52 protein-coding genes and 1 tRNA gene (2 of these 53 running past the window's edge) are annotated in these 57,671 nt (G+C 45.9%); 31 read left to right on the top strand and 22 right to left on the bottom strand.

Going from position 1 to position 57,671, the window contains the following annotated elements:
• The 4 genes in view from LG368_RS04055 to LG368_RS04040 are tightly spaced (at most 28 nt apart) and all read right to left on the bottom strand, a layout consistent with a single transcriptional unit that may run on beyond the window.
• A protein-coding gene (locus LG368_RS04055) for a circularly permuted type 2 ATP-grasp protein (RefSeq protein ID WP_226753448.1) crosses the window boundary here: on the bottom strand, positions 1-530 show its beginning. It extends 2,050 nt beyond the left edge of the window; only the first 530 of its 2,580 coding nucleotides appear in the window; the start codon lies at positions 528-530; the stop codon falls past the left edge of the window.
• A 28-nt stretch (positions 531-558) separates the two neighbouring features.
• Entirely contained in the window at positions 559-3,918 is a 3,360-nt protein-coding gene (locus LG368_RS04050) for a transglutaminase family protein (RefSeq protein WP_226753447.1), read from the bottom strand.
• Positions 3,915-4,862 (bottom strand): alpha-E domain-containing protein, encoded by a 948-nt coding sequence (locus tag LG368_RS04045; protein ID WP_226753446.1) that lies wholly within the window; start codon positions 4,860-4,862, stop codon positions 3,915-3,917. The genes LG368_RS04050 and LG368_RS04045 overlap by 4 nt, the downstream gene beginning before the upstream one ends.
• Before the next feature lie 2 nt (positions 4,863-4,864).
• Complete coding sequence (locus LG368_RS04040; protein ID WP_226753445.1) at positions 4,865-6,319, bottom strand: circularly permuted type 2 ATP-grasp protein; 1,455 nt, start codon at positions 6,317-6,319, stop codon at positions 4,865-4,867.
• Between the two features lie 327 nt (positions 6,320-6,646).
• On the opposite strand from LG368_RS04040, the gene LG368_RS04035 reads away from it, so the two are divergent.
• The 6 genes from LG368_RS04035 to erpA all read left to right on the top strand — a co-directional run bounded on the left by LG368_RS04035 (position 6,647) and on the right by erpA (position 15,493).
• Positions 6,647-7,837: an FAD-dependent monooxygenase gene (locus LG368_RS04035; RefSeq protein ID WP_226753444.1), complete on the top strand. Its 1,191-nt coding sequence runs from the start codon at positions 6,647-6,649 to the stop codon at positions 7,835-7,837.
• Between the two features lie 29 nt (positions 7,838-7,866).
• Positions 7,867-8,751, top strand: coding sequence for a DMT family transporter (locus tag LG368_RS04030; RefSeq protein WP_226753443.1), 885 nt, complete (start codon positions 7,867-7,869; stop codon positions 8,749-8,751).
• Between the two features lie 190 nt (positions 8,752-8,941).
• Entirely contained in the window at positions 8,942-10,132 is a 1,191-nt protein-coding gene (locus LG368_RS04025) for an efflux RND transporter periplasmic adaptor subunit (RefSeq protein ID WP_226753442.1), read from the top strand.
• A 3-nt stretch (positions 10,133-10,135) separates the two neighbouring features.
• On the top strand, positions 10,136-13,276 hold the full coding sequence (locus LG368_RS04020; RefSeq protein WP_276572991.1) for an efflux RND transporter permease subunit: 3,141 nt from the start codon (positions 10,136-10,138) through the stop codon (positions 13,274-13,276).
• Between the two features lie 215 nt (positions 13,277-13,491).
• Positions 13,492-15,078 carry a peptide chain release factor 3 gene (locus LG368_RS04015; RefSeq protein ID WP_226753441.1) on the top strand — a complete coding sequence of 529 codons (1,587 nt, stop codon included), beginning with the start codon at positions 13,492-13,494 and terminating at the stop codon, positions 15,076-15,078.
• A gap of 67 nt (positions 15,079-15,145) precedes the next feature.
• The gene (erpA, locus tag LG368_RS04010) at positions 15,146-15,493 is read left to right on the top strand and encodes an iron-sulfur cluster insertion protein ErpA (protein ID WP_226753440.1); all 348 of its coding nucleotides are present in this window, start codon (positions 15,146-15,148) and stop codon (positions 15,491-15,493) included.
• Positions 15,494-15,569: 76 nt separating this feature from the next.
• Here erpA and LG368_RS04005 read toward each other — a convergent pair whose 3' ends face one another.
• The gene (locus LG368_RS04005) at positions 15,570-16,412 is read right to left on the bottom strand and encodes a hypothetical protein (protein WP_226753439.1); all 843 of its coding nucleotides are present in this window, start codon (positions 16,410-16,412) and stop codon (positions 15,570-15,572) included.
• 136 nt (positions 16,413-16,548) lie between these two features.
• Positions 16,549-16,851 (bottom strand): YhbY family RNA-binding protein, encoded by a 303-nt coding sequence (locus LG368_RS04000; protein WP_226753438.1) that lies wholly within the window; start codon positions 16,849-16,851, stop codon positions 16,549-16,551.
• Positions 16,852-16,950: 99 nt separating this feature from the next.
• Between LG368_RS04000 and rlmE the strand changes: the two genes are divergently transcribed.
• The 15 genes from rlmE (at position 16,951) to LG368_RS03925 (ending at position 32,711) form a co-directional block, all read left to right on the top strand.
• Positions 16,951-17,571, top strand: a complete 621-nt coding sequence (gene rlmE / locus LG368_RS03995; protein WP_226753437.1) for a 23S rRNA (uridine(2552)-2'-O)-methyltransferase RlmE — start codon at positions 16,951-16,953, stop codon at positions 17,569-17,571.
• Positions 17,572-17,640: 69 nt separating this feature from the next.
• Positions 17,641-19,575 carry an ATP-dependent zinc metalloprotease FtsH gene (ftsH, locus tag LG368_RS03990; protein ID WP_226753436.1) on the top strand — a complete coding sequence of 645 codons (1,935 nt, stop codon included), beginning with the start codon at positions 17,641-17,643 and terminating at the stop codon, positions 19,573-19,575.
• A gap of 24 nt (positions 19,576-19,599) precedes the next feature.
• Complete coding sequence (folP, locus tag LG368_RS03985; protein ID WP_226753435.1) at positions 19,600-20,433, top strand: dihydropteroate synthase; 834 nt, start codon at positions 19,600-19,602, stop codon at positions 20,431-20,433.
• Positions 20,433-21,779 (top strand): phosphoglucosamine mutase, encoded by a 1,347-nt coding sequence (glmM, locus tag LG368_RS03980; protein WP_226753434.1) that lies wholly within the window; start codon positions 20,433-20,435, stop codon positions 21,777-21,779. Before folP ends, glmM begins: the two co-directional genes overlap by 1 nt.
• 90 nt (positions 21,780-21,869) lie before the next feature.
• A complete protein-coding gene (gene tpiA, locus LG368_RS03975) occupies positions 21,870-22,619 on the top strand; it encodes a triose-phosphate isomerase (RefSeq protein ID WP_226753433.1) in 750 nt (249 codons plus the stop codon).
• 3 nt (positions 22,620-22,622) lie between these two features.
• Positions 22,623-22,976 (top strand): preprotein translocase subunit SecG, encoded by a 354-nt coding sequence (gene secG / locus LG368_RS03970; protein WP_226753432.1) that lies wholly within the window; start codon positions 22,623-22,625, stop codon positions 22,974-22,976.
• 52 nt (positions 22,977-23,028) lie between these two features.
• Positions 23,029-23,114, top strand: a tRNA-Leu gene (locus tag LG368_RS03965).
• 257 nt (positions 23,115-23,371) lie between these two features.
• The gene (gene rimP / locus LG368_RS03960) at positions 23,372-23,833 is read left to right on the top strand and encodes a ribosome maturation factor RimP (RefSeq protein WP_226753431.1); all 462 of its coding nucleotides are present in this window, start codon (positions 23,372-23,374) and stop codon (positions 23,831-23,833) included.
• A 28-nt stretch (positions 23,834-23,861) separates the two neighbouring features.
• Positions 23,862-25,352 (top strand): transcription termination factor NusA, encoded by a 1,491-nt coding sequence (gene nusA, locus LG368_RS03955; RefSeq protein WP_226753430.1) that lies wholly within the window; start codon positions 23,862-23,864, stop codon positions 25,350-25,352.
• 26 nt (positions 25,353-25,378) lie between these two features.
• Complete coding sequence (gene infB, locus LG368_RS03950) at positions 25,379-27,940, top strand: translation initiation factor IF-2 (protein WP_226753429.1); 2,562 nt, start codon at positions 25,379-25,381, stop codon at positions 27,938-27,940.
• 12 nt (positions 27,941-27,952) lie between these two features.
• Positions 27,953-28,342: a 30S ribosome-binding factor RbfA gene (gene rbfA, locus LG368_RS03945; protein WP_226753428.1), complete on the top strand. Its 390-nt coding sequence runs from the start codon at positions 27,953-27,955 to the stop codon at positions 28,340-28,342.
• Positions 28,343-28,351: 9 nt separating this feature from the next.
• Complete coding sequence (gene truB / locus LG368_RS03940; RefSeq protein ID WP_226753427.1) at positions 28,352-29,278, top strand: tRNA pseudouridine(55) synthase TruB; 927 nt, start codon at positions 28,352-28,354, stop codon at positions 29,276-29,278.
• 110 nt (positions 29,279-29,388) lie between these two features.
• Entirely contained in the window at positions 29,389-29,658 is a 270-nt protein-coding gene (rpsO, locus tag LG368_RS03935; protein ID WP_226753426.1) for a 30S ribosomal protein S15, read from the top strand.
• Positions 29,659-29,856: 198 nt separating this feature from the next.
• Positions 29,857-31,965 carry a polyribonucleotide nucleotidyltransferase gene (gene pnp / locus LG368_RS03930; protein ID WP_226753425.1) on the top strand — a complete coding sequence of 703 codons (2,109 nt, stop codon included), beginning with the start codon at positions 29,857-29,859 and terminating at the stop codon, positions 31,963-31,965.
• 155 nt (positions 31,966-32,120) lie between these two features.
• Positions 32,121-32,711, top strand: coding sequence for an LPP20 family lipoprotein (locus tag LG368_RS03925; RefSeq protein ID WP_226753424.1), 591 nt, complete (start codon positions 32,121-32,123; stop codon positions 32,709-32,711).
• 49 nt (positions 32,712-32,760) lie between these two features.
• Here LG368_RS03925 and LG368_RS03920 read toward each other — a convergent pair whose 3' ends face one another.
• Positions 32,761-33,177, bottom strand: coding sequence for an acyl-CoA thioesterase (locus LG368_RS03920; RefSeq protein WP_226753423.1), 417 nt, complete (start codon positions 33,175-33,177; stop codon positions 32,761-32,763).
• Between the two features lie 70 nt (positions 33,178-33,247).
• On the opposite strand from LG368_RS03920, the gene LG368_RS03915 reads away from it, so the two are divergent.
• Positions 33,248-34,207 (top strand): DUF3080 family protein, encoded by a 960-nt coding sequence (locus tag LG368_RS03915; protein WP_226753422.1) that lies wholly within the window; start codon positions 33,248-33,250, stop codon positions 34,205-34,207.
• Between the two features lie 76 nt (positions 34,208-34,283).
• Here LG368_RS03915 and LG368_RS03910 read toward each other — a convergent pair whose 3' ends face one another.
• Positions 34,284-34,619 carry a hypothetical protein gene (locus LG368_RS03910; protein WP_226753421.1) on the bottom strand — a complete coding sequence of 112 codons (336 nt, stop codon included), beginning with the start codon at positions 34,617-34,619 and terminating at the stop codon, positions 34,284-34,286.
• 342 nt (positions 34,620-34,961) lie between these two features.
• On the opposite strand from LG368_RS03910, the gene LG368_RS03905 reads away from it, so the two are divergent.
• The 4 genes from LG368_RS03905 to LG368_RS03890 all read left to right on the top strand — a co-directional run bounded on the left by LG368_RS03905 (position 34,962) and on the right by LG368_RS03890 (position 39,241).
• Positions 34,962-36,026 (top strand): GGDEF domain-containing protein, encoded by a 1,065-nt coding sequence (locus tag LG368_RS03905; protein WP_226753420.1) that lies wholly within the window; start codon positions 34,962-34,964, stop codon positions 36,024-36,026.
• Positions 36,027-36,127: 101 nt separating this feature from the next.
• The gene (glk, locus tag LG368_RS03900) at positions 36,128-37,102 is read left to right on the top strand and encodes a glucokinase (RefSeq protein ID WP_226753419.1); all 975 of its coding nucleotides are present in this window, start codon (positions 36,128-36,130) and stop codon (positions 37,100-37,102) included.
• Between the two features lie 17 nt (positions 37,103-37,119).
• Positions 37,120-38,595: a glucose-6-phosphate dehydrogenase gene (zwf, locus tag LG368_RS03895; protein ID WP_226753418.1), complete on the top strand. Its 1,476-nt coding sequence runs from the start codon at positions 37,120-37,122 to the stop codon at positions 38,593-38,595.
• A 19-nt stretch (positions 38,596-38,614) separates the two neighbouring features.
• Positions 38,615-39,241: a bifunctional 4-hydroxy-2-oxoglutarate aldolase/2-dehydro-3-deoxy-phosphogluconate aldolase gene (locus LG368_RS03890; RefSeq protein WP_226753417.1), complete on the top strand. Its 627-nt coding sequence runs from the start codon at positions 38,615-38,617 to the stop codon at positions 39,239-39,241.
• A 188-nt stretch (positions 39,242-39,429) separates the two neighbouring features.
• On the opposite strand, the gene rpoD is transcribed toward LG368_RS03890, so the two are convergent.
• From rpoD to rpsU, 4 genes are all read right to left on the bottom strand, one after another.
• The gene (rpoD, locus tag LG368_RS03885; RefSeq protein WP_226753416.1) at positions 39,430-41,268 is read right to left on the bottom strand and encodes an RNA polymerase sigma factor RpoD; all 1,839 of its coding nucleotides are present in this window, start codon (positions 41,266-41,268) and stop codon (positions 39,430-39,432) included.
• A gap of 115 nt (positions 41,269-41,383) precedes the next feature.
• Positions 41,384-43,360, bottom strand: a complete 1,977-nt coding sequence (gene dnaG, locus LG368_RS03880) for a DNA primase (protein WP_226753415.1) — start codon at positions 43,358-43,360, stop codon at positions 41,384-41,386.
• Between the two features lie 5 nt (positions 43,361-43,365).
• On the bottom strand, positions 43,366-43,812 hold the full coding sequence (locus tag LG368_RS03875; RefSeq protein ID WP_226753414.1) for a GatB/YqeY domain-containing protein: 447 nt from the start codon (positions 43,810-43,812) through the stop codon (positions 43,366-43,368).
• A 142-nt stretch (positions 43,813-43,954) separates the two neighbouring features.
• Entirely contained in the window at positions 43,955-44,170 is a 216-nt protein-coding gene (gene rpsU, locus LG368_RS03870) for a 30S ribosomal protein S21 (RefSeq protein ID WP_009835737.1), read from the bottom strand.
• A 393-nt stretch (positions 44,171-44,563) separates the two neighbouring features.
• Here rpsU and tsaD point away from each other — a divergent pair, with 393 nt between their 5' ends.
• Positions 44,564-45,601, top strand: a complete 1,038-nt coding sequence (gene tsaD, locus LG368_RS03865) for a tRNA (adenosine(37)-N6)-threonylcarbamoyltransferase complex transferase subunit TsaD (RefSeq protein ID WP_226753413.1) — start codon at positions 44,564-44,566, stop codon at positions 45,599-45,601.
• A gap of 1 nt (position 45,602) precedes the next feature.
• Positions 45,603-45,968, top strand: a complete 366-nt coding sequence (gene folB / locus LG368_RS03860; RefSeq protein WP_226753412.1) for a dihydroneopterin aldolase — start codon at positions 45,603-45,605, stop codon at positions 45,966-45,968.
• Between the two features lie 24 nt (positions 45,969-45,992).
• On the opposite strand, the gene LG368_RS03855 is transcribed toward folB, so the two are convergent.
• Genes LG368_RS03855 through LG368_RS03820 form a run of 8 tightly spaced genes read right to left on the bottom strand, consistent with a single transcriptional unit; the run spans position 45,993 to position 53,996 of the window.
• Entirely contained in the window at positions 45,993-47,105 is a 1,113-nt protein-coding gene (locus tag LG368_RS03855; RefSeq protein WP_226753411.1) for a tRNA nucleotidyltransferase/poly(A) polymerase-related protein, read from the bottom strand.
• 9 nt (positions 47,106-47,114) lie between these two features.
• Entirely contained in the window at positions 47,115-47,432 is a 318-nt protein-coding gene (gene glpE / locus LG368_RS03850) for a thiosulfate sulfurtransferase GlpE (RefSeq protein ID WP_226753410.1), read from the bottom strand.
• Between the two features lie 2 nt (positions 47,433-47,434).
• On the bottom strand, positions 47,435-48,256 hold the full coding sequence (locus LG368_RS03845) for a symmetrical bis(5'-nucleosyl)-tetraphosphatase (RefSeq protein ID WP_226753409.1): 822 nt from the start codon (positions 48,254-48,256) through the stop codon (positions 47,435-47,437).
• A gap of 11 nt (positions 48,257-48,267) precedes the next feature.
• Positions 48,268-48,642 carry a Co2+/Mg2+ efflux protein ApaG gene (gene apaG, locus LG368_RS03840; protein ID WP_226753408.1) on the bottom strand — a complete coding sequence of 125 codons (375 nt, stop codon included), beginning with the start codon at positions 48,640-48,642 and terminating at the stop codon, positions 48,268-48,270.
• Entirely contained in the window at positions 48,643-49,443 is an 801-nt protein-coding gene (gene rsmA, locus LG368_RS03835; RefSeq protein WP_226753407.1) for a 16S rRNA (adenine(1518)-N(6)/adenine(1519)-N(6))-dimethyltransferase RsmA, read from the bottom strand.
• Positions 49,440-50,459 carry a 4-hydroxythreonine-4-phosphate dehydrogenase PdxA gene (gene pdxA, locus LG368_RS03830; protein WP_226753406.1) on the bottom strand — a complete coding sequence of 340 codons (1,020 nt, stop codon included), beginning with the start codon at positions 50,457-50,459 and terminating at the stop codon, positions 49,440-49,442. Before pdxA ends, rsmA begins: the two co-directional genes overlap by 4 nt.
• Positions 50,460-50,493: 34 nt before the next feature.
• Positions 50,494-51,741, bottom strand: a complete 1,248-nt coding sequence (locus tag LG368_RS03825; protein WP_226753405.1) for a peptidylprolyl isomerase — start codon at positions 51,739-51,741, stop codon at positions 50,494-50,496.
• Positions 51,742-51,743: 2 nt separating this feature from the next.
• Positions 51,744-53,996 (bottom strand): LPS-assembly protein LptD, encoded by a 2,253-nt coding sequence (locus LG368_RS03820; protein WP_226753404.1) that lies wholly within the window; start codon positions 53,994-53,996, stop codon positions 51,744-51,746.
• A gap of 130 nt (positions 53,997-54,126) precedes the next feature.
• Between LG368_RS03820 and djlA the strand changes: the two genes are divergently transcribed.
• The gene (gene djlA, locus LG368_RS03815; RefSeq protein ID WP_226753403.1) at positions 54,127-54,915 is read left to right on the top strand and encodes a co-chaperone DjlA; all 789 of its coding nucleotides are present in this window, start codon (positions 54,127-54,129) and stop codon (positions 54,913-54,915) included.
• A 14-nt stretch (positions 54,916-54,929) separates the two neighbouring features.
• On the opposite strand, the gene LG368_RS03810 is transcribed toward djlA, so the two are convergent.
• Entirely contained in the window at positions 54,930-55,958 is a 1,029-nt protein-coding gene (locus LG368_RS03810; RefSeq protein WP_226753402.1) for a DUF3530 family protein, read from the bottom strand.
• An 87-nt stretch (positions 55,959-56,045) separates the two neighbouring features.
• Here LG368_RS03810 and rpe point away from each other — a divergent pair, with 87 nt between their 5' ends.
• Positions 56,046-56,720, top strand: a complete 675-nt coding sequence (gene rpe, locus LG368_RS03805; protein WP_226753401.1) for a ribulose-phosphate 3-epimerase — start codon at positions 56,046-56,048, stop codon at positions 56,718-56,720.
• Positions 56,717-57,397, top strand: a complete 681-nt coding sequence (locus LG368_RS03800) for a phosphoglycolate phosphatase (protein ID WP_226753400.1) — start codon at positions 56,717-56,719, stop codon at positions 57,395-57,397. Before rpe ends, LG368_RS03800 begins: the two co-directional genes overlap by 4 nt.
• A gap of 69 nt (positions 57,398-57,466) precedes the next feature.
• Here the strand turns inward: LG368_RS03800 and LG368_RS03795 are convergent, their stop codons facing one another.
• On the bottom strand, positions 57,467-57,671 hold the 3' end of the coding sequence (locus LG368_RS03795) for a mechanosensitive ion channel family protein (RefSeq protein WP_226753399.1). 905 nt of this gene lie beyond the right edge of the window; the window shows 205 of its 1,110 coding nt (coding positions 906-1,110); its start codon lies off the right edge, out of view — the gene reads right to left on this strand; its stop codon occupies positions 57,467-57,469.

The raw sequence follows: 57,671 nt of genomic DNA, 5'->3' as shown, positions 1-57,671 counted from the left end.
AATTGACCGGTATGGTCACGCACCAAATCCACAGCATGTTGTAATAAATGATGAATCCCTGGCACATTGACACCGTGACATTGGCGTAAAAAGCCTGGATGACTAAAAATAATTTCTGATGGAATAATGCCGTTTTTTAGAAGCTCTTGCGGGCCATAGAGGTCTTTTAAAATCAAGTCAAACAGATGAGAGCGCTGTGTTAAGCCTTGCTCAATAAGGCGCCATTCATGGGTTGGAATAATATTAGGGATAAGGTCCAGCGACCAAACACTGGGTGTCAGCGGGTCGCTGGTTAAGTTATAGGTGGCGCCGTCTTCGCGTAAAATACGCTGAGCACGGCGCTGTTTATCAAGCACTTCTTCTTCCGTGTAGCCTGCCATATTGCGCAATAAAATTTCCCAATGGGGACGCGGTTGGCGATCTTCCATAAAGGCTTCATCGTAAGCATTTCTAGGTTGTTCGTAGGTAGAAGAGAGCGTCGGTTGTGAATCCTCAACCGACGCTACAAAAGTCCCTGTTTGAAGTTGCATAAGGTTACTGAGCCTAAAAAATGAATTATTAGAGCACAGTATACTGCTTCCTTAGGTCTAATGTATGAGGATATTCATTCATTGGCTCTTCTGCCGGTGGTGACATGGCTTTTGGGCCTTCATTATTCGGATAAAAAGCGCGCAATGCACTGAATTCCGGTGGTGGAGACAAAGGCCCTTGGGTAAAGCCATGATCCCAGAAACGATTCACCCGACGTGCTTCGGCTTCGTTACTGTTCACCGGTACATTGTCATAAGTACGGCCACCAGGGTGGGACACATGATAAGTACAACCGCCAACCGACATGCCGTTCCAAGTATCGATCAGATCAAAAATCAATGGCGTGTCTGTGCCCAAAGTAGGGTGCAAGGCCGACGGTGGCGCCCAGGCTTTATAGCGCACGGCACCCACGTATTCGCCTTTGCGTCCAGTTGAACGAATCGGCACACGACGACCATTACAGCTCAATACATAGCGATTATCGGTTAAGCCGGACAATTTAACTTGCAGACGTTCCACCGAAGAATCCACATAGCGCGCTGTGCCTGAGCCGGTGATTTCTTCACCCAATACGTGCCAAGGTTCAATCGCCCAACGCAGTTCGATCTCCATGTCGTCGATTTGCTGACGACCATAATGAGGAAAACGGAACTCTTCAAACGGCGCGAGCCATTCCAGCTTGAACGGGAAGCCATGACGCTGAAGGTCCGCCACGACTTCTTTCACATCTTGCCAAACAAAATGCGGCAACATGAATTTGTCGTGCAAACTGGTGCCCCAACGAACCAAAGGTTTCTTATAGGGTTCTTTCCAGAAACGAGCGACCAAACAACGCAACAACAGCATTTGTACTAAAGACATATGCGGATGCGGTGGCATTTCAAAACCACGGAATTCCAATAAGCCTTGACGACCACTGGCGCTGCCGGCGGCGTATAGCTTATCAATACAGAATTCTGAACGGTGCGTGTTACCCGTAATATCCACCAGTAAGTTGCGCATCAAACGATCGGCTAGCCAAGGCTCGTCAACTAGGCCTTCAGGCATGTTTTGGAAAGCAATTTCCATTTCATACAGCGCTTCGTCGCGACCTTCATCTGGGCGTGGCGCTTGGCTGGTTGGACCAATGAACATGCCAGAGAAAAGGTAAGACAAGCCAGGGTGATGTTGCCAGAAAGTCACCAAGCTTTGCAGTAATTCTGGGCGACGTAACAAGGGGCTGTCCGCTGGCGTGCGACCCCCTAGGGTAACGTGGTTACCACCACCGGTTCCCGTGTGGCGGCCGTCTAGCATAAATTTCTCCGCACCTAGGCGAGATAGATAGGCTTGGTGATACAGGGTTTCCGTGTTGTGAACCAACTCTTTCCAGCTGGCGGCTGGGTGAATGTTCACCTCAATGACACCTGGATCTGGCGTGATTAAGAACTTCTGTAATCGTGGGTCCTTGGGTGGCTCATAACCTTCGATGACGATCGGTAAGTCTAAGGTTTTTGCCACACTTTCTAATTGTGCGAGCACGTCAACAAAATGCTCTAAATGCGTCATCGGCGGCATAAAGACATGCAAACGACCGTCCCGTGGCTCGATACACAAGGTAGTGCGGATGACATTTTTAAGCGTTTTTTCAGGAGCCGGTTTGGGGTGCGTCGGCTTTTTGGCAAAGTGCTGTTTGGCCACACTGTCAAGAACAGGGTTGTCTTTTTTGCTGGCCAGCGGCTGGCGCGGATCGAAGGGATCACGCTCAGGAATGCGGTCTTCTTCGGCCTGTGCAGGTAACGCATTTAACGGCAAGCGGTAACCCATTGGGCTGTCACCTGGAATCAAGGTAATGACATCACTGCGCATCGGCCACAGGGAACTGTCCCAACGCTCGTTGACGGTGTCAAATTCTAACGGTAAGACAAAACCGGTGGTTGTGCTTAAGCCACGATTGAGCAACTTCGCCAAACGACGACGTTCTAGATCATCTTTTAGGTCGGCTTTTCTAGGGTCTGCGTCAACAGGAAGAGACTGCTCCATCCAAAGATAATACAGAGTATCTTCATAGGTGCTCTGCAAATACTGCTTATCCAATGCCAACTTGTCACACAGTAACTCACCAAACGCTTGTGCGTCTTTGATCGTGTGTTGGTAATTTTTGTCAACGCGAGCAAGGTATTTTGGGTCATCCCATAGGGCTTCGCCGTCGGTGCGCCAGAAACAACCGAGCGCCCAACGCGGTACTTCTTCCCCTGGATACCATTTGCCTTGACCATAATGGAGTAGGCCATTAGCACCAAATTCTTGCTTCATCTTAAGCAATAAGTCTTTGGCCAGTTTGAGTTTTTCAGCGCCCAGCGCGCCTGTGTTCCATTGCTCAGAATCCATATCATCAATGGACACAAAGGTTGGCTCACCACCCATGGTAAGACGAACATCGTCCTCTTCAAGCTGTTCATCAACAGCATAGCCTAGCGCTTTAATGGTATCCCACTCGCCATCCGCATAGGGTTTGGTAACCCGCGGGTCTTCGTGGATACGCGTGACGATATTGGTGTAGCTAAATTCGCATTCACATTCGTCGATAAAACCCGTAATCGGTGCGGCTGAGGCAGGCTCTGGTGTACAAGCCAAAGGAATATGGCCTTCACCGGCAAATAAGCCAGAAGTCGGGTCTAAGCCAACCCAGCCAGCGCCGGGCAAGTAGACTTCACACCAAGCGTGTAGGTCGGTGAAATCTTCTTCAGGACCCGATGGGCCATCAAGGGCTTTCACGTCCGAGGTAAGTTGAACAAGGTATCCCGATGCGAAACGCGCCGCCAAGCCCAGGCTGCGAAGAATCTGCACTAATAACCAAGAGGTGTCGCGGCAGGAGCCTTTTTTCAGTGTCAGAGTTTCTTCACAGGTTTGCACACCCGGTTCAAGACGAATGCCGTAACCAATGTCCGCCGCAAGGCGACTATTGATTGCCACTAAGAAGTCGTTGATCGGAGTGTTCTTACGGTCTACTGTCGACAGCCATTTGTCTAATAGCGGGCAAGACTCAGTGACCTGCAAATAAGGGTCGAGTTCTTTCTTAAGCTCTTTTTTGTAAGCAAATGGAAACTCTTCCGCGTAACTTTCTACGAAGAAGTCGAACGGGTTAATCACCGTCATGTCGGCAATGACTTCCACGTAAAACTCAAGTTTGTTGGTTTTTTCTGGAAAGACGAGGCGCGTTTGAAAGTTACCAAACGGGTCTTGCTGCACGTTGATAAAGTGCGTTTCCGGTAAGACCTGCAATGAATAAGCATGAATTTTTGTGCGTGAATGAGCGGCTGGCTGAAGCCTAAGGACATGAGGAGCGACGTTGATAAAACGGTCGAACTCATAGGTAGTTTTGTGCTGTATCGCGACTCTAATGGTCATGCAGCGTCTCCTTGCCGAAAATGAAACCAGTTTTCGGTGATCTGGTGATTTATTTCAATAATGGCGATTTGGATATCGTTTAAGTGATCGTGGAAGGCTTCGTCTAAATCTTCAGAGCTGTCCAGCGGGTAATTAAATTCGAGTACCTTATCGATCTGCGCTGTGATGAGTCCTGCTCTTGGTAATTTGGTCGCCGACTCGCCAATTTGCCCAAAGCAATAAGCGAGGCTTCTTGGGAAACAGGTGTCGTTCATCAAAAACTGCACCGCTTTGGCCCCCTTAATTGAGGTTCTGACCGTGCGACGATAGTCAAAATAGGCGCTTTGTGACTTGAGTACCTTCGCCCAAGTGACGCGACCAAGTTGTAAACGTGTATCAGGATCAGATTTCAACATCAAAGAAACCGCCGCATCGAGTATACGAGTTCCCATGTCGGCGCGCTCTAAATAACGTCCCATGATGAGAAAATGCCAGCCAGAATTTCGGCTCATGGCACCGGCTAGCAAGCCGATAATCTTCTGACAGCCTTCAATAATGGTGTTCAAGAACAAATGACGTTCGGAACGGTTGATGCCTTGTTTGATGTTTTGCTGAGCATATAAGCCAAGTTCGTTGACTAATTCCCAGGTTTCTTTTGGCACCACGTCGCGGGTGGTACGAATGTTTTCGCGCACCATTTTTAACGACGACAACATGGAGTTGGCGTTGGTGTCGTCGGCCAATAGAAACTTCACTACGTTGCGTTCGTCTTTGACCTTGTAGCGTTGTTCAAAGGTCTCTTCGCCACGAATGGTCTCAATAAGATTGAACCAAGACATCTCAATGTCTTTTGGTAGGTCAAATAATAAATCATCGTACACACTGACCAAACGCGCGGTATTTTCTACTCGTTCTAAATAGCGCGCGCTCCAATATAAGCGTTCTGCGACTCTTGATAGCATCATTGTTATTCTCCCTTCGTGTCTACGATCCAGGTATCTTTACTACCACCACCTTGTGACGAATTAACGACTAAGGAGCCTTTTTTCATTGCGACACGGGTTAAGCCTCCCGTGGTCACGTAGGTGTCTTTGGCTTGCAGAATAAAAGGACGCAAATCCAAGTGACGTGGTTCCAGTAGACCTTTTGAAATCAGGGTGGGGGCTGTCGACAACTTTAAGGTGGGTTGGGCAATATAGTTTCTAGGGTGTTTGGTGATCAGCTCAGCAAACAACGCCTGTTCTTTTTTGGTGGAATGAGGGCCCACTAGCATACCGTAGCCACCCGATTCGTTGGCCGGTTTTACTACCAACTTGTCTAGGTTTTCCAGTACATAAGCTCGCTGTTCTGGGTCATCACACAAAAAGGTTTCAACGTTATTGAGAATGGGTTCTTCGTCAAGGTAATAACGAATGATATCAGGCACGTAAGCGTACACGACTTTATCATCAGCAACACCAGCACCCGGTGCATTAGCCAGTGACACATTACCGTTACGCCAAGCGCGCATTAAGCCAGCCACGCCTAATACAGATTCCGGATCAAACGCTTCAGGGTCGATAAAGAGATCATCAATACGTCGATAAATCACATCGACACGCTCTGGACCGTCGATGGTTTTCATGTACACACAGTCATCTTTGTCGACAAAAAGATCGCTGCCTTCTACCAGCTCAACGCCCATTTGTTGTGCGAGGAAAGCGTGTTCAAAATACGCTGAGTTATAAATACCGGGCGTTAATACCACGATCTCTGGCTTTTCGATATCACGAGGTGACAAAGAAGCTAGAGTATCAAACAGCTGAGCAGTGTAAGAGCTCACTGGTAAAATCGCATCGTTTTCAAACAGTTCAGGTAAAACACGTTTGGTAATAGCGCGGTTTTCCAGCATATAAGACACCCCGGAAGGGACACGCAAGTTGTCTTCCAGTACAAAAAAGTCACCGTTTTCGTCCCGTACTAAATCGGTGCCACAAATATGTGCCCAAACGCCGTACGCTGGTGTAATCCCCACGCATTCTGGTCGAAAGTTTTTAGAGTCTTTAATAATGTGTTCTGGGATGATGCCGTCTTTGATGACGTTTTGATCGTGGTAGAGGTCATTAATAAAAAGGTTAAGAGCAGTAAGGCGCTGCTTCAGGCCGGCTTCGGCAATTTTCCAATCGGAGGCTTCTATGGTTCGTGGCACAATATCAAAGGGCCAAGCCCTATCTATATTGCCTTCTTCCGTATAAACGGTAAAGCTGATGCCCATTTCTTGAATCGTTGCTTCTGCTGTGATGCGCCTTTTTTCGAGCTCTTCTTCTGAAAGGCTGTCTAGATACCCTAAAAGTTGCTTAGCGGGTGGCCTAGGTGTGCCTTTTTCATCGATCAGTTCGTCAAAAAATGCCGATGATGGGTATTGGCTCGTTAGTTTATCCATGTATACCTCGTTTTCTTTATCAAGCCGGAGGTGGGTGCTTTAAATTTGCACATGGTGATGCGCCCTTTTTGTGCATCCGCCCCACATTGGGGAGATTGTTTCGCTTTTAAGGTCAGACCTAGCGGTGAAACAGTGTGATCCTCTAGGTCGTCTTAGTGTTGTCGCACTACTAGACGGATAAAGCAAGGATCGAGCCACACTATCTGCACAATCCATGACATGGGTTTTCGATGTGCCCTGATCTGTATCGGTTTAATTTTGAGGGGAATTGGTTACTATGTGGAATCAGAAAATGCCAACAGAGTAGAGCCACAAAAGGGGATGATAGTGAGTCATATAAACCGCGTTGTAATTGCGGGCGCTGGTATAGGGGGGTTATGTTCCGCCTTAGCGTTTGCTCAGCAAGGCAAGCAAGTTGTGGTGTGCGAACAAGCATGGCAACTTGGGGAAGTGGGTGCTGGCTTACAGATCAGTCCAAATGCCTTTAAAGTACTGCGTGAATTAGGCCTTGAGTCGGCTTTGCAGCCCTTTGCTTTTGTTCCTCAGAATGCTGCAATTCGTGACTACAAGACCGGTGAATACTATCTAAAATCCCCCTTAGCGGCACAAGCGGAAGCGCGCTATAAAGCGCCATATTGGCATTTACATCGTGCCGATTTGCATCAGGTTTTAGCGCAGGCCTGCTCCAAAGCGGGGGTTGATATTTGGTTAGGCGCTGTGGTGTCGGGTTACCGTGAAGAGGCATCATCAGAAAGCATTCGTGTTTTTCTGGAAGACGGTCGAACGTATCTGGCTGATTTGTTAGTGGGGGCCGATGGCATCCGCTCTCATGTTCGTGAGCAAATGCTGGGTGCCGAGCAACCGACGTTTATGGGGCAAGTGGCGTGGCGTGGGGTGATTCCTGTGGCGGATTTGCCTATTACGATCCAGCCTGATGCTTGTGTTTGGGCGGGGCCAGATCGTCATCTGGTCAGTTATTATTTGCGCGGCGGGGAGTATGTGAATTTTGTGGCCGTAGAAGAGCGTCAAGATTGGCGCTCTGAATCCTGGCGAGAAGAAGGGGATGTGACGGAATTGCAGGCGGCATTTTCCGGTTGGCACCCTGAAGTCACCGAATTGTTAGGGGCGGCGAAGCAAACCTTTTTGTGGGCTTTAAATGGTCGTGATGCATTACCAACCTGGCACCAAGGACGAGTCGTATTGCTGGGAGACGCTTGCCATCCGATGTTACCTTTTATGGCGCAAGGAGCCGCGATGGCGATTGAGGATGCTCAAGTGTTAGCGCGTTGTGTTGCAACATACGATTTGCAAACGGCCTTGGTAAAGTATGAGCAAGTGCGTAAGCCACGCACAACACAAATACAAAACTTATCAAAAGCCAACGCGGGCCTTTATCATATGCATGGCGGTGTGTTCGGCAAAGCAAAATTACAAGCACTCAAAGCGGCCTCGCGTTTTGCTCCTAAAGTGATACAGTCGAAGCTGGATTCTGTGTACGGTTATGAGTCCCCTGTGTAACTCTCCATTACTGACCCTAAGGAAACGTCGTGAAACAAGGAATGTCCTTTAAAGCAGAACTCATTCTGGTTCTGGTGACGGTGTTGGCCGCATTAGGCTGGATTTTTTCAAAAGAAGCGCTTGCTGGCTTGCCACCCTTGTTTTTCATGGGAGTGCGATTTCTTCTAGCGGGTTTTGTGTTGTTCTTAGCCGGTCAAAAATACTTCAAAGGTCTACATTGGCAAGGTTTGAAGCGGGCCGGTTTTGTTGGCGTGGTAATGGGCGTTGCCATGATGTTTTGGATTACCGGGTTGGATAAAGGGTCCAACTTAGGCGTGGGGGCTTTTATTACCAGCCTAGGGGTTATCCTGGTGCCCTTGGTAGCGCGCTTTATGTTTGGACAGCGACCACCGTTGAGTGTCTGGACGGCATTGCCTTTTGCGGTCATGGGGCTGGCCTTGTTGGCTTTGAACAATAGCTTAGGGTTTGAGGCTGCGCATCTTTTCTTCTTGGCCGCGGCGCTAAGTTTAGCGTTGCAGTTTAATTTGTTGTCACGCTTTTCAATGAGCCTACATCCTCTGGTGCTAACAGCCATTCAGCTCAGTATAGCGGGGATTGTAATGCTTATTGTGTCGGCATTTACAGAGCATATCCCCGATACGATTAGTTTAGACGTGGGAGGGTGGTTATTGGCCAGTTCACTTATTGCGACCAGTTTGCGTTTTTTATTGCAAACCTATGCCATGAGTCTAACGCCCGTAAGTCATGCGGCGGTTATTATGAATTTAGAGCCGGTGTGGGCGGCGATTTTTGCTGTAATTTGGTTTGGTGAAGTTATGGGGATCAGTCAAGTTCTGGGTTGTGGGTTGATCTTTTTTGCCATGTTAGTGAGTCGATGGCCACAAATTAAAGCCACTCTGAAAGGTCGCCATTAAGTGACGGATTGCGGATCGGTCTCTTAAACAAAGCGGAGAGGCTGTTAAAACAGATGGCATCGATCCTGCATTGTGATAAACATGACTGCTTCTCATTTCTTTGCACGTTTAAACGTGTATTAGGGCACTTTATTCGATTAGAGTGTTCAATCGCTGATTATTATCAAAATTTCGAAAGGACGTCTCCTCAATGTTGTCAAAATTCAAATATGCTTCAAGTACGCTACTGCTTCTTTTGCTAGTAGGTTGTCAAGAGGAGGAGGCTAAACCAGCTACTGCGACGCCTGCTCCCAAGGTCCAAGTCGGTGTTGTGGTTATTGAGCCCCAAAAAACAGAGCTGATGACGGAATTACCTGGTCGAACAACGTCAAGTTTGGTGGCGGAAATTCGTCCACAAGTGGGCGGCATTGTGAAAAAACGCTTTTTTGAAGAAGGTCAAAATGTTGCCACAGGCGATGTCTTGTATGAATTAGATGACTCAACGTATGTCTCTTCTTACAAACAAGCGCAAGCAGACCTTGAATCGGTCAAGGCGGGTTTAAAAGCCGCACAGCTAAAAAATGAACGTTACACGGCATTGCGTAAACAAAACAATGTGTCTCAACAGGATTTAGACGATGCTCGTGTCGCTTATTTAGAAGCCATCGCTAAGCAAAAAGGCTCAGAAGCGGCCCTTGAAAGCGCGAAAATTAACCTGGGTTACACAAAGATTACCTCACCCATTGACGGTCGTATTGGTATCTCGCAGGTGACGGTAGGGGCCTTGGTGACAGGCAGTCAAGCGACGGTGATGACAACAGTGCGTTCTTTGGATCCTATTTATGTCGATCTGTCTCAAACCAGTTTAGATCAACTTAAGCAACGCAGTTTCTTATCGCAAGAGGGCGTTGAAAAAGGCTCAAACACCGTTTCTCTAGTGCTAGAAGATGGTTCTGAATACCAATACAAAGGCACATTAAAAGCACGTGAAATCAGCGTTAATGAATCGACAGGCAGTGTGACCTTACGGGCTGAGTTTCCTAATCCAGATAACCTTCTTTTGCCTGGCATGTTTGTGCGCGGCATGATCCATGAATTGACACATAACAGTGCATTATTGGTGCCTCAGCAAGGGGTATCGCGCGATGTAAAAGGCAACCCTATTGCCTTGGTGGTGAACGACAATAATGTGATTGAAACGCATCAGTTAACGGTAGAGCGTGCGATTGGCAATCAATGGTTAGTGCTTGCTGGTATCGAACCGGGCGATAAGGTGGTTGTCGAAGGGTCGTTAAAAGTACGTACCGGCAGTGAGGTGACAACGGTCACCATGCAACGTGACAGCAAGACGGGCGCCATTGTTATGGCCAACGCAAATGACGCTTCGACACAAGGGAATTAACCTATGCTGGCTAAGTTTTTTATCAATCGACCGGTCTTTGCCTGGGTTATTTCCATCGCCATCATGTTGGCGGGCTTAGGTTCTATTTTAAATTTGCCTGTGGCGCAATACCCCAATGTTGCCCCGCCTACGATCAGTATATCCACGACGTATTCTGGTGCGTCTGCGGAGACAGTAGAAAACAGTGTGACGCAGATATTAGAGCAGCAACTGACGGGGCTGGACGGTCTACTGTACTTTTCTTCTTCTAGCACCTCGACGGGTCAAGCCTCGATTAATGTCACGTTTGAGCAGGGTACGGACGCTGATATTGCCCAAGTTCAAGTACAGAATAAGATCCAGCAAGTCACGTCTAATTTACCGACTTCCGTACAGCAAAATGGCGTAACCGTAAAAAAGTCTAACTCGGATTTCTTAATGGTTGCTGCGCTCTATGATGAAACAGACACGGACGCCGCGAACGACATTTCAGATTACCTGGTTTCCAGTGTGCAAGATGCGGTATCCCGTGTGGATGGTGTCGGTAGTGTGCAAGTTTTTGGTGCGGAATACGCGATGCGTATCTGGTTAGACCCACTGAAATTAGCGTCCTATAAACTGATGGCATCCGATGTGTCTGCGGCGGTGTCGGCTCAGAATACTCAAGTGGCTGCAGGCAGTTTGGGGGCGTACCCTATTGAACCGGGTCAAGAGCTTAACGTTACCGTGACGGCTCAGTCTAAATTGCAAACGGCCGAGCAATTTCGTGACATTATCTTGGCCTATGACGACAGTGGCGCAACCGTACGACTGAGTGATGTGGCCAAGGTGGAGTTAGGCAGCGAGTCTTACTCTTATATTGCCCGTTTAAATGGGCATCCTGCTTCTGGTATGGCGGTATTGTTGGCACCAGGAGCCAATGCTCTGTCTACATCAGAAGGGGTAAAAGCAGTACTGGATGGATTGGTGCCGAGCCTTCCAGATGGGTACAAGTTGGCCTACCCTGTTGATAACACGAGTTTTATTCGAATCTCCATCGAAGAAGTGGTGAAAACACTGTTTGAGGCCATTGCTCTTGTTATTATCGTAATGTTTGTTTTCTTGCAAAATTGGCGTGCGACCCTGATTCCAGCCATTGCAGTGCCAGTTGTTTTGTTGGGTACATTTGGTGTTTTGGAAGTGTTTGGTTTTTCCATTAATACCTTGACGATGTTCGGTATTGTTTTGTCCATCGGCTTGCTGGTGGACGATGCCATTGTTGTGGTCGAAAACGTTGAGCGGGTGATGGCGGAAGAAAAACTCTCGCCAAAAGAGGCCACCATTAAATCCATGAAAGAAATCACCAGTGCCTTGATCGGTATTGCTGTGGTGCTGTCTGCGGTCTTCTTACCAATGGCGTTCTTCAGTGGCTCTACTGGGGTTATTTACCGCCAGTTTTCTATTACGATCGTGGCCGCAATGACCCTGTCGGTGATCGTGGCGTTAACGCTCACGCCCGCTTTATGTGCAACCTTCTTGAAACCGAATCATCACGGTGGACAAAAGGGCTTGGGTGGTTGGTTTAACCGTAATTTTGACCGTGCGACCAATAAATATTTTGGTGGTGTTGGGCGAATGATTAAAAAGCCTGTGCGCTGGATGCTTGGCTACGGATTAATTGTCGGTGGGTTAAGCTATTTGATGATGTCCTTGCCATCGGGCTTTTTGCCAACGGAAGACCAAGGCCGTGTCATGGTTATGGTGTCTTTACCAGAAGGGGCAGGTATGTCCCGTACCGATAAAGTCATGCGTGAAATAGAAAAACACTTTATGAACGCCGAAAAAGACAACGTGAAAGCGGTCTTTACCATTTCTGGCTTTAGCTTTATGGGCAGTGGTCAAAATGCAGGTATGGCGTTTGTTGCATTAAAAGATTGGAGCGAGCGTATTGGGCCGCAAAACAGTGCGGGTGCGATTGTAGGTCGTTCTTATGGGGCATTTGCAGGCATTCGTGATGCGAGAATATTCTCTTTGATTCCGCCCTCGATTCGTGGTTTGGGGCAGAGCAGTGGTTTTACTTTTCAATTACAAGCTTCAGGAAATACCGATCGTGCAACCTTGTTGGAAATGCGTGACGCCTTGTTGCAAAGCGCCAATGTCAGCCCTTTGTTAACAGGGGTGCGTTTAGGTTCCAATTCAGAAGCCCCTCAGTTGCATATCGATATCGACCAAGAAAAAGCCTCGGCGTTGGGTTTGTCTATGTCAGATATTAGCTCAACACTCAGCAGTGCTTGGGCAGGCAGTTATGTGAACGATTTTATCGATCGTGGTCGAGTAAAAACGGTGTATATGCAGGGTGAAGCCAAATACCGTTCTTCTCCTGAAGATCTGCAGCATTGGTATGTTCGTGGTAGCGATAACACAATGACACCTTTTTCTGCTTTTGCGCAAAGTGAATGGGGCTATGGGCCCAAAAGTCTAACGCGTTTTAATGGTCTGGCTTCTTATGAGATTCAAGGTGCGGGCAGTGAAGGTGTGAGTTCTGGTGCGGCAATGGATGAGCTACAACGAGTCGCAGACAGTATGCCAACGGGTGTGACAGGGGCTTGGAGTGGATTATCCTATCAAGAGCGTTTATCAAGTGGGCAGACGCAGATGTTGTATGCTATCTCGATTCTCGTTGTCTTCTTGTGTCTGGCAGCCTTATACGAAAGTTGGACAGTGCCTTTCTCTGTAATCCTAGTGATTCCGTTAGGTGTCATTGGTGCAGCAGCAGCGGCCCATCTTCGTGGTTTGGAAAATGACGTTTACTTCCAGGTGGCGTTATTAACCACCATAGGCTTGTCGTCAAAAAATGCCATTTTGATTGTGGAGTTTGCCGAGGCGGCTTATCGTCGAGGGTTGAATGTTTGGGATGCTGCTGCACAAGCCGCGCGGCTACGTCTACGTCCCATTATTATGACGTCAATGGCCTTTATGGTAGGAACCTTGCCGCTGGCGTTGTCATCAGGTGCCGGTGCAAACAGCCGTATTTCAATTGGTTCTGGTATTGTTGGGGGGACACTAACCGCAACGGTATTGGCGATTTTCTTTGTGCCACTGTTCTTCGTTGTTGTACGCCGTATATTTCCGAAACGCCCAGATGGTTTATCGGATCAGGAGCGATCAGAGCAGACGGGTGAGTAAAATGCTTAAGTAAGTGAGTACCAGAAAGAGCCTGCGATGGGCTCTTTTTTTTGGCCAAAATAAAGTCAGAAAGCCGTCATTTTGTTAAGCATTTATTGTGTCTAGCGGTCAGATCGGTGAAAATACCGCCATTGAAAATTAACCCCTCAGTTTTGTGCCTGATCTGTTTGTAAAACAGCCGTCACCAGTCTGCGTTAAATTAGAAGATGCTATCCATGTCGAATACAGAGTTATTAGAACAAGTTGAACAACGTCGTACGTTTGCCATTATTTCGCACCCCGATGCGGGTAAAACCACCATCACTGAGAAGCTTTTGTTGCTTGGTCAGTTGATTCAAACCGCAGGTTCGGTAAAAGGGCGAAAGGGCGACAAGCACGCAACCTCTGACTGGATGGCGATGGAGCAACAACGGGGTATTTCCATTACTTCCTCTGTGATGCAGTTTCCCTACAAAGACCGCATGGTTAACTTGCTGGACACACCAGGGCACGAAGACTTCTCGGAAGACACCTATCGTACACTGACTGCGGTTGACTCTGTGTTGATGATCATTGATGGAGCGAAAGGGGTTGAGGATCGAACCATTAAGTTGATGGATGTTTGTCGTTTACGAGATACACCGATTTTAACCTTCATTAATAAGATGGACCGTGATATTCGTGATCCGATTGATCTATTAGACGAAGTTGAAGAAGTATTGAAAATTGCTGCTGCGCCGATCACTTGGCCAATTGGCATGAGCGACTTTTTTAAAGGTGTTTACAACTTATACACAGACACCATTCATGTGTTTGTTCGTGGTCGCGGTCACACCTTGATGGATGATATTCGTATCGAAGGTCTTCATTCGGATGAAGCGAAGGAGTTGCTAGGAGACGACTGGGAGAGCTATGTCGACGAAGTTGAGTTGGTGCGTGGCGCCAGTCATGAGTTTGACTTAGAGGCCTACTTGGAAGGGCAGTTAACGCCTGTGTTCTTCGGTACCGCTTTATCTAACTTTGGTGTACGAGAAATGCTGGACGGCTTTGTTGAGTGGGCACCTGCTCCAATTGATCGTGATACCAACAGCCGAAATGTGTCGGCAAAAGAAGAAAAGTTCTCTGGGTTTGTGTTTAAAATCCAAGCCAACATGGACCCAAAACATCGTGACCGTATTGCCTTTATGCGTGTGTGTTCTGGTACCTATCGCCGCGGCATGAAGATGCGCCACTGTCGTTTAGGCAAAGACATTAAAGTAACCGACGCGGTTTCTTTTACAGCCGGAGACCGAGAAGGCGTTGAAGAAGCGTTTTCTGGGGACATTATTGGGTTGCATAACCACGGCACGATTCAGATTGGTGACACCTTTACAGAAGGCGAAGATTTGAAATTTACCGGCATCCCTCATTTTGCGCCAGAGTTGTTCCGTCGAGTTCGCCTAAAAGATCCGATGAAAATGAAGGCGTTGCAAAAGGGCTTGCAACAGTTGTCAGAAGAAGGGTCTACCCAATTATTTATGCCCCAGCGCAACAATGAACTGATTGTTGGGGCGGTGGGTCAGCTGCAGTATGAGGTCGTCGCCTATCGCTTAAAAGATGAATACAAGGTGGAATGTATTTATGAGCCCGTTAATGTCAACACGGCACGTTGGGTTGAGTGTGATGACCCTAAAAAGTTTGAAGAATTCCAGAATAAATGTCGTGATAACCTGGCCATCGATGGTGGTGGGCATTTAACTTACCTGGCTCCTACACGCGTTAACCTTATGATGGCAGAAGAAAAGTGGCCACAGGTGCGTTTTCGCTCTACTCGTGAACATTGATCAATACTTGACTAAATTACTCGGATAAGTGGATAATCCAACTATTAGAATAGTTTATGGTGTTGAAATGAGCATGGTTGAATCGATAGATCCTATTGAGTTTACAGACGCAGCGGCCGCGAAGTTGCAATCTCTGATTGAAGAGGAAGAGAATGATCGGCTCATGTTGCGAGTTTATGTCACAGGAGGTGGGTGTTCTGGTTTCCAGTATGGCTTCACTTTTGATGAAGAACACCAAGAAGACGACACAGAGGTTCAGCGTAACGGTGTTACCTTGGTCGTTGATCCGTTGAGTTTTCAATACCTAGTCGGCTCAGAAGTCGATTATAAAGAAAACTTAGAAGGTTCGCGTTTTGTTGTACAGAACCCTAATGCAACGTCTACCTGTGGTTGTGGTGCAAGTTTCAGTATTTAAAATAAGCCAAACCAAACCACGATAAAACCTCTTATGTGAAAACGTAAGAGGTTTTTTTTGCTCTGGCGGCTAACGACTAGGCTTTTGTGTATAAGTTATTGACTTGTCCACTCGCCATTTCTTGGTTGTTTGCATTGCCAGATAAAGGGAGGTAATGCTCTACAAAGAGTAGCCCGATTTGTCTATCACCGAGTGCCGCCGGTATGAGCGTGCCATTTTTTGCACGCCAGATACGTAAACCAAATGTTTCCTCTGAAAAAAGACTCTCATCCAACAATCGACTTTGATTGACCAAGCTGTACAGCGGGTTGAGTTGATCAGGCTCACCGTCTTGATCGATGAAAATATGATAATGCTGAGTTTGCTGGGACAAAAACTCCGGTGGATAGGGTGTGTGCAGAGTGGAAAGCTGGCTTTCTTTTGGTAAATGATCAAAACAACTTGGCGTTTTTGGCGAGCCTTGGTGTGACGACATCATTAACGTCATATTAATGGCGGTGCCATAAAATGGCTTCACAGGGATATGAAAAATAAGTGATTTCTTGGACGTTGGCTTGTAAGCGTTTTGTGGCGATGGTTGGTTACTGCCTGAATGGTTGTTATTCGCCAGAGGAGGCACCTGTAGAAATAGGACCCAGTCTTTTATATCGACATTGATTTCTTCTGGTGAGTGCAAGTGTGTGATGGTGTTAAAGCAATGATTCAGTACATGCTCAATTATATTCGCAAAAATACTGGATGCGGCGGAGAGCGTGGTTTTCTCTTCACTGCTAAGGTAAATCTCTTTTACTTCGTGTGCAGCAGAGCTTAATTCAACAGAATCATGATGGTGACTGGCGGGTCGATATTTGTTTCTAGCAAGCAGTTTTTTTTCGTTTGACTGCGTAATAGTCTTATTAATTGCTTCGACAAACAACATAGCGACAATTCCTCAAAATAAGCTTTTTAAGATATCGGCTCAATCTGTCAGGAATTTAGAGATAGCCTGTTTTTTAAACAAAAAAGTGTTTTGTAAAACAAAGCAGAACTACCTCTTATGCATGGAAGCGTTAAGGCTAGCGCAATAGATTGGATAACTTTGGGTTAGGCTTGAGCGCAGCTCGGTAAAAGAGTGCAACCTTGCCGATGGTTTGTACCGTTTCACATTTCATGATTTTGCTGATTTCAGCGATCAAGGCAGTGCGAACGTCGCGGTCCATAATGCTGATTCGTACCTTAATGAGTTCGTGATCTTCTAAGGCACGATCGATTTCGACCAAGACCGGTTCTGTTAATCCATTGCCCGCAATCATAACGACAGGATTAAGTGCATGTCCGATTAGGCGATATTGCTTTTTTTGGGCGTTTGTAAGACTCATAGTAAAATTTTCTCATATTAGTTGACCCTCTTTATTGGAGGCTTAAGAGGTTAAGCGATATTATAGCGGAATATTGACTGATTTAGGTATGACGAAAACGTGGCAAGATCAAAAAGTAGTAATAATTGGATGAAGGAACATTTCGATGATCCTTATGTCAAAAAATCCCAACAAGACGGCTATCGCTCTAGGGCCAGTTATAAGCTGTTAGAGATCAACGACAAAGATAAACTTTTTCGACCTGCTATGCGTATTATTGACTTAGGTGCTGCGCCAGGCGGATGGTCTCAAGTGGCCGCGAAACTGGTGGGTGATAAAGCAACAATCGTTGCCTCAGACATTTTGGAAATGGCGCCTTTACCTGGGGTGGCGTTTGTTCAAGGAGATTTCACTGAGCAAGCGGTGTACGAGGCTATTTTAGCTGAAATAGGTGAAGAAAAAGCAGATCTTGTAATTTCGGATATGGCCCCCAATATGAGTGGTAATAGTTCTGCTGATCAGCCACAAGCTATGTATCTTGTTGAACTTGCTCTGGATATGGCGGCCCAGGTGTTGCGTCCAGGCGGAAACTTTTTGGTCAAAGTGTTTCAAGGGGAGGGGTTTGAAGAATACCTTAAAACCATGAGAGCGCAGTTTGGCTCTGTAATTACGCGTAAACCAGATGCATCACGACCAAGAAGTCGTGAAGTTTACTTATTAGGAAGACAATTTAAAGGTTAATGGGACGTGTTCTGGTATGATAACCAGTAACATTTTAAATAACCGTTAAGAGGTGTGCTCTTGAACGATATGCTGAAAAATATACTGTTGTGGTTGGTCATTGCTGCTGTACTGCTCACAGTGTTTAATAATTTTAATACTACGCCGGACACAAACCGAATCACTTACTCTGAGTTTGTGAAAGAAGTGCAAGATGGCCGTATCGCCAAAGTGGTGGTTGATGGTTATACCATTAGCGGTAGCCGCACCAGCGGTGACACCTTCGATACAGTGCGTCCTGCGGCGGCAGACCCTAAAATAATGGATGACTTATTAAGTAACAATGTCATTGTTGAAGGGCGTATGCCTGAACAGCAAAGCATTTGGACTCAGTTGCTTGTAGCCAGTTTCCCCATTCTTCTTATTCTTGCCATTTTTATGTTCTTTATGCGCCAAATGCAAGGTGGTGGCGGTGGTAAAGGCGGTCCAATGTCTTTTGGTAAATCCAAAGCACGCTTGTTGCCTGAAGATCAAATCAAAACAACCTTCGCAGACGTAGCGGGTTGTGATGAAGCGAAAGAAGACACAGAAGAGTTGGTTGATTTTTTACGTGAGCCTTCAAAATTTCAACGTCTTGGCGGTAAGATTCCTCGTGGTATCTTAATGTGCGGCCCTCCTGGTACGGGTAAAACTTTGCTAGCAAAAGCGATTGCAGGCGAAGCAAAGGTACCCTTTTTTACGATATCCGGTTCTGATTTCGTTGAGATGTTTGTCGGTGTCGGTGCATCACGTGTGCGTGATATGTTTGAACAAGCGAAAAAACATGCACCTTGCATCATCTTCATTGATGAGATTGATGCGGTAGGTCGTAATCGTGGCTCCGGTATGGGTGGCGGTAATGATGAGCGTGAGCAAACATTGAACCAATTGTTGGTTGAAATGGACGGTTTTGAAGGGAATGAAGGCATTATTGTTATTGCCGCAACAAACCGCCCAGATGTATTGGACCCTGCTTTGTTACGTCCAGGTCGTTTTGACCGTCAAGTACAAGTGGGCTTGCCCGATATCCGTGGCCGTGAGCAAATCCTAAAAGTGCATTTGCGTAAAGTGCCTTGTGATGATGATGTCGAGCCAAAGAACATTGCCCGCGGTACACCTGGTTTCTCGGGTGCGGATCTAGCGAACCTAATTAACGAGGCGGCTTTGTTTGCGGCGCGTTCTAACCGTCGCTTGGTAAACATGGAGTTGCTTGAGTTAGCCAAAGATAAAATTCTTATGGGTGCAGAGCGTAAAACCATGGTGATGAGCGAGAAAGAAAAGCTCAACACGGCTTACCACGAAGCGGGGCATACCATTATTGGTTATTTAGTGCCTGAGCATGACCCTGTTTATAAGGTATCTATTATTCCGCGTGGTCGTGCCTTAGGGGTTACCATGTATCTGCCGGAAGAAGACAAATACAGTGTTAGCAAAACGGGCCTAGAAAGTCAGGTGTGTAGTTTGTATGGTGGTCGTATTGCCGAAGAGCTGATTCATGGTTTCGATGGTGTTTCTACAGGGGCGTCCAACGATATTGAACGCGCGACCAGTATTGCCCGTAACATGGTGACCAAATGGGGCTTGTCTGAAAAGTTAGGGCCATTTGCTTACGAAGAAGATGATAGCACCGGCAATATTATTTCTGGTCCGACTGGTAGTAAATCAAACTACTTTTCTCCAGAAACAGGTAAAACGATCGATTCTGAAGTGCAAGATATCATTACTCGTTGTTACGCAACGGCAACACGTATCTTAGAGGAAAATCGTTCTAAGCTTGATGTCATGGCAGAAGCATTGATGCAATATGAAACGATTGATGCCAAGCAAATTAAAGAAATTATGGATGGTAACAAGCCTTCTCCACCAGATGGTTGGACAGATAAAGGTAATTCGTCTAAATCGGATGGTGCTGATGCTGAACCTGTGGTTTCTGAGGAATCGGCTGCGGATGATGTTGAACCATCGTCAAAGCCGATAAGTGAATAACGATACTTTGATTCAGATTCGTTTATGTCATTGATAACCTTTGGGGACAAGTCACTCGACTTGTCCCGTCCTCATGTGATGGGGATTCTAAATGTCACCCCAGACTCGTTCTCCGATGGCGGGTCTTTTTCGTCTTTGGATGCTTCTCTTTTTCACACAGAAAAAATGCTGAGTGAAGGTGCTAGCATCATTGATGTCGGAGGCGAGTCTACTCGCCCAGGCGCCATTCCTATTAGCGTTCAGCAAGAGCTTGATCGTGTCCTTCCCGTTATAGAGTCAATAAAGCAGCGCTTTGATACGATTGTCTCTGTTGATACTAGTACAGCGGAAGTGATGACGTTAAGTTCAGATCTAGGTGCTGGTTTGATTAACGACGTGCGTGCGCTTGAGCGTGAAGGTGCGTTGCAGGCAGCGGCTAAATCAGGCCTGCCTGTTTGCCTTATGCACATGAAAGGTGGTCCAAAAACGATGCAGGATCAGCCTAACTATGTTTCTGTGGTTGATGAAGTATCAAATTATCTCTTGTCGAGGGTGGCTGCCTGTGAAACTGTCGGTATTGATCGCTCGAACATCTTATTGGACCCTGGTATTGGTTTTGGCAAGACGCTAGACCATAATTTAAGTTTACTGCGACATACTCAGCATTTTCGACAGCTTGGTTTTGAAGTGCTGATCGGTGTGTCCAGAAAAACCATGATAGGCGATGTATTGAATTTGCCTATCGATGAGCGTCTTTATGGCACGATGGGAGCCAATGCGGCGACCTACGCCAAGGGCGCACGAATGTTTAGAGTGCATGATGTCAAGCCTCATGTAGAAATGTTAGAGCTAATGTATCGGATTGAGAGAGAGGATTGATGCGCAAATACTTTGGTACAGATGGAATTCGCGGGAAAGTAGGCAGTCACCCAATAACACCAGAGTTTATGCTTAAATTGGGCTGGGCAGCGGGTCAAGTTTTTAAAGAGCACGATAAGAAAATCCTGATAGGTAAAGATACGCGGATTTCTGGTTACATGTTTGAGTCGGCATTAGAGTCCGGTATCGTAGCGGCTGGTGCGGACGTGCGTTTGGTTGGGCCTATGCCAACGCCTGCTATTGCCTATTTAACGCGTACTTTTCGAGCCAGTGCTGGCATTGTTATCAGTGCCTCTCACAATCCTTATACAGACAATGGGATTAAGTTTTTTTCTGCTGAAGGCGGAAAAATATCCGATGAGCTAGAAGAGCGCATCGAGTATTTTCTTGAGCAGCCTATGGTCGTTGTTGATTCAGACCGTATTGGTCGTGCTCGACGCATTGATGATGCTGCGGGCCGTTATGTTGAATACTGCAAGGGAACCTTCCCTATTGGCTTGCAACTGAGTGGGCTGAAAATTGTTGTAGACTGCGCAGATGGCGCAACGTATCACGTCGCACCCAAAGTGTTTTCTGAGTTGGGTGCCGAGGTGATTTCAATTGGTGTCAACCCAGATGGTTTGAACATCAATGAGTTTAGTGGTGCGACAAAGCCTGAATTGCTGCGCAAAAATGTGTTGGCAGAAGAAGCTGACATCGGTATTGCTCTAGATGGTGATGGAGACCGCCTCATATTAGTCGACCGTAATGGTGTGGTGCGTGATGGGGATGATATTTTGTATATTATTGCCAACCATCTAATGCGTACAGGCCGTTTTAGTGGCGGTGTTGTGGGCACTCTTATGAGTAATTTTGGTTTAGAGCTGGCTTTCTCTGAAACAGGTATTGGTTTTAGTCGGGCCGCTGTTGGCGATCGTTACGTCAACGAAAAACTGGTTCAGCATGGCTGGGTTTTGGGTGGTGAGCCATCGGGTCATATCGTATGTAAATCAATAACAACGACGGGCGATGGTATTATTGCCGCATTGCAAGTGTTGAGAGCGATGGTTGAGGAAGAGAAGAGCCTTGATGAGTTACTTGTTGGCTTGGTTAAATTCCCCCAAAAGCTTAAAAATATCCGTGTAGCCAAACGGTTTGTGCCAAACGAAGAGCCGGCCTTACAAAAAGCCATTGCCGTCGCTAACGAGCGGTTGAATGGGCTTGGTCGTGTTCTGCTTAGAGCATCCGGTACTGAGCCTTTGATTCGTGTGATGGTGGAAGGGCGAGAAGATGAGACAGTGGATGAGCTTGTGGATTATTTGGTGGCAGAAGTAGAGGCTGTTGTTTCTTCTAAAATGGCAGATTAACCGCGTTACTGTGGCGCAATTGATAAATAAATGCTTGAAACAATGGCGTCCATTCCATAGAATGGGCGCCTCGAATTTAGGGGTTAGAAGATGATTCGTCAAAAAATAGTAGCGGGTAACTGGAAAATGAATGGCTCCAAGGCGTCCATTGACTCTTTGCTTAGCGGCTTGTGTGCGATGAAGTCTTCTAATTCCGAAGTGGTTGTTTCTCCTTCCTTTCCTTACTTGTCTGAAGTGTCTACTGCACTGGCTGATAGTGACATTGTGCTGGCTGCTCAAAACGCCAGTCATGAAGAGAAAGGTGCTTACACTGGCGAAGTTTCTGCGCTTATGTTGAGTGATTTTGGTGTCAAGTATGTTTTACTTGGGCACTCGGAACGACGTTCTTTGTATAGTGAAAGTGACCAAGTTGTTGCTCTAAAAGCTAAGGCTGTTTTAGAGGCAGGTTTAACGCCTATGTTATGCGTAGGTGAAACACTTGAAGAGCGTGAATTGAATCAAACACTGGTTGTTTGTGAACGTCAGATTCAAGCTGTTATTGATTTGTTAGGTGTTGATGCTTTCAGTCGTATGGTTATTGCGTACGAGCCAGTTTGGGCAATAGGTACGGGGTTATCGGCGAGTTCTGAGCAAGCCCAAGAGGTGCATCAGTCGATAAGAGCTTTTTTAGCTCAGCATTCAGAGTCAATTGCAGAAAAAATACAGATTTTATACGGCGGCAGTGTGAAAGCATCCACAAGTGCTGCGTTGTTTGAAATGCCCGACGTGGACGGTGCTCTTGTCGGTGGTGCATCTTTAGATGCAAAAGAATTTATAGAGATTGTTAAGGCAGCGGGTTAATTAATGGAATCACTTATTTTAGTTTTGCATGTATTGGCGGCCATCGCTATTATTGCATTGGTCTTGTTGCAGCAAGGCAAGGGTGCTGATGCCGGTGCTTCTTTTGGTGGCGGCGCGTCCCAGACTGTATTTGGTAGCCAAGGTGGTAGTAGTTTTTTTGGTAAAATGACCGCTTTGTTTGCATTGATATTCTTTTTGACAAGTTTTGGATTGGCGTTTTTCGCCAGTGAGCAAGCCAAAAGTGTATCTGGTGCGCTTGATTTTGTTCCTTCAGCAGATCAAGTAGATGGTTCAGTAGATTTACCAAACTTAGGCAATGAGAAAAAGACAAGTTCTGACTTGCCTGTTACGGAATAAAAAATGCTTGTGCCAACCTTTTAAGGTGGTGCATCATGAGTGGTGAAGATTTGCGGATGTGGCGGAATTGGTAGACGCGCCACCTTGAGGGGGTGGTGAGCTATGCTCGTGGGGGTTCGAGTCCCCCCATCCGCACCAATCTTGAACTAACTCATGTTCTTGTGTATAATGTGCGAATATTAAACAAGGTTGTTAGTCTCGTTATTAAATGACCTTTGTATAGTAAGTGTCACAGTTATCAACTCCTAACGGAGAATGCTCATTTTTTAGATGAGTGTTATGAACCCCTATATGGGGTTTTTTATTATCTGTTCCTTATACTGTTTAAAATAAAATGGGCCTAGAGCCCGTTTTTTGTTTCTGCGTTTTATAAAATTAGTTTTCGGAGAAAACGATTGTCAGCAAAATACACGATTTTAGAAGAACTTATTCGACCAGTCGTTGAAGGTTTAGGATTTGAGTTTTGGGGTATGGAATACTTGTCATTAGGCAAGGATTCAGTACTTCGCATTTTTATTGAAACAGATGATGAAAAAGGGATTGATGTTGAAGATTGTGCGCGAGTCAGTCGTCAAGTCAGTTCCATCTTAGATGTTGAAGACCCTATCACCGGAGAATACAACCTTGAAGTATCTTCTCCCGGTCTAGACCGTCCTTTATTCAGCCTAGCACAGTATCAAGCCTATGTTGGTTCGGTCGTGTCTCTGCGTCTACGCGTCCCTTTTGATGGTCGCCGTAAATTTAAAGGCCAATTAGTCGGTCTTGAAAGTGAAGATGTCGTCATTCGAGTCGATCAAGAAGAATATTTATTGCCAATCGATCTGATCGATAAGGCGAATGTCGTTCCACAATTTTAAAAATTAACCTTGAAGAGAGGCTAAAAGGATGAGCAAAGAAATTCTTTTGGTAGTAGAAGCTGTTTCCAACGAAAAAGATGTCCCAAAACAAGTCATTTTTGAAGCAGTTGAAATTGCCTTAGCGAGTGCTGCCAAACGCCGTTTTGAAGAAGACGCATTGATTCGTGTTTCTATTGACCAACGTTCAGGCGATTATAAAACGTATCGTCAATGGAATATTGTTGCAGACGAAGATTACTCTGCACCTGCTTATGAACTGACTATAGATGATTCAGAAGAACAAAACCTTGGTGTAGCCATTGGTGGTGTTTACGAAGAAGAAGTTGAGTCTGAGGTATTTGGTCGTATTGCTGCACAAACTGCAAAGCAAGTTATTGTGCAAAAAGTACGTGAGGCAGAGCGCGCTAAAATGGTGGCGCTTTACACTGAGAAAGTGGGTAAGCTTGTTCATGGTCAAGTGAAGAAAGTTACCCGCGATAGTTTAATTATCGATTTAGGTGAAAATGCGGAAGCTTCTTTACCTAAAGACCAGCTTATTGCCCGTGAAAGCTTCAGAATGAATGATCGTATTCGTGCTTTGTTGCTTGAGATTCGTGACGATAGCCGCGGTGCCCAGCTTATTCTTTCCCGTAATGCGCCTGAGTTCATGATTGAGCTGTTTCGTTTAGAGGTGCCAGAAATTTCGGAAGAAGTGATTGATATCCGTGGTGCTGCCCGCGACCCCGGATTACGTGCTAAAATTGCAGTGAAAACAAACGACCGCCGCATCGATCCTATTGGTGCTTGTGTGGGTATGCGCGGCGCTCGTGTTCAAGCGGTGTCGAATGAGATGAATGGCGAGCGTGTTGATATTGTTCTATGGGACGATAACCCAGCACAGCTTGTTATTAATGCTATGGCGCCTGCTGAAGTTGATTCCATTGTGATTGATGAAGACGCTCACTCAATGGATGTGGCTGTTAATAGCGACAATTTGGCACAGGCTATTGGCCGTAATGGTCAGAACGTTCGTCTTGCCTCTTCTTTAACCGGTTGGGCGCTTAACGTTATGACCAGTGAAGACGCGCAGGCGAAACAACAAGAAGAATCACAAAAGCTGATTGATGTTTTTGTGACAGGGTTGGATATCGACGACGATCTGGCGATTCAATTGGTCGACGAGGGATTCACTTCATTAGAAGAAGTGGCGTACATCCCAATGGACGAAATGTTAGATATTGATGGATTTGATGAAGATTTGGTGAATGAGCTGCGCTCTAGAGCGAAAGAATCTCTGTTGAATCAAGCGCTTAAAGCTGAACAGCAATTAGAAGGTGCAAAACCGGCTGCCGATCTACTGGCAATGGAAGGTATGGACAATCACCTTGCTTTGGTACTTGCCTCTATGGGCGTTGCCACGATGGAAGATCTTGCTGAGCAGTCTGTAGATGAATTGCTTGATATTGACGGTATGACCGAAGAACGTGCAGGAAGTTTAATTTTGACTGCTCGTGCGCCTTGGTTCGCCGAATCTGAATAAAATCTGAGCACACAAGGGGGAACTTGATGACAGTTCAAACCGTAAAGATACTATCCGAATTGGTGAAAACACCAGTCGATAAACTACTAACTCAGATGAAAGATGCTGGATTGCCTCAAACGAGTGCAGACCAAGAAGTTTCTGACTTGGAAAAGCAAACACTATTAAGCTACTTGAAGCGCCAACATGGTGAGTCTTCAGGCAGTCAGCGTATTACTTTGCAACGAAAGACAAACAGCACCTTGTCTCGTGATGGCGGCAAAGCCGTTAACGTAGCGGTAAAGAAAAAGCGTACTTATGTTAAGCGTGATGAAGTAAGTGAAGAAGCACGTCAGCAAGAAAAATTACTGGCCAAACGCCTTGCCGAAGAGCAAGAGCGTTTAGCGGCAGAAGCTGCTCGTTTAGAAGCTGAGCGTAAGTTAGAAGAAGAGAAGGCAGCTAAAGCGAAGGCCGAAGCTGAAGAAAAAGCGCGTCAAGAAGCTGCGGCGAAAGCCGCTAAAGCAGATGCTGGCGCGGTCAATGATACGGAGCAGAATGTCTCCGATACAGGAGCGGCACAACCCGTGGAATCACCCAAGCCTAAAGCGTCTAAGAAAGTCTCTCAGCCTGCAACGGACAGTAAAAAGTCCACTGTGGCACCGAAAGGCAAAAAAGGCCCAGTTCGACACGATAACGACAAAGACAAACCTCGTGGTCGTAATAACCCAGAAAACAAACGTAGCTCTCGCGTCAATGTAAACGGCGAGGATGAGTTTACTCGTCGTGGTAAATTGGGTCGTAAGAACAAGAAGCAATCAAAACAAGAACATGGTTTCCAAAAGCCAACAGCGAAAATGGTCCATGAGGTTGCTTTACCTGAAAGCATTACAGTGGCTGACCTTGCTGAGAAAATGGCAGTGAAGGGCGCTGAAGTTATTAAAATTATGTTCAAAATGGGCGCAATGGCGACCATTAACCAAACGATTGACCGTGACACAGCGACACTTGTTGTTGAGGAAATGGGCCATACGGTTAAATTGATTGACGAAAATGCTGTCGAAAACGACATGATTGAAGCCATCGATTATGAAGGTGAAGCAATTAAACGCGCGCCTGTTGTTACCGTAATGGGACACGTTGACCATGGTAAAACGTCTCTACTTGATTACATTCGTACTACCCGTGTTGCCGCAGGTGAGTCCGGTGGTATTACACAGCACATTGGTGCCTACCACGTAGAAACGCCCCATGGCATGATCAGTTTCCTTGATACACCAGGACACGCTGCCTTTACTTCTATGCGTGCTCGTGGTGCTAAGTCAACAGACATCGTTATTCTTGTGTGTGCGGCGGATGATGGCGTTATGCCTCAAACAATCGAAGCCATTCAGCATGCTCGCGCTGCTGAAGTGCCAATGGTTGTTGCGATCACTAAGATCGATAAAGAAGGCGCTGATCTCGATCGTGTTAAAAACGAATTGGTTGCTCAAGAAGTTGTGCCTGAAGAATGGGGCGGCGACGTTCAGTTTATCGGTGTGTCAGCTAAGTCAGGTGAAGGGATCGAAGAGTTGCTTGAAGCCGTATTGCTTCAGTCTGAAGTACTTGAATTAACGGCCGTACCAAGTGCGCCTGCGAAAGGGGTTGTTGTTGAGGCTCGCCTTGACCGTGGTCGTGGCTCCGTTGCGACTTTGCTTGTACAAAACGGTACCTTGAAAAAAGGAGACATTGTTTTGGCGGGTCTTCAAATGGGTCGCGTTCGTGCACTTCTTGATGAAACCGGCAAAGCCATCAATTCAGCGGGCCCTTCAATTCCTGTGGAAATTCTAGGTCTTGATGGTACACCAGAAGCCGGCGAAGAGTTCATTGTTGTTGCCGATGAGCGTAAAGCGCGCGAAGTGGCTAACTTCCGTCAAGGCAAATACCGTGAAGTGCGTTTTGCTCGTCAGCACTCTGCTAAGTTAGAGAACTTGTTCTCTGAAATGGGCAAAGACGAAGTTCGTACTCTAAATGTGGTTTTAAAAGCAGATGTACGTGGCTCCCTTGAAGCGCTGATTAAATCATTGACTGATCTGAATACAGATGAAGTAAAAGTGAATGTGATTTCAAGTGGCGTAGGTGGTATTACGGAAACAGATGCAACGTTGGCCTTGGCGTCAGATGCGGTTATCTTCGGCTTCAACGTACGTGCTGACAGCTCTGCGAAACAGTTCATCGAACGTGAAAGTGTTGATCTTCGTTACTACAGCATCATCTATAACATCATTGATGACGTGAAATCCGCCCTGTCTGGTATGTTGTCTCCAGACCTTCGCGAAGACATCAAGGGTACGGCTGAAGTGCGTGATATCTTCCGTTCGCCTAAGTTCGGTTTGATTGCCGGCTGTATGGTCATTGAAGGCACGGTGTACCGTAGTAAGCAGATTCGCGTATTGCGTGATGATGTTGTTATTTACGAAGGTGAGCTTGAGTCATTGCGTCGCTTTAAAGACGCTGTGAGTGAAGTAAGCCGTGGTATGGAATGTGGTATCGGTGTGAAAAACTACAACGATGTCAAAGTAGGCGATAAGATCGAGGTTTTTGAAACCGTCGAAGTAGCGCGTACGCTTTAATAAGGCAAAATCATGGCAGGCGAATTTAGTCGTACTAGTCGGATTGGCGACCAGCTCCAGAAGGAGCTGGCACCTTTGATCCAGTTTGAAGTAAAAGACCCGCGTTTAGGGTTGGTTACAGTGAATGAAGTGCGTGTAGCAAAAGATTTAGGCTATGCAGACATTTATTATACTGTGTTAGGAAAAGACGATCAGCCTGATGTGCTGGCAGAAAACCAAGCGGCACTTGATAGTGCAAAGGGTTTTTTGCGTCGTCGATTAGCACAAGAAGTGAAGCTTCGTGTTATGCCTCATTTGCGTTTCCATTATGACCAAAGTGTTGTGAATGGCTCACGTATGTCAGCTTTGATTGACGAAGCAATTCGTGATGATGAGACGAAACAGGGCAACGAAGGCGAGTAATAGGTTCGTATGGCAAAGGCAAAATGGCGTTCAGTAGACGGAATCGTTCTGCTGAACAAGCCCATAGGATTAAGTTCAAGTCAGGCATTGCAACGCGTCCGCCGGTTGTATCAAGCAGCCAAAGCGGGACACACTGGAGCGCTTGACCCTCTGGCAACAGGCATGCTGCCTTTATGTTTTGGTGACGCAACCAAGTTTTCGCAATATTTGTTGGATGCCGACAAGCGTTATCTGACGTGTATACAGCTTGGTAAACGTACCACCACAGGGGATCGGGAAGGTGAGGTGCTCACTGATGAAACGGTTCCTGCTCTTTCTGACGAGGCGTTAGACGCCGTATTAGCGCGTTTTCGTGGAGAGATAGAGCAAATCCCTCCGATGTACTCTGCATTGAAGCACGAAGGTAAGCCTCTTTATGAATATGCCCGACAGGGGATTGTGATTGAAAGGAAGCGTCGTCGTGTGACTATTTCTGATTTGAGTCTGATTTCAAGAACCGAAGACACCCTTACATTGGATATTCAGTGCTCAAAGGGCACTTATATTCGTACCATTGGGGAAGATATTGGTGAAGCATTAGGCTGTGGTGCGCATCTTCACTCGTTGCATCGAATTTCGACAGCAGGTTATGCGCCGGAAGACATGATGACATTGGAAGAGTTTGAAGCCGTTGCCGAGCAAGGTTACGAAGCCTTAGATTCTTATTTGATATCCATGGACACTGCGGTGGAGCATTTTGAGAAAGTCGATTTGTCCGAAGCAGACAGCATTAACATGATGTTTGGACGAACCGTGCAAAGTCCTGTTTCTTTAGAAGATGAAACGGTCGTCAGGATGTTTGATCATGGCACTCAGCGATTTCTGGGGTTAGGGCAAATAAGAGGCGTGCACTTGCGACCTTATCGATTGGTTAATACGAGAGAGTTCTCCCTATAATAGCAGTGAGTTCTGCGAAAAAGGGTGGTAAACTTGCTCGTATAGGATGACTGAAAATATGCTCGGCTATCCTTTACTTTTTATAGCATATTAATTTGGAGATATAGATTATGGCATTGTCTGCAGAATCAAAAGCAGCGTTGGTTAAAGAGTTTCAAGTAGCAGAAGGCGACACAGGTTCTCCTGAAGTTCAAGTAGCATTGTTGACTAAGAACATCGAAGGTTTACAAGGTCACTTTAAATCTCATATCCATGACCACCATTCTCGTCGCGGTTTAATCCGTATGGTAAACCAACGTCGTAAATTGTTGGATTACCTTAAGCGTAAAGATGCAGTTCGTTACACTAGTTTGATCAAAAAACTAGGTCTGCGTCGCTAAGACTGAGAAAGGGCCATAAATTATTATGGCCCTTTTTTTATTGCACTCCCAAGGGACAGCCTGTACTTCATATGCGCTTTTGTTTTGTCAGAAAGATTTATTAAAAAGCTTGCTGATAAAATCTAAGAGAGTTCATATGAGTACTGGCTTAAAAAGAGGTCTTTGGGAGAAGAATTTTTTTAAACAGAAGGAATACGTGTGAGTATTACGACAAAAACTTTTCAGTTCGGTAACGATACCGTAACACTAGAAACAGGCCGCATTGCTCGTCAAGCAACCGGTGCCGTTCTTTGTACTATTGGCGACGCGCAAGTGCTTGCAACCGTTGTTGGCGCGAAATCAGCTAAGCCAGGACAAGACTTTTTCCCACTGTCTGTTCACTACCAAGAGCGTGCTTATGCAGTGGGTAAAATTCCAGGTGGCTTCCTAAAACGTGAAGGGCGTCCTTCTGAAAAAGAAACGTTAACGTCACGCCTTATCGACCGCCCGATTCGTCCATTGTTTCCAAAAGGCTTCATGAACGAAGTACAAGTAGTTTGTACTGTTATGTCGACGAACACGAACTTAGACGCAGACATCGCGGCTATGTTGGCAACGTCTGCCGCCTTGACGATTTCCGGTATTCCATTTAATGGTCCTATTGGTGCAGCACGTGTTGGCTTTAACGACGAGTCTGGTTATGTTCTTAACCCAAGCTACGCTGACCTAGATGGTTCTTTGCTAGACATGGTCGTTGCTGGCACCAAAGACGCCGTCTTAATGGTTGAGTCTGAAGCGCAAGAGCTTACCGAAGACGAAATGCTGGGTGCGGTGCTTTACGCACACAAAGAAATGCAAGCGGCTATCACGGCAATCTCTGAATTCGCCACTGAGTGCGCTAAGCCTCGTTGGGAGTGGGAAGCAGAAGCGGTTAATGTTTCACTAACCGAAGCACTCGCAACAGGTTACGCAGCACAAATCGAAGAAGCGTACGGCATCAGTGAAAAAATGGCTCGCTACGCGAAGCTAGGTGAAGTTCGTAGCGCTGCGGTTGAAGCATTGGTTACGGAAGAAGGCGAATTTTCTGAAGCTGACGTGACGGGCGCTTTTGCAAAACTTGAAAAACGTACGGTACGTCGTCGAGTGATCGACGGTCAGCCACGTATTGATGGTCGTGACAACAAAACCGTACGTCCAATCAACGTGGAAGTGGGTTTGCTGAGCAAAACTCACGGCTCTGCTTTGTTTACACGTGGCGAAACGCAAGCCATTGCGACTTGTACTCTAGGTACTAGCCGTGATTCACAAATGACAGACGGCTTAACAGGCGAAAGCAAAGACAGCTTCATGTTGCATTACAACTTCCCTCCTTACTCCGTTGGTGAGTGTGGTCGTATGGGTGGTGTGGGTCGTCGTGAAATCGGCCACGGTCGTTTGGCTCGCCGCGGTGTTCAGGCTGTATTGCCATCTGAAGATGAGTTCCCATACACCATTCGTGTTGTTTCTGAGATTACAGAATCTAACGGCTCCAGCTCAATGGCGTCTGTTTGTGGCGCGTCCCTATCAATGATGGACGCTGGTGTTCCTCTTAAAGCACCTGTTGCAGGTATTGCAATGGGTCTTATTAAAGAAGAAGACGGTTTTGCTGTATTGACAGATATCTTGGGTGACGAAGATCACCTTGGTGATATGGACTTTAAAGTAGCGGGTACCGAAGAAGGTATTACTGCGCTGCAAATGGACATTAAAATCGAAGGTATCAATGAAGAAATCATGGATATCGCTCTAAGCCAGGCAATGGAAGCACGTAAGCACATCCTTCGTAAGATGGCTCAAGTGATCGGCTATGCTCGTCCAGAAGTATCGCCAAACGCACCTTCTATGGCAACCATCAAGATTGATCCTGAAAAAATCCGTGATGTTATCGGTAAAGGTGGTGCAACGATTCGTTCTATCACTGAGAAAACAGGCGCTTCGATCGATCTTGATGATGACGGTACGGTACGTATTTTTGCGGCGGATAAAGCTTCTTCAGATGCGGCATTACTGATCATTCATGAAATCACTGCGGAAGCGGAAATCGATAAACTTTACAAAGGTAAAGTTGTACGTCTTGCTGAATTCGGCGCCTTCGTGAATATCTTACCAGGTAAAGATGGTTTGGTTCACATCTCACAGATCGCTGAAGAGCGTATTCGTGCTGTGACTGACTTCCTTTCAGAAGGCCAAGATGTCATCGTGAAAGTGCTAGATGTTGATGCTCGCGGTCGTATCAAACTGTCCATGAAAGATGTGACAGAAGAAGAGAAAGCGTCTTACGCTGAGTAATTGCTCATGCAATTTGATTGTAAAGGGTGCTATTTATAGCGCCCTTTTTTGTATTTAATAACGTATCTATTTTAAACTGAAAGCCTATCACAAAGGCTTCTTATTGGGCTTTATAGGTGATGTGACTAAGTTGTCCATTATGGAAGGGAAATAAAATGAAACTAAAGTTAATAAGTGTTTTGGTTGCCAGTGTGGCATTGGTTGCTTGCAGCAAAGAAGTGTTGAATGCACCACAAGTGTCGGTTCCAGATTGTACTTTTGCGGATGGCTCAAACCAAGCTGCGCCTGATTGGGTGTGTGGCGCTCCGTTAGAGGGTGTGGCCTTGTCAGCAGTGGGTTACAGTGAAAAATCGGCAGCTGGTCCTAACTATATGAAGCAAATGGCTGCGACGGCAGCACGTGTGGAATTGGCTCAAGTGTTGAACGTCGATCTGCAAAATATGGTTAAGCAATATGTTGAAACCACGGGCGCTGGTGATGCAGAGACCGTAGACCGTGTGAACACGGTTGTGACTAAGCAAGTTACTGAGCAAGAGCTTATAGGCTCAAAAGTGATTCGCCAAATGCCAACGCCATCAGGTGGCTTAGTTGTGTTGGTTGGCTTGAATCCCGCTGAAGCGGAAGAGGCAGCAGAAAGTATTCTTCGTTCTTCTATGCGCAATGAAGCAGCTTTATTTCAGAAGTTAGAAGCAGAGAAAAGCTTTGATGAGTTGGCTGCTGAAATTGCGAAGCGCCAAGCAAACTAAGCAAAAGCTGTGGCAAACAGCACGATAGTGCACTGTTTGCCACGTTGTATTAGTTTGTTGCGGTGTCTTCATCAAATATCGGTACGGGTTTACGGCTTTCTTCATCGACGGCAACAAAATTGAAGTGTCCTGTAATGGCTTTTTCTTGTCCATCGCTATGCAATTGTTCAAGATAAATAGACACCTCGACTTTGAGAGAGGTGCGGCCAACGTGAATAACGCGGGCGACTAATTCCACCAAAATACCAGCAGGAATAGGCTGTTTAAAATCTATTTGCTCCGTGGAAATGGTCACTACTGTTTTTCTGGAAAAGCGTGTTGCCGCGATATAAGCCACTTCATCCATCCATTGCAAAGCAATACCACCAAAGAGTGTGTCGTAATGATTGGTTGTGCCTGGAAAGACCATTTTCGCAACGCGTGTTTCAGAGAGTTCTTCTCGTTTTTGGATGAGCAACTTATTCATGTATAGAAAACCTTTTATTTCTTGGGTGTTGTTATGGAGCATTATACTCGTTGTGACGAGTGCATGTGATATGCGTTTTAAGTCTGATGCTTTATTGTCTCAATATCTCACAGATTTGAACCGATCCCAGTTTATTTCGATTGGACTGCCAGCAGCCCTAATGCCAGAACGACTTCCTTCTGCTCGCTTTCGTCAGCAGCCTCTTACAGAGTTTGATATTGGGTTATTAGATTTTTTGTCACTGCAGCAGTGTGATGTAGGAGCCGTTGCTGGGAAGAAAAACAGTATCCTAGGTAAAGTGATGCCAGACAGCCAGCGCTTTTTGTATGAGCTGGATATCATACGAGCCATAGAGTCTTGTGAGATAGACGATGAAGAGTTGGCAGAAGACCTGTACCAGGTCGCACAACAAAAGCGTGTGGAGTTGCCAAAAGCGTTTGCTAACGCGATTTTTAATGGTGAAGAGAGTAGTGCGTTTTTCAGTTTATCGAATGGTTTTATTCCGCTTAATTATGCCGTTACGGAGCAACAAGCTTTATTAGATGCATTGAATCGACTGGTTTCGATTGGGGAAAGGTTAGATTCTTTGCCGACATTGGATAACGCCGTTTTTGAGCAAGACCTAAAAGCGCTAATGGACAGTGAGTATGCAGGTCGTCTTTTGTATACCTTGACTCAATTAACGCAATATTTGTCACTCGTGGCAGAAAGTCTCAACACGTTAACCCGCGATCAGTGTGGTGCGCCAACGGTGTATCTTAAGCAACAGTTCGAAGTGCATTATGTCGACATCATTCAACCCTACATGGGCAGAATTAATCAGAGTGCTTACCAAGTACTGCCTTTACTGAATCGTCTGTATGAGCTAAGTGCGCCAATGAATGGCGAGATGACCCAGTTTTTTCAGCAGTTCTCCATGTCAGATTCCAATGCGCAATGGCAGTCTTATCAATCGGCATCTCAATACCATGCTCAACAATGGAGTGCGTTATTTCAACGCTGTTCACTTGCTATTGGGGGCAGTCAATAGGATCAATGCTTTTAAACGTAATATTCTTTAACGTTATTGGCCTGAGAATGCCTCTTTGAATCGAGTTATAGGGTAATTAGGCACGAAAATGAATTTGTTGCTCTAGATTTTCTACGGCATCATAGGGTGTAGATCGACCTTCGGCGAGAGGCTCTAAACTCAATGCTTTTAACAAGGCAATATTGGCGCTTGGGTTTTCACTGATGCTGTGAGAAAACTGTATGGGACGCGTGATGGCGTGAGGTTGGTGGGCGCTGAGTGTATCTGGGGTATCTATGATAGATGGCCCTGGTTGGTTGAATAAGCTCATCAATAAAGCAAAATGCGCATTGCCCGATACCGGTTGGCCCGCTTGGCTGCTTTGGGTAACCTGTGTTTCGACAACGTCTCTAATGTTCATCATATCGCTCATTTAATCTCATATAAAAACATATCGGCGTCTAGGTCGTTTTCTTAAATGGCTTTCGTTGAGGATATTTTTAAACAGACAGTGCGAATATGGTGTGATTTCTGATGGGAGTATTCAATGTCGCTTATAACAGTATCTGATGCATTCTCTTCGTCGTTTTTTTGACTTAAAAACGCGCATTTCGCATTCAATCTATGGCTCAAAGTGTTTAAGCATCGTACTATGATGTAACGTTATTTGACTTTATTTAGTGAAAGGTAAGGCTTTTTCAGGAATATATTTTTGAACTGTAGGCCGTTTTTAGGGAACGTCTTTGTCAAGCGAAGGCGTAATAAGGCATGGTGAATGCACGATATTAATGAATTGATTGACAATGTAAGGCATAACGAAGAAATTGCGCGTAAATTTTTTGAAATTGAGCGTTGTATCCTATCTATTGGCCGTTGTGATCAGTTCGTGTCGACGCTGACGAAAGAAGTGCAAAAGCATTTTCATGTCCCTTATGTCTGGGTCAACCTAATCAATGAAGCGCCTTTATCGCACCTAATTGAAAGTCTGGAAAAAATGCCTGATTTGAAAGATAGGGTGTTGTTTACTCGCCGTCGCTCAATGATTGATATCATTAAGTCCAGTAACAAGACGATTTTGCTGAATACGAATTTAAGTCGTTGCTGGGAAATCATTCCTCCTGTTTACCGTGATATTGTGGCCTCTGTGGCTATTTCCCCTCTGACGATTGATGGTGAGCTTGTCGGTTTGTTTTGTCAGGCTGACTCCGACAGTACACGTTATGATGCACACACCAAAGATACATTTTTGCTTGATCAACTGGCCATTAAAATTTCTATTTGTTTGAGCAACGTCACCGCTCGAGAAAAATTGGAATACCTGGCGACTCGCGATCCCCTTACTGGGCTGTTGAACCGTCGCCAGCTTGAATTGATGTTAGATCGTGAATTTGCCCGTTCAAAAGCACAAAACCGAGACTTGACGGTGGTGTTTGTTGACTGCGATGCCTTTAAATCGATTAATGATACGCTAGGCCATGACTGTGGGGATGAGGTTTTAGAATACATTGCCAAACGACTGTTAAAGTACGTGCATAAACAGGGGTTAACGTTCCGTTTTGCCGGTGACGAGTTTGTTTTTGTGATGCCAGGTAAGAGCTACGAACAGGCATTGTTGATTGCTGAATCAATACAAGAGTATTTACAAGCGAACCCGTTGCGGTACAAGTCGAATCTGGTTCCTATTACAGTCAGTTATGGCGGTGCCAGTGTGATCTCTGATTCTCCTAGTAGCTACAAATACCTGCTCAAATTGGCGGATGAACGCCTCTATCAATATAAAAATAATCGCAAAAGATCCGTTCCAACGAAAGTGTTTAAATTTCTTAATAGGCTGAGATAGTTTGTAATTTAATTACATTTTATCGTTTTATTTTTCTGTTATATGGTATTTTTCACCTCTTCTTTGTTGTAAAATTTCAGAAAATTAAATAGGGTTCGTTTATGTCCCACGCTTTAATTGCCGATCTCGGTGGCACCAATGCGCGCTTTGCATTAGTGCCTATCTATCAGTATACGCCGCAAGAAGTTAAGGTGTTTCCGTGTGTTGATTACGCCAGTTTTTTCGATGCTGCTACTGAATATTTAAAAAGTTCGAGCGTCAACCTACAAGATATTGATGCTGTTGTATTGGCGATTGCAGGTCCTGTTAACCAAGCGGTTATTCGGTTTTCTAATAATCCTTGGCACTTCACTCGTGATGAGATACAAGCGTATTTTGGTGAAGATAAAGCCGTTGCTCTGCTTAATGATTTTGATGCGGTTGGCTATTGTCTAGAAGTGTTGAATAAAGAAGATTTAATTGCTGTTGGTGATCAGACCCATGTCGACCCTACTTCCCCTTGTTGGGTAATCGGCGCGGGTACAGGGTTAGGTGTGTCGTGTGTGATCCCTCAAGAGGGGGCACCAAACCGAGTGCTCCCTGGTGAAGGGGGTCATGTTGATTTATCGTCTTGTAATGAGATGGAAGACTATATTTTGACGTTTTTAAGAGCTCGCCATCATCGCGTGTCAGCGGAACGTGTTTTATCAGGCGCTGGCCTTGAAAATATTTATGAGGCCCTATCACTGCGTCAAGGCATAGAAAAGCGTCTGACGGCACCTGAAATAGGGGCAGCATTATCTTTGGGTAACGACCCTATTGCTAAGGCGAGTTTTGAACAATTTTTTGTGTTTTTGGGTCGAGTCATTGGTGACCTAGTGTTGTCCATCGAGTCCAGAGGCGGTGTCTATATTGCCGGTGGCATTGTGCCACGTTATGTTAATGAAATTCTTGGTAGCGGTTTTCGTGATGCGATGCAAGATAAAGGTCGTATGAAAGCCTTTGTTTCACCTATTCCGACTTTTGTCGTAATGTCTGAATACCCAGGGCTCATGGGGTGTGCGTGTTATGCGTCTTATCTTGTGTCTAACGCCTAAATTAATTGGAGAATAAAATGAAGGCCAGCTTAAAAGCGTGCGATGTTGTCATTTTCGGTGGTGGCGGTGATCTTGCCATGCGCAAATTGTTGCCTGCTCTGTATCACTTGGATATGGACGGGTTACTTGCCCCCACTACACGCATTATCGGCGCATCAAGACGGGAAGTAAGCACACAAGAATACCAAGAAAGAATTCGTACCGCGTTGGATGAGTTTGTGCCTTCTAGCGTCGGTGATGAAAAAACGTGGCCGCGTTTTAAAGAGCGCCTGAGTTATGTGTCTGTTGATGCTCAACAAGAAGCGGATTTTGTACGATTAAATGATCACCAGATTGGTGGTGATAACCGTGATGTGGTTTTTTACCTTGCGACTTCGCCAGATTTGTTTGGTTCGATTTGTTCTTCTTTAGCATCTCACGGCCTGAATGCTGAGCGTATGCGTGTGGTGTTAGAAAAGCCTTTAGGGCGTGATTTGATGTCCTCGCGTGCGATCAATGATGAGGTCATGAAGAACTTTACTGAGCAACAAGCTTTTCGAATAGACCATTACCTTGGAAAAGAAACCGTGCAAAATTTGCTGGCGATTCGTTTTGGTAATACCTTGTTTGAGCCGCTTTGGGACAGTGCACACATTGATAACGTACAGATTACCGTTTCTGAGACAGTCGGTGTTGAAGGGCGCTGGGGATACTATGATAACGCCGGCGCGATGCGCGATATGGTGCAAAACCATTTAATTCAGTTGCTTTGTTTGGTGGCGATGGAGCCGCCAGGGCGTATGGATGCAGATTCTGTTCGTGATGAAAAAATTAAAGTACTAAAAGCATTGCGCCCTATTGCCGGTGCGAACGCTTACACTAAGACAGTGCGCGGTCAGTATGCAAAAGGCATGATCAAAGGGAAAGAGGTCAAAGGGTATTTTGACGAAGAGGGCAGTAACCCTAACTCAAGAACGGAGACCTTTGTCGCACTGCGTGCCGATATTGATAACTGGCGTTGGGCGGGCGTCCCCTTTTATTTGCGTACGGGCAAACGTTTAGGGCAACGTTATTCTGAAATTGTTATACAATATAAATCTGTGCCGCACAGTATTTTTAGCGACGAAAGTAATCGTCAACTGCAACGTAATCAGTTGATTATTCGTCTGCAACCTGAAGAAAAGATTTCTTTGACCGTGATGAATAAAGTGCCGGGCGCCAGTGAGGGCATGAACCTTCAGCCTGTGGATTTGAACTTGAGTTTGACCGAAGCCTTTAACGATAAGCGTAGTCCTGAAGCGTACGAGCGTTTGTTGTTGGATGTGATGCGTAACGATGCCACTCTCTTTATGCGTTATGACGAAGTAGAAGCGGCTTGGAGATGGGTTGATGGCATTATGTCTGCGTGGAGTCAAACAAGTGAGCGTCCGAAAGAGTACGCATCTGGCTCATGGGGACCTGCTGCATCCATGGCACTGCCAATCAAAGATGGCCGTAATTGGCATGACTATTAAGCAATAAAGGAAAATAACAATGACTACTTTTTATACTGCAGAGCAGGTAATGACAGCCACCCCAGTGGTTCCTGTCATTGTTGTCGACGATGTACAACAAGCTGTTTCACTTGGTAAAGCGCTTGTCGCGGGTGGGGTGCCTGTATTAGAAGTGACGTTGCGCACACCCGCTGGACTAGAAGCCATTACTGCGTTGCGTAAAGAAGTGCCAGAGGCGATTGTTGGGGCTGGAACAGTGTGTTCGCGAGCACAATACATTCAAGCGATTGAGGCGGGCTCTCAATTTATCATTAGCCCAGGTATGACGGCGGATCTGTTGGCGGTAGGGAAAGAATACGATGTGCCTTACTTGCCTGCGGTGGCGACTATCTCAGATATTCTTCTAGGCATGGAATACGGCTACGACCGCTTCAAATTCTTCCCAGCAGAAGTGAACGGTGGTGTGAAAGCGTTAAAAGCGTTTGGCGGCCCGTTACCTGACATCAAATTTTGCCCGACGGGTGGAATCGGAGCGAGTAACTTCCGTGAATATCTGGCATTACCGAATGTATTATGTGTTGGCGGCTCTTGGATCGTGCCCACAGACCTTGTGAAAGCAGGGAAGTGGGATGAGATCACAGCATTAGCACAATCTGTGGCCCGTTAAGTATTGTATTAGTGGTTTACGGAATACAAAGCACTAAATAAAAAAGGGAAGAACTGAGAGGTTCTTCCCTTTTTTTGGGTTTTGTTAAGAGCGTTGAATCTCTCAACAACTATCATCTGTGAAAAGCAGACACAAAAAAACTGCCGAAGCAGTTTTTTGGCTTAAATCTTCTTTATAAGATTTAAAAATTACTCATCTAAGAAACTTCTCAGGTGTTCAGAACGACTTGGGTGACGCAATTTGCGCAATGCTTTTGCTTCAATTTGACGAATACGCTCACGAGTGACATCAAACTGTTTACCCACTTCTTCAAGAGTATGGTCTGTATTCATATCGATACCAAAACGCATACGCAGCACCTTGGCTTCACGTGCAGTTAGGCCGGACAACACCATAGTCGTTGATTCACGTAGACCTTCGATTGTTGCAATATCAATAGGAGACTCTGCACCATCGTCTTCAATAAAGTCTCCAAGATGGGAGTCTTCATCATCACCAATGGGTGTTTCCATTGAGATAGGCTCTTTCGCGATTTTCAATACCTTACGAATCTTATCTTCAGGCATATCCATGCGTGCCGCCAATTCCTCTGGTGTTGCCTCACGTCCCATTTCTTGTAGCATTTGACGAGAAATACGATTCAGTTTGTTGATCGTTTCTATCATATGCACTGGAATACGAATGGTGCGTGCTTGATCTGCAATAGAGCGCGTAATTGCCTGACGAATCCACCAAGTAGCGTAAGTAGAGAACTTGTAACCACGACGATATTCAAACTTATCGACCGCCTTCATGAGGCCAATATTGCCTTCTTGAATAAGATCTAAGAACTGCAAACCACGGTTAGTGTATTTTTTCGCAATCGAAATAACCAAACGTAAGTTGGCTTCTACCATTTCTTTTTTAGCACGACGAGCGCGAGTTTCACCAATAGAAATGCGACGGTTAATTTCTTTTAACTGAGCAATGGTCAAACCAGTGTCTTTTGCAACCGCACGGAGTTTACGCTGACTGCGCATGAATTCCGCTTCGTTTTCTTCAAGCATGGCGGCATAGTTTGCGCCAGAATCGATCTGCTCTTGCAACCAAGTTTGGTTGGTTTCGTTGCCAGGGAAGCGCTTCAAAAACTCTGTTCTTGGCATGCCAGATTTACGCACACACACTTGCATGATAAGACGCTCTTGGTCACGTACTTTTTCCATGCGTGAACGAACACGATCAATCAGTTCGTCAAATATTTTTGGCACTAACTTAATTGGAGCAAAGCTGATGCTGAGCTCTTCTTGTTTACTTTGTACCGCGGGATCTTGTCGATCGCTGTTTTCTAGTAATACTTTTAGTTCACCATAGATGCGTGCGATGTCATTGAAGCGTAGAGCAGTTTCTTCAGGATCTGGTCCGTTATCTGTCTCTTCTTCCTCTTCGTCATCGCTGTCGTCATCGTCGTCATTATCTAGCGCGTCTTCTTCAACAACAGGCTCTTCAACCGCCAATTCTTCAAAGACAGGTTCTTCACCATCGCCATCAATGAAACCACTAAAGATGTCGCTTAAACGACCTTCTTCTTCCTGTACTTTTGCGTAGGCGTCAAGCAATACATCGACAGCGCCAGGGAAGTAAGAAACAGCGGCCATGACTTCGCGGGTACCTTCTTCGATACGCTTCGCAATGGCAATCTCACCTGCGCGAGTTAAAAGCTCAACGGTACCCATTTCACGCATGTACATACGTACAGGGTCTGTTGTACGGGTAATATCGCCTTCAACGGCAGCAAGTGCAGCAGCGGCTTCTTCTGCCGCGGCTTCATCGGTAGAGTCGCCTTCTTCCATAAGAAGGTTATCTTTATCGGGTGCAATTTCAGAAACTGTGATGCCCATGTCGTTGATCATGGCAATAATTTCTTCTACTTGCTCCGGGTCTGAAAGGTCATCTGGTAGGTGGTCGTTAACTTCAGCAAAAGTGAGGTAACCTTGTTCTTTACCTTTGGAGATCAGCTCTTTGAGACGTGACTGTTGAGTGTCTGGCATTCGACAACCTATCGTTAGAAATTCGTTTGGGAGTTTAGCAAGCCGCGGATTATACCAAATTTAATCACTTTCATCCATAGAATCCTCTTTTTTTTGACTGAAAATCAAGCAAAAATTACGATTTCTTACGTCGGATTAAGTCCATTAAATTTCGTAGCTCCTGCTTACTGCTGTTATCTTTAATGGATTCATTGCCCTTGTTTTTCAACCGTTCAATGCTGCTATTTAAGCCTAGATTTTTTTCTAGTCCTGAAATCATATCTAGCACTTCTTGGGAGGCATTGACTATTTTCAGCTTAGTATTTGCATCTTTATGATTTAATAATGCGTATAAGGCAGATAAAGTGGCGTTATCTGTCGTTTCACCGAGTAAGTTTCCGGTGTTGTTTTTGGGGTGTTTTACAAAATATCTCCATATTTTACAAAAAAACTGCAGTTCGTCGTTGGCCTGATTGATGATTGGGTCGGGCAAATCAATGCTTTGAGCAATGTGAGGGTGGAGTAGTAAACAGAGTGATGCTTGCTTAATGCGGCTTAGGCTTGGAGCGGCAGGCGGCAGTGTTGGCGCATCCTTGTGATAGTTGCCTTTTGAGAAGGGTTTTTTAGTAAAAGGTTTTTTAGGCACCTGTGTTCGAGGGTACTCTGCTGTCTCCATTGTTTGAGGATCAGGCGAGTAATCTTCATAGTGACTAATAGGGGGCGCATTGTCATATTGATGATGAGGCGGTGTGGTTTCGTCGTAGGGCTGAGGCGTGGCTGGATTGCTCTGAGGGGGTGTCTGGCGGCGGGTTTTGAAAACAGTCTTGCTCAGTGTTTCCTTGTCTATGCCTGATTGATCGCTAAGTTGACGAATCAATACTGAGCGAAAAGTCAGCTCATTAGGGAGCTCTCTGATCATTTCCATTGCGTTGCGTGCAAACTGAGCTTCGCCTTCTTCATCGTTCAGGGTCACTTGGTTGCGAGCATGATCAAATAACACATGGGACAAGGAGGAAGCATCTTCTAAACGTTTGTTGAACGCCTCTTTCCCTTCTTTTCTAACCAGTGAGTCTGGGTCTTCGCCATCGGGCAGAAAAAGAAAGCGAATTTGCTTTTCGTCTTGCATTACTGGCAAGGAGGCTTCTAATCCGCGAATAGCAGCCGCTCGACCGGCTTTGTCGCCATCAAAGCAAAGTACAACCTTGCTGACCAGTTTAAAAAGCTTGCGTATATGTTGGCTGTTGACGGAGGTGCCAAGTGTCGCGACCGCATTGGTGATGCCGTGTTGAGCAAGTACGATGACATCCATGTAACCTTCTACGACCAATATTTGATCTAATATAGGCGTGTTTTGTTTGGCCTCAAATAAGCCGTATAGTTCTTGGTTTTTATGGAAGACAGGGGTTTCCGGTGAATTCAAATACTTGGGTTTCTCATCGCCAAAGGCTCGTCCACCAAAAGCGATAACACGCCCACGAGAGTCTCGAATAGGAAAAATAATACGATCACGGAAGCGGTCATAGTAGTGACCCTGTTGATCTTTTTTTTCAATAAGCATGCCGCCTATTAACAACTGCTCTTGGCTTTCAGCGCGCGTCCCAACGGCTCTTAATAAGTTATCCCAACCCGGCGGGGCATACCCTATTCCAAATACCTTGGCGATTTGCCCTGATAGGCCACGATCTTTAGAGAGGTAGTCGGTGGCTTTTTTCTTATCGGGGTGTTGTGTGAGTTGTTGTTGATAAAATTGTGCGCTTTCGGAAAGGCGTTTTAGTAATTCAGCATTTTGTTCGTATCTGTCTGGAGCGCCTTGTTCGCGAGGCACTTCCATACCGGCATCTTTTGCAAGAGTCTCAATAGCCTCAACGAAATCGAGGTGGTCGTGCTCCATAACGAAAGAAATGGCATTGCCACCGGCGCCGCAACCAAAGCAGTAATAAAATTGTTTATTTGGATTAAGACTAAAGGAAGGGCTTTTTTCGTTGTGAAAAGGGCAAAGTGCGCTGTAGTTTTGCCCTGTTTTTTTTAAGCTAATGCGAGACGAAACCACATCGGTTATGTCTGTTCGAGTCAAAAGCTCATCAATAAATTGATCTGGAATGCGTCCCGCCATGTGTATTAGCCTAGTTGCGCTTTCACTTGTTTGCTGATTTGTGCCATATCAGCACGGCCTTGTACCTGAGGTTTTACAATGCCCATAACAGCGCCCATTTGTTGCATTGAGCTTGCGCCCGTTTGTTCGATGGCTGCTTTTACAATGTCACCCACTTCTTCATCGGTGAGTGGAGTCGGTAAAAACTCGCTGATGATGGCCATTTCTTCTTGCTCAACAACAGCAAGATCATCGCGACCGCCGTCAAGAAATTGCTGGTTGGAGTCTTTGCGCTGCTTGTTCATTTTATCAAGCACCGCTAATACGCGAGCATCATCGAGTTCAATACGTTCATCAACCTCAATCTTTTTGCATTCCGCTAAAATAGTACGGATCACAGTGACGCGCTGTTTTTCTTTAGCACGCATGGCGGTTTTTAATGTGTCTGAGATGTGTTTTTTAAGATCTGACATGAAGAGCCTCTGTAGTATGGTTGAGTGTTCTAGAAAGCAAAAAAAACGGCTAGTCAACGACTAGCCGCTTTCTTATAGCCTAAAACATAGCGCGTCTAGGCAGTACATTTGTGTAGATGGTATTGCCAATTGGCAAACCAGGCTAGTACAAACGTTGGAATTTCTTTTGCTCACGAGAAACTTTCTTCGCATGACGTTTTACAGCTGCAGCGGCAGCACGTTTGCGAAGTGTAGTGGGTTTTTCGTAGCATTCACGACGACGAACTTCAGCCAAAACGCCTGCTTTTTCACAAGAGCGTTTGAAGCGACGTAGAGCGATGTCAAATGGTTCGTTATCTTTTACTTTTACAGCTGGCATGTTATTACCTTTAGATTGAATTTTTAAAGTTTAAGTATTCACAAAAACGGCGTGAATCATACCCGTATTCACAGGGCTTTCAAAGCGCGCTTTTGTTGAACAGAGTGTGATTCACAAGGAATCTGTTTTTCTAGACTCGGCGTCTAACCCTGAACAGACTTTTATCGCGTCTGTAACAATATTCATTTTTAAGAGGGTGTTTGAATCAACATCTTTGCTTGCAATGGAAGCGATGCGCCAAACGAAAAAATCACCTGCCTTTTCTTTTAAACATTTAAAACGCGCGCATTATAATCACTTTGCTGCTATTTGTCTAATTTGATTTGCTTCCAGACTGACTCAGCTCGAAAGGATAAGGTACAATGCGGACACATTATTGATGAGATTCTTCTGATGAAAGTATTGGGATTAGAAACCTCGTGCGATGAAACTGGCATTGCCATTTATGATACTGAGCAAGGCCTATTGGCACATAAAATATATTCTCAAATTGCGCAACACGCTGAATATGGCGGTGTTGTGCCTGAACTGGCGTCCCGCGATCATGTTCGTAAAACCTTGCCGCTTATAGATGAAGTGTTGCAAGAGGCTCACCTTAAAAAAGCAGACTTAGATGCGATTGCCTATACCAGTGGTCCAGGTTTAGTCGGTGCTTTGATGGCGGGCGCGACCATTGGTCGTGCTTTGGCGTATGCCCTAGGGATTCCAGCCTTGGGTGTTCATCATATGGAAGGCCACCTTTTGGCGCCTATGTTAGAAGACTCTCAGCCAGCTATGCCATTTATCGCTTTACTGGTGTCTGGTGGTCATACCCAACTTGTTCGAGTCGATGGTATTGGTGAATATAAGTTGTTAGGTCAATCGTTAGATGATGCGGCTGGTGAAGCTTTTGATAAAGCCGCTAAGATGATTGGTTTACCTTACCCTGGCGGCCCACAAATTGCGGCACTGGCGAAGCAAGGTAATGCGAAATCAGGGTTGAAGTTTCCTCGGCCGATGACCGATCGTCCTGGTTTGGATTTCAGTTTTAGTGGTTTGAAAACCGCCTTTTTAACGTCAGTGCATGCGGCATTGGACGAAAACCGTTGCGACGAACAATTTAAAGCTGACGCAGCGTTGGCCTTTGAAACTGCGGTGGTAGATACTCTAGTGATAAAATGTCGTCGTGCCCTTGAAGCAGAAGGTCTCAAACAACTGATCATTGCGGGTGGTGTCAGTGCAAACGTTCGGCTTCGCGAACAATTGGAAGCACAGCTTAAGAAAATAAAGGCGAGTGTGTTTTATGCACGTCCTGAGTTTTGCACAGACAATGGCGCCATGATTGCCTATGCCGGTGCTCAGCGTTTAGTAGAGGGTCAATCTTCGGCATTGAATTTGTCGATTCGTGCCCGCTGGCCTCTGTCTGAATTACCCCAATTAAAGGCTTCTTAATATGAAAGATCTTGTGTTTATCGAAGGGCTTAAAGCTCAAGCTGTGATTGGTGTTTATGACTGGGAAAAAGTGATTCGCCAAGACTTGGTGTTTGATCTACAAATGGAGCACGACAACCGTGTGCCTGCCGCTACCGATGATTTAGCCAAAACGTTAGATTATGAAGCTATCTCTAACTATATTTTGGCTTTTTGTGATGAGCGTCAATTTGAATTAATTGAGACGTTGGCAGAGCATTTGGTCGAGGAACTGATTAAGAATTTTATGTTAAATGCGGTGACACTGACATTACGCAAACCCGGTGCCGTGTCTGCCGCACAAGCGGTTGGTGTGAAGATATACCGTGAGTCCGCTGTTCGTTATTGAGCGTTCTAAGTTAAGTGAGTCGCTTTAAGGTTGAACGAAAGGGTGTAAAGCGTCTTGCGTGGCGAGGTGCATAATCGCATCAGCGCGCGCTTTTTTGAGTGCCTGCCCTAGCTCGGCGCCGTTAAACCCTTGCTTCATCAAATTGGCGGCGTTGATGCTGGCTGTGGCTGTGCGCAGACTTTCCCATATAGCGGTCTCTGTGTTTGTCAGTATGCTCAGCACGTTAATCAATATGGTATAAAGTTGGGGTTTTTTAACCGCATGCACTTGGCTCAACCAGTTTTCCCATGCCGTGGCGCTCATTGGTAGCGATTGGCTTTCAATGAAAGAACGCACCTGTTCAGCCAGTGTTTTGAACTGGTTTGGACAACGTAGTTGAGCATGCAGTGATTCTAAAGTGCTCAATGGCGTGTGGTGTGTGAATAACGCCCAGCGTTGCGCCGGCGTTAATTCCGCTGGGTTGGATATTTTGTTCAATACGTTATCTTGCCAAGATAAGCCATTAAATAGTCGTGGAAGCGCATTCGCTTCCCTTAAGACCTCGAAAAAAATCTGTGCGTGGGGAGTATTAAGGGCCTTCTCCAGCTCTTTCCAAATACGTTCAGGGCTAAGAGTAGACAATTCACCAGATTCACTGATGGCTTGCATAAGCGCCATGGTGTCAGGCGCGATACAAAAGCCAAAATCATGAAATCGTGCGGCGAAGCGTGCAATTCGCAAGACCCGTAACGGGTCTTCAATAAAAGCGTCTGAAACATGTCGTAATGTCCGCTCATTCAGGTCTTTCTGGCCATGAAAGGGGTCGATAAGCTGACCCTGACTGTCTTGTGCCATAGCATTAATGGTCAAGTCGCGTCGAGCGAGGTCTTCTTCTAGGGGGATGTTGGGAGAAAAGTCACAAATAAAGCCCGTATAGCCTTCACCTTGCTTTTTTTCTCTTCGGGCGAGTGCGTACTCTTCTTTGTTTTTAGGGTGCAAAAAGACAGGAAATTGTTTGCCAACTTGTTGATAACCTTGTTGTTCTAGTTGCTCTGGGGTGGCACCTGTTACCACCCAATCGCGGTCGACAACGGGTAAACCAAGCAGTCTGTCTCGGACGGCGCCACCGACCAGATAAACCTGATAAGGCGTACTCATGGCGTCGTGCTAGCCCATATCACATTGATCGGGAAACATAACGCTCCACTGGCTAAAGCCACCATTTAATGAATAGACTTCAGAGAAGCCTTGGGCGGCAAGGTATTCTGCTGCGCCTTTGCTGCTGTTGCCATGGTAGCAGCAAACAATAATGGGCTGATTTTTTTCGGTGCGGTCAATAAAATCTTGTACGTTGTCGTTCGTCAGGTTGCGTGCGTTACTTATGTGGCTGGTTTGGAAGCTAGCAAGATCGCGTATGTCTACGATGGTGGCGTTGTTTTCTATGATGGGTAGGGCGTCTGAAATATCAATACAAGTATAGGTCATTATTATGTCCGGTTGATGGTACAAGGTGTACTAAAACGTTGTTTGTCTTCAAGGCGAAGTGCTGTCAAGCTTCCTCCCCAAACACAGCCTGTATCCAGTGCGTGAATGCCGGCTTGTTGAGTGTGTCCTTCTAATGCGGCCCAATGGCCAAAGACGACATGACAGTCGTCAGGCAATTTAGAAGGGTAAGAAAACCAAGGAGCAAAGCCTTTCACAGCGGTGTTAGCGCCTTCTTTTGATTTTAGGTCGAGCTTACTTTTCTCATCGCAAAAGCGCATTCGAGTGAAATAATTCGTAATGGCTCGGAGGCGGTCTTGCCCCGTTAATGTGCGATGCCATTTACTCGGTTTATTACCATACATGTCAGCAAAAAAATCATCAACACGATCGGACTGCAGTGTGTGTTCAACTTCTTGTGCCAAAGCACGCGCGGTGTCTAGATCCCAGCAAGGCGGTATGCCGGCATGTGTCATGATGACATTGAGGTCAGGGTCAAAGTGCAACAAGGGCTGATGTCGTAGCCAATGTATCAGGTCGTCACGATCCGCTGCGGTGAGAATATTTCCCAAGGTATCACCACGTTTTAGTTTGCCGTGGCCGTGAGCAACGGCCAATAAATGCAGGTCATGGTTACCAAGTACGACAACCGCTTTATCGCCTAATGACTTAATAAAGCGCAATGTTTCTAAAGACTCTTGACCACGGTTAATCAAATCACCGGCAAACCAAAGGGTGTCTTGGTCTGCTTGAAATTGGATCTGATCCAGCAGTTGTAACAGGGGCGTAAGACAGCCCTGTACATCGCCAATTGCATAGGTTGCCATGTTGGGTTACCTCAGTGAACTTGGTTAGGAACAGACAAGGTGAAAGGGCGAATAGGCGCTTGAAATTCGGTGCCATCGTCGGCGATAAACTGGTAGCTGCCTTGCATACTACCCACCACGGTTTCCATCACTGTTCCACTGGTGTAGTGGAAGGACTCACCCGGCGTTAAGTAAGGGTATTCACCGATGACACCACTTCCTCTCACCTCTTGAACTTGTTCATTACCGTCGGTAATAATCCAATGACGAGTTTGCAGTTTTGCGGCTTCACTGCCGCAATTTGTGATGGATATATGGTAAGCAAATACATAGCGCGAGTCGGCAGCGGAGGATTGTTTTGCGAGGTATTCCGTTCGAACCGATACCACGATATCGTATTTTTCCATTTAAACGTCCTTCTTCAACACGTAATTTGCAATGCGTACAAAATCCCCAACATCGAGGCGTTCAGGTCGCAAACCTGGGTCTATGTCTAACGCGGCAAAGTCGTTATTGTCCAGTACGCCTTTGTAGTTATTGCGCAGTGTTTTACGACGTTGTTGAAAGCCGATTCGTACCACATCTTCAAGTTTTTTGATGTCTTCAACAGGAAAGGGTAGAGTGTTATAAGGCGTCATTCTCACGATCGCTGAATCCACTTTTGGCGCTGGATCAAACGATTCTGGACCGACGATAAATAAAGATTCTACAGCGCAGTAATATTGCGCCATAACACTTAAACGTCCATAGAGGCTATCACCAGGGCGGGCGGCTAGGCGATCAACCACCTCTTTTTGCAACATGAAGTGCATGTCTTCAATAGCACTTGCTTGGCTAAGCAGGTGGAAAATCAGTGGTGTTGAAATATTGTAAGGCAGATTTCCAACCACTCGGATCGATTGCTCATCGGTTGCCAATGAAGTGAAGTCAAACTTCATGGCATCGGCCTCATGCACAGTGAGATCTGGGTAGCGAAATAAATTCACTTTTAAAATTGGGATTAAATCACGATCAAGTTCAACGACATCCATGCGTTCGGTAACGCTGATAATGCCTTCTGTTAGGGCACCTTTACCGGGCCCGATTTCGACAAGGCGCTGACCTTTTTTCGGGCCAATACAAGCAACAATACGACGAATAACGCCATGATCGTGAAGGAAGTTTTGACCGAATCTTTTTCTGGCCTTGTGGCCTTGTGGTTTGCTCATTTAGAAAACTTTTTTGCGTTAATTGCCATATTAATAGCATGTTGAATGGCCACTTTCAGGCTACCATTATTGGCTTGGCCTGTGCCAGCTAAGTCGATTGCTGTGCCGTGGTCGACAGAAGTTCGTATTATGGGTAAGCCGAGGGTAATGTTAACGGCGTTACCAAAACCAGAATATTTTAGCACAGGTAAGCCTTGGTCGTGATACATGGCTAAGGCGCAATCTGCGTGGTCTAAATATTTTGGTGTAAATAAGGTGTCTGCGGGAAGAGGGCCAATCAGATCTAAGCCTTCGGTTCGCAGTGTTTCTAAGGTAGGAATAATGACATCAATTTCTTCTCTACCGAGGTGCCCATCTTCGCCAGCGTGCGGGTTCAATCCGCAGACTAAAATTTTCGGTTGGGTGATGCCAAACCTTTCTTGTAAATCCTTATGCAGTGCGCGAATCACACGACAGATGCTGTGTTCGGTAATGGCATCGGCAACGTCTTTAAGCGGTAAATGTGTGGTGACAAGAGCGACCTTCATTGCTTCGGTCGCTAGCATCATGACAACCTGTGGTGACTGACATTGCGCTTGAAAAAATTCGGTATGACCGGAAAAATGCACGCCGGTATCACACAATATGCCTTTGTGAACGGGGGGAGTGACGATGGCATCGAACGACGCATTTAAGCAGCCTTCACCAGCTTGGCGAAGGGTTTCCAGTACATAGGGGGCATTTTTAACGTCTAATGTGCCGGCTTTAGCAGATACCTGCATGGCAACCGGAAGAACACTGATTGTGCCCTTCTGGTGTTGTTCGGTGTCTTGAGCATCACGCAATACAATAATATTGACCGTAAGGCCAAGCGTGTTTGCCCTATCGCTTAAAAGTTGAGGATCAGCGAGCACAACTAAGCGAGCTGGAAAGGCCTGCTCGCTGAGTGCGGTTAAAATAATATCTGGGCCAATACCAGCGGGTTCGCCCGATGTGATGGCAATGATGGGCGAAGCGCAACGCTGTTGATCAACCATGATATCCTCGTTTCTAGGGTATTTTGTGCGTTTATTACTTAATGTCGATGAAGGCGTCAGCACGCAGTTCGTCAAGCCAGTTACCCAACACAATGTCTTGTTTCTGTGCGGTGAGAGCACGTTCTGCGTTGGCGCGTTTGACCTTATCACTGATGTCCGCTTCTCGACGACCTTCTACTTGCAAAATATGCCAACCAAATTGTGTCTGGAAGGGCTTACTGGTTTCACCAAGTGCCGTCTTGTCCATCTGTGCTTCGAATTCAGGCACCATGGTACCCGGCGTGACCCAGCCTAGATCACCACCTTGAATCGTAGAGCCTTGGTCTTCACTGTATTCTTTTGCCACTTCAGCAAAATCTGCTCCGTTTTGAAGTTGTTGGTAGAGGTCGTCTGCCAAGACTTTCGTTTGTTCCAAGTTACGAATTTCATTGGCTCGAACAAGAATGTGGCGTGTTTTGGTTTGTTGCTGAAGTGTGACGTTGGGTGAACGCTTATCAACAACCCATAATAAATGGAAGCCAGCATTACTTTGCAATGGGCCTATAAGTGGGCCATCTTCGGCTTGAAAGGCACGAACGAATAAGGGTGGAAGCTGATTGATTGGGCGCCAGCCCAGGTCGCCGCCTTCAATGGCAAACTGGCCATCAGAGTGTTCAATCGCTTGTTGAACAAAGTCGTTTTCTGTCTGAATGTTTTTTGCAATGTCGTTGATTTCCGCTTCTGCTTGCTCTGCATTGCTGGCACGTATAATCAAATGACGTAGACGTATTTCGTCTTTTTCTTTGGTGATGCTGGTGTCAGAGTCTAGATAATCGTTGATTTCTTGCTCGGTGATCACAATACGTTTGCGAATGATGTCGCGTTTGATGTTGTTAATCAAAATTTCTTGTTCAATCTGCGTGCGGTAACGGGAGAAGTCGACCCCTTTGCTTGCCAAGACGTTTCGTAAGCCTTGTAAATCCAAGTTCATATTTTTCGCGACACCAAGAATGGCGTTGTCTATTTCGTTACTAGACGCTCTCATACCAACACGACGAGCGTAATTTACCTGTAAGGTCTCATCGATCATTTGGTTTTGAATTTGTCGATGAATGTTATCGGTCATGATACCACCAGGCACACGATCCTTTACAATTTGAAAGCGGCTTTGAATGTCGCTTTCTAAAATAGGTTTAGAGTCAACAATAGCGGAAATACCATCGATTTTCTCAGGTGCGGCGTGGAGTGTTTGAAGCGGTGTAAGGGCCGCAAAAATAAAAGGTATTAGAGAGAGTAACTTCATGGTTAATATCCAACGTTTCCTTGGTTCCAGTAGGTATCTGCAATGCTTGATTCGCTGTTTGCGCTACCAACAGTGCTTAAACCCCGTAAAGTAAATTGTAAAAAGACACCTCGGTTGTATTCATCGTCGTCATCGAGCCAGTCCTGGTAGCTTAAAGACACCTTGATACAACAGTTTTCATAGCCAACCCCAGCAATTTCCTTAGTAGAGTCTTCTGCTAAGAAGTCGTAGGTGTATTGAGTAAACAAGCTCCAGTTTTTATTCATTGGAAAAACACTGCCAATACTCGCTTGTTCTGCGTCGTCATCTGGGTCCGTGTTGTTGATGGAGTACAAGTAGCTCATATTGAATTTGACGTCGTCAACGGGCTCCATAGAGGCCACCAGTTGCGCTAAGGTAATTTCATCGTCATTGACGTTGTAATTGAGATTACTGGTCAGTGTGTAACGGTTACCACGATAGCTCACCGATGTGAGCAAATCACTTTGGCGGGTATCATCGATGGGCGTATTTTTATCTGTTGCGCTAGTAATATCAACATAACGGTCTTCTAAATAATAGATTTGTCCTGCTTTAAACGCCCACTTTTCATTATTGTTTGCATCATACAGACGACTTTCTAGGCCTAGGGTGATTTGTTCGGTGTCACCAATACGGTCATTACCGTTAAAGCGTGTATGACTGAACGCCTGAGAATAGTTCATGGTCGGCTCACTGGCATCAAAGTCAGGCACATCGCTTTGATCTTCATAAGGTGCGTTCAGATAGCTGAACTTAGGCACCAGTGTTTGACGCCAAACACTGTCATTATGAACTAGGCTGCGCTCAAACGTGACAGAGGAATCAAGGTAGGTTGTAAGGTGATGGAAAGAGGTATTGCTGTCTGGGTCAGTGGTGTAGCTGTTGATGTTGTAATCACGATATTGAGCTAACACACCGGGAGAAAACGTGCCCCAAGCGTTGCTAAAGTCCAGCGAAAAGTCTTGGTTGAAAACCGTACGTTGGCCATCAAAGTTGTTTTCCGCTGGATCATAGAAGTCGGTGTATTGTGCATCCATATCGTACTCAAAAAAGGATTGAGTATAACGATAGGAGCTGTCTAAACGAGGGAGCCACTCAAAGGGCTCATCGTTACTTGTATCAGGCGTTTGGTAGGTTAAGTAGGTAATCTTATTTAACAAATTGCCATTGTTTATCCCTAGATAAACACTGCGTTCGTAATCGTCTTTTTCCCCGATGGACGTGCTGTTGGCTTCAGGGTAAAGATCGTCAGTAGGGTTGCTTTCAAATAAGAGTCCGGCACGGATGTGCGGGTTAAAAGTCTGATCACTGGTCAGTTTCAGTAGAGTTTGTTCGCCTTCATCATTGTCGGAAAAAGTGGATTGCTCGTAAGTGGTTTCACCATAAGGGCTTAAGTGACGAAACTCTAGGTCAAGTCCTGCGCCTTTTTCTTGGATAAACTGTGGCGTAAAGGTTGCATCGTAAGCAGGGGCAATATTCCAGTAAAAAGGTGTGGATAGACTCAGCCCATCTGAACCAGAGTAACTGAAACTGGGAAAAAGCAATCCTGTTTGCCTTCTTTTATCAATGGGGAATCTTAGCCAAGGGAAATAGAATACGGGAATGTCTGCGATACGAATTTGTACATGTTTGGCGGTACCGAAGCCTGTTCCTGGGTCCAGCTCAATTGAACTGCCATAGAGTGACCAGCTTTCTTGAGTGGGTTCACAAGTGGTAAAAAAGCCTTCTTCGATAAACACCACACCGTCTTGACGACGAGCCAAGGATTTGGCCTCGCCACGAGTGCCAGACTCATGACTTAGGAAAAGGGCGTTATTGAATACGGTTGGGCTACTGCTGCTGTTGGAAATGTACCCGTCCGAGCCACGAATCAGCTGATTTTTACCACGTAAAATGACATTGCCAGTGGCACGATAATATTCGTTAGGCAGCCCTTTAATCGCGTCGGCCGAGATGGTCGATAGGGGCTGAATGATTTCTGCTGCCCCTTTTAGGTAAATGACGCCTTGCTCATCACGAACGATACTGTCGGCATTGAGTTGTGTGTCATCAGAGCCAGATGCCGTCCACTGATCTAAATAGGTTCCTTGGCAATACTGTCCAAGCTGCGCTTGCTGCTCCGTTGTCAAAGACTCTCTTGGCGCCCAATCCCATTGATTTGTCTGCGCTTGGGCAACAGGCAAGATGAAAAGACTTTGAAAAAATAAGGCGTAAGTGCGTAAATACTTAACCATGCAGGGTATACTTGCCATCAAATAATTATTGTTCCAAATCGGATACTGCCGAGTAAGCGGTTCCACCTGATAAGACGAATGATAATCTAAGCAGGCCTATAGGGGCTACCGATTCTGGAGAAATATCTTTATGTGGAAAATTGTTTGCGCCATTTTGGGTTATATACTGTGGGGCTTTTTGGGCGCGATATTGGGCTTTTTCATTGGCAGTATGATTGATAGAAAGTTGGCGGGTGGGGCACTTGGCAGTGCGCAAGGCCGTGCGAGTGTTCGCCTTCAACAAGAAACCTTCTTTCGAACCTTATTCTTACTGATGGGGCGTTTAGCCAAATCCGATGGTCAGGTGTCTGAAGCGGAGATCCAATTAGCGCAATCGGTAATGCAACGTCTTTTATTGTCTCCAGCAGCACAAGAACAAGCCAAAAAACTCTTTATTGAGGGCAAATCGGCTAATTTTGATTTAGACCCGGTGCTTGATAACTTCAGACGCGTTGTTGGGCCAGGGGATTTAACCCGCACCTTGGTTGAGGTACTTTTGGTATCGGCTTACGCGGATGGTCATTTTAGTGTTGAAGAGAAATCCTTTGTATCGCAAGTTTGTGCTCGCCTTGGTGTATCCGTTGCTGAGTTTGAAGCCTTGCATGTACAAGTGAAACAGCAGGCGCACTTTAGAAAAGGCTATTCTTCGTCGGAATCAATGGGGTCACAAGACCTGTTAAAGGCGGCTTATGAAGCGCTGGGGGTGACAGAAGACATGAGTGATGCCGACATTAAGAAGGCTTACCGTCGATTAATGAGTAAAAACCACCCAGATAAACTCAGTGCACAAGGCTTACCGGATGAAATGATTGAGTTGGCCAAAGAGCGCACGCAGGAAATTCAGTCTGCTTATGAATTGATTAAAAATTCACGTAAGTAATAGACATTAAAACGTCAATAAAACAGCCCTTTCTCTGCGCTAGGAAGGGTGTTCTTCTGATCGACTTGTTCGGTATTTTGTTTCAAAAAACCTCTCACTGTTTGTACCAATGTTGCTTTGTTTTCATGGCTGGAAATGGGCGTCGGCAAGGCGTTCCATTGTTGGTAATGGCGTCCATCAGCACCACGCTGATTAGCGGCCTGTTGGCGCCAGCGTGCAAACTGTTCACTGCCTGACTTGCTGGCATAGTAGTCCAAGGTGGGCTGATTCACTTGGCGAATACGCTGTGCAAGACGGTATCGAGTCATACCTTGGCGGTCTCTATTTTCTGGCACATCGACATCAATCATGATGAGCGCTTGGGCCGTGTCAGGGTTCTCGGCTAAAAAAGCCAGTGCGTAACTTGCGCCAGTTTGATAACCCAGCAGAACGAATTGTTCAATGTCTTGTGCCTGTGCTTGATCTAACGTTGCCTGTAAACGGCCAAATACTAAGTCCTGGTTCGGTAATTCATCCAAAGGTACGTCATTACTGGTACGACTGCCGTCATCCGTATTGGTGGTGTTTTCGATAGGGTTAGCCTCTGTCTGTTCGGTATCAGCTTGCTCTGCAGAAGGTGAAGAAATAACCGCTTGGGCGCGTTGTATTATGTCCGGTATTTCCACTGATAGTGTACACCAGCTGTAATTCGGTAAGGCATTACGTAACGGCGCGATGACATCAGGCCAGTCAGGGTGTTGGTTATCCGCATGCAGTATGACGACACAACCTTGATTGGTTGCGGTATAAGGCGGTTGGTATAAGGTTAAAAAGCGGTCGTCACCCGCATTAAGGTTTTGTATTTGATGGTCGATTTGTCGGTTTGCCAGAGATTTCTTAAGTGCGCTAATGCGAGTCTGTTGCGGCTGTGGCATCACGTAGTCATTGTTTTCGATACGAGTATTTTCACTCTCTTTTGTACTATTTTCTGCCAGTAGCCCAGCGCTGTTAAACAGGCCAAGCAAGACGCCAAAAAGAGCCAACTGACGGTTAATTTTATGCATTGTTTTCAATACTTCTGTTAAGTGCCTTGTTAAAATAGCGCAACATTGAATTTTGTTGCCTTTATTGTGTCATTGCTGGAGTTAGATATGAATGATTTTCTCATTGCCCCTTCGATCCTGTCTGCCGATTTTGCTCGACTGGGTGAAGAGGTCGATAACGTACTAAAATCGGGTGCAGATATTATCCACTTTGATGTGATGGATAACCATTATGTTCCCAACTTAACCATTGGCCCTATGGTCTGTAAAGCGCTTCGTAAGCATGGTGTGACAGCCGACATCGACGTACATCTTATGGTGAAGCCAGTCGATCGTATGATTGGTGATTTTATCGATGCCGGTGCGTCGATCATTACGTTTCACCCAGAAGCCAGTGAACACATTGACCGCTCTTTGCAAATGATTCGTGACGGCGGCTGTAAAGCCGGTTTGGTATTCAACCCCGCAACGCCTTTGCATTATTTAAAGCATGTTATGGATAAAGTTGACATGGTGTTGCTGATGTCGGTAAACCCAGGATTTGGTGGTCAGTCTTTTATTCCAAGCACATTGGACAAGTTGCGTGAAGCGCGCGCGTTGATTGATGCAAGCGGTTACGACATTCGTTTGGAAGTGGATGGCGGCGTCAGTGAAAAGAACATCGCAGAGATCGCGAAAGCGGGGGCAGACACCTTTGTGGCGGGGTCGGCTATTTTTGGCAAAGACGATTATAAGGCGGTGATTGACAAAATGCGTACGGAATTGGCGAGTGTACGCTCATGAAAACGCCTCGACATTTTTCAACCTGGTTTGAAGGCTGGCCGGAATTAGTGTGCCTTGATCTAGATGGTACCTTAGTGGACAGCGTGCCCGATATCGCTGTTGCAGTCGATGCTTTTTTGGTCGAGCTTGGTGCGCCCTTGGCAGGGGAAGAGCGCGTGCGTACTTGGATCGGGTTTGGCGCATCAAAACTGATCGATCAGGCCTTGGCGTGGGGGAATTTAGATACAGGCTTGCACGACGAGGCCTACCGTATTTTCTTGTTGCATTATCGAGCCCATTCGACTGACAAAACCACTCTGTACCCTAATGTAAAAGCCTTGCTCAAAGCCTTTAAGCACAATGGTGTCCCCGTGGCTTTAATTACGAATAAGCCCAGTGTGTTCGTAAAGCCGATATTGGATCATTTTGAATTAACGGAGCATTTTGGTTGGCTGTTAGGGGGCGATACGCTAGAAGAGAAAAAGCCTTCTGCGCTGCCTTTGTTGCATTGCAGTGAATCCATCGAGGCTTTACCTGAAAAGTGCTTGATGATTGGTGATTCGATTACGGATTTCAATGCGGCAAAAAATGCAGGTTTTAAGTGTGCTTTGGTAACTTATGGATACCATCAGGGCGTTGACTTAGCGTCGTTAGGCGCAGACGCCCTGATGGATGATTTGGCCGAGTTACTGGTGTAAGTGCCGTTTCGTTTACTAAGTCAAAACTAGGTCGAAACCTTATAACGGCGGTTTCTATCTAGGCGGTTTCTACTTAGACGGTTCGGGTGGCAACATCATTTTGTTGTCATTCGCCATATGAACCGTGTGAGTAGGAAAGGCGACTTCAGCACCATGGGATTCAATAATCTGCATGGCCTTAAAGAGCACATCCTGCTTTACGTTATGGTAAGTCCGCCAATCCGTGGTTTTGGTGTACACATAGATAAAGAAGTCCAATGAAGATGGGCCGAAT

The organism is Marinomonas algarum, from assembly GCF_020532605.1.
GTDB lineage: Bacteria > Pseudomonadota > Gammaproteobacteria > Pseudomonadales > Marinomonadaceae > Marinomonas > Marinomonas algarum.
This window is presented reverse-complemented; position numbering and strand designations above follow the sequence as displayed.

Bases quoted from the DNA above. Each gene is read 5' to 3' on its own strand.
- LG368_RS04050 (WP_226753447.1), bottom strand. From the start codon at position 3,918: ATGACCATTAGAGTCGCGATACAGCACAAAACTACCTATGAGTTCGAC.
- LG368_RS04045 (WP_226753446.1), bottom strand. From the start codon at position 4,862: ATGATGCTATCAAGAGTCGCAGAACGCTTATATTGGAGCGCGCGCTAT.
- LG368_RS04040 (WP_226753445.1), bottom strand. From the start codon at position 6,319: ATGGATAAACTAACGAGCCAATACCCATCATCGGCATTTTTTGACGAA.
- LG368_RS04025 (WP_226753442.1), top strand. From the start codon at position 8,942: ATGTTGTCAAAATTCAAATATGCTTCAAGTACGCTACTGCTTCTTTTG.
- LG368_RS04020 (WP_276572991.1), top strand. From the start codon at position 10,136: ATGCTGGCTAAGTTTTTTATCAATCGACCGGTCTTTGCCTGGGTTATT.
- LG368_RS04015 (WP_226753441.1), top strand. From the start codon at position 13,492: ATGTCGAATACAGAGTTATTAGAACAAGTTGAACAACGTCGTACGTTT.
- erpA (WP_226753440.1), top strand. From the start codon at position 15,146: ATGAGCATGGTTGAATCGATAGATCCTATTGAGTTTACAGACGCAGCG.
- LG368_RS04005 (WP_226753439.1), bottom strand. From the start codon at position 16,412: ATGTTGTTTGTCGAAGCAATTAATAAGACTATTACGCAGTCAAACGAA.
- LG368_RS04000 (WP_226753438.1), bottom strand. From the start codon at position 16,851: ATGAGTCTTACAAACGCCCAAAAAAAGCAATATCGCCTAATCGGACAT.
- ftsH (WP_226753436.1), top strand. From the start codon at position 17,641: ATGCTGAAAAATATACTGTTGTGGTTGGTCATTGCTGCTGTACTGCTC.
- folP (WP_226753435.1), top strand. From the start codon at position 19,600: ATGTCATTGATAACCTTTGGGGACAAGTCACTCGACTTGTCCCGTCCT.
- glmM (WP_226753434.1), top strand. From the start codon at position 20,433: ATGCGCAAATACTTTGGTACAGATGGAATTCGCGGGAAAGTAGGCAGT.
- tpiA (WP_226753433.1), top strand. From the start codon at position 21,870: ATGATTCGTCAAAAAATAGTAGCGGGTAACTGGAAAATGAATGGCTCC.
- secG (WP_226753432.1), top strand. From the start codon at position 22,623: ATGGAATCACTTATTTTAGTTTTGCATGTATTGGCGGCCATCGCTATT.
- nusA (WP_226753430.1), top strand. From the start codon at position 23,862: ATGAGCAAAGAAATTCTTTTGGTAGTAGAAGCTGTTTCCAACGAAAAA.
- infB (WP_226753429.1), top strand. From the start codon at position 25,379: ATGACAGTTCAAACCGTAAAGATACTATCCGAATTGGTGAAAACACCA.
- rbfA (WP_226753428.1), top strand. From the start codon at position 27,953: ATGGCAGGCGAATTTAGTCGTACTAGTCGGATTGGCGACCAGCTCCAG.
- truB (WP_226753427.1), top strand. From the start codon at position 28,352: ATGGCAAAGGCAAAATGGCGTTCAGTAGACGGAATCGTTCTGCTGAAC.
- rpsO (WP_226753426.1), top strand. From the start codon at position 29,389: ATGGCATTGTCTGCAGAATCAAAAGCAGCGTTGGTTAAAGAGTTTCAA.
- LG368_RS03925 (WP_226753424.1), top strand. From the start codon at position 32,121: ATGAAACTAAAGTTAATAAGTGTTTTGGTTGCCAGTGTGGCATTGGTT.
- LG368_RS03920 (WP_226753423.1), bottom strand. From the start codon at position 33,177: ATGAATAAGTTGCTCATCCAAAAACGAGAAGAACTCTCTGAAACACGC.
- LG368_RS03915 (WP_226753422.1), top strand. From the start codon at position 33,248: ATGCGTTTTAAGTCTGATGCTTTATTGTCTCAATATCTCACAGATTTG.
- LG368_RS03910 (WP_226753421.1), bottom strand. From the start codon at position 34,619: ATGAGCGATATGATGAACATTAGAGACGTTGTCGAAACACAGGTTACC.
- LG368_RS03905 (WP_226753420.1), top strand. From the start codon at position 34,962: ATGCACGATATTAATGAATTGATTGACAATGTAAGGCATAACGAAGAA.
- glk (WP_226753419.1), top strand. From the start codon at position 36,128: ATGTCCCACGCTTTAATTGCCGATCTCGGTGGCACCAATGCGCGCTTT.
- zwf (WP_226753418.1), top strand. From the start codon at position 37,120: ATGAAGGCCAGCTTAAAAGCGTGCGATGTTGTCATTTTCGGTGGTGGC.
- LG368_RS03890 (WP_226753417.1), top strand. From the start codon at position 38,615: ATGACTACTTTTTATACTGCAGAGCAGGTAATGACAGCCACCCCAGTG.
- rpoD (WP_226753416.1), bottom strand. From the start codon at position 41,268: ATGCCAGACACTCAACAGTCACGTCTCAAAGAGCTGATCTCCAAAGGT.
- dnaG (WP_226753415.1), bottom strand. From the start codon at position 43,360: ATGGCGGGACGCATTCCAGATCAATTTATTGATGAGCTTTTGACTCGA.
- LG368_RS03875 (WP_226753414.1), bottom strand. From the start codon at position 43,812: ATGTCAGATCTTAAAAAACACATCTCAGACACATTAAAAACCGCCATG.
- rpsU (WP_009835737.1), bottom strand. From the start codon at position 44,170: ATGCCAGCTGTAAAAGTAAAAGATAACGAACCATTTGACATCGCTCTA.
- tsaD (WP_226753413.1), top strand. From the start codon at position 44,564: ATGAAAGTATTGGGATTAGAAACCTCGTGCGATGAAACTGGCATTGCC.
- folB (WP_226753412.1), top strand. From the start codon at position 45,603: ATGAAAGATCTTGTGTTTATCGAAGGGCTTAAAGCTCAAGCTGTGATT.
- LG368_RS03855 (WP_226753411.1), bottom strand. From the start codon at position 47,105: ATGAGTACGCCTTATCAGGTTTATCTGGTCGGTGGCGCCGTCCGAGAC.
- glpE (WP_226753410.1), bottom strand. From the start codon at position 47,432: ATGACCTATACTTGTATTGATATTTCAGACGCCCTACCCATCATAGAA.
- LG368_RS03845 (WP_226753409.1), bottom strand. From the start codon at position 48,256: ATGGCAACCTATGCAATTGGCGATGTACAGGGCTGTCTTACGCCCCTG.
- apaG (WP_226753408.1), bottom strand. From the start codon at position 48,642: ATGGAAAAATACGATATCGTGGTATCGGTTCGAACGGAATACCTCGCA.
- rsmA (WP_226753407.1), bottom strand. From the start codon at position 49,443: ATGAGCAAACCACAAGGCCACAAGGCCAGAAAAAGATTCGGTCAAAAC.
- pdxA (WP_226753406.1), bottom strand. From the start codon at position 50,459: ATGGTTGATCAACAGCGTTGCGCTTCGCCCATCATTGCCATCACATCG.
- LG368_RS03825 (WP_226753405.1), bottom strand. From the start codon at position 51,741: ATGAAGTTACTCTCTCTAATACCTTTTATTTTTGCGGCCCTTACACCG.
- LG368_RS03820 (WP_226753404.1), bottom strand. From the start codon at position 53,996: ATGGTTAAGTATTTACGCACTTACGCCTTATTTTTTCAAAGTCTTTTC.
- djlA (WP_226753403.1), top strand. From the start codon at position 54,127: ATGTGGAAAATTGTTTGCGCCATTTTGGGTTATATACTGTGGGGCTTT.
- LG368_RS03810 (WP_226753402.1), bottom strand. From the start codon at position 55,958: ATGCATAAAATTAACCGTCAGTTGGCTCTTTTTGGCGTCTTGCTTGGC.
- rpe (WP_226753401.1), top strand. From the start codon at position 56,046: ATGAATGATTTTCTCATTGCCCCTTCGATCCTGTCTGCCGATTTTGCT.
- LG368_RS03800 (WP_226753400.1), top strand. From the start codon at position 56,717: ATGAAAACGCCTCGACATTTTTCAACCTGGTTTGAAGGCTGGCCGGAA.